Genomic DNA, 57,671 nt, shown 5'->3' with positions numbered 1-57,671 from the left:
TGCCGACCACACCGACGGAGAGCGCGCGCCGGTCCCGCTTCGCCGCGAGCACCCGATCGAGCGCGTCATCCAGCGAGTCGGCCACCTCGTCCAGGTAGCGGTCGTGCACGCGGCGGTCGAGCCGGGTGCGGTCCACGTCCACGATCAGGCAGACGCCGCCGTTCATGGTGACCGCGAGGGGCTGCGCGCCGCCCATCCCGCCGCAGCCGGCGGTCAGCGTCAACGTGCCGGCCAGGGTGCTCCCGAACCGTTTGGCGGCCACCGCGGCGAACGTCTCGTAGGTGCCCTGGAGGATGCCCTGGGTGCCGATGTAGATCCACGAACCGGCGGTCATCTGCCCGTACATGGTCAGGCCGAGCTGTTCGAGGCGGCGGAACTCCGGCCAGGTCGCCCAGTCGCCGACCAGGTTGGAGTTGGCCAGCAGCACCCGGGGCGCCCACTCGTGGGTACGCATCACCCCGACCGGGCGGCCGGACTGCACCAGCATCGTCTCGTCCTCGCGCAGGTCGGTGAGCGTACGGACCAACGCGTGGTACGACGGCCAGTCCCGCGCCGCCTTCCCGGTGCCGCCGTAGACCACCAGGTCGTCGGGGCGCTCGGCCACCTCGGGATCGAGGTTGTTCATCAACATTCGCAGAGCGGCCTCCTGCTGCCACCCTCGGGTGGTCAGCTGGCTGCCCCGTGCGGCGCGGATGGGCTTGGTCATCTCTGCTTCTCCTCCGGTCATCCGAGGAACAACTGTCGGCGGGCCGCAGAGGCTTCGAACGCCTCCAGTCGGCGCTGGGTGTCGGCGGGTGCGGCGTCGCAGATCGCCTGCAACAGCACCATGGCCAGGGTCATCGGTGCGGTGTGCAGGTCGAACACGAGCTGCGCGCCGACTGCGGCGGGCAGCACCACGTGGGCGTACTCGGTGGCCGGGCTGACCGGTGAGTCGGTGATCGCCACCACGGTCAGCCCAGCGGCGCGCGCGTCGCGCAGCGCGTCCAGGGTCTCCCGGGGATAGCGGGGCAGGACGAAGGCGAGCAGGGCGGACGCTCCGGCCTCGGCCGCCTGCTCCAGCCGATCGGTGAGCAGACTGCCGCCGTCGTCGAGCACCCGTACGTCCTGGTGCACCTTGGCCGCGAAGTAGGCGAAGTACGCGGCCAGCGGCGCGGCGGCACGCAGACCGAGCACCGGCAGCGGGCGGCTCTCGGCGAGCAGCCGCCCGGTCTCGGCGATCCGGTCCCGGTCGGCGAGCTGACCGGCCAGCCGGTCCAGGTTGCCCATCTCCGCGCGTACCGCCTGCTGGAGTTCGTTGCCGGCGTCCGCCGACCCGCTCGGTGTCCCGGCGGTCAGATCGCGCAGCCGGCGGCGTAGGGCCGGGTAACCGTCGTGCCCGAGCGCGACGGCGAACCGGGTGACCGACGGCTGACTGACCCCGGCGAGATCGGCGACCTCGGCGGCGGACAGGTACGCCACGGCGGGGGCGTGCTGTACGAGGCAGTGCGCGATCCGGCGCTGGGTGGGGGTGAGCCGCACACCCTGGAACAGGTCGAGCACCCGGTCAGCGGGTGCCTCGACAGCTCCTTCATTCATGAGCTGACTCTATGCATAGAAACTTTCACGAAGCAAGCAGTGGCCCGCCCACCGAAGGGCGCCGGCCGGGGCCGGTCAGGCTGGACTGCGGTCGGTACTATCCGCACGGCGGTTCAACGGAGGAGTGCGCATGCAGCCGGAAGGCCCCTACAGGTTCACCCACGCGCTCGGCGGGTCACCAGTGGGGAAGGCGTGGGCAGCGATCGACGAGCAGGGCCGGTTCGTCACGGTGGCGGTGCTCGATGCCACAGTTGCCGCCACGGCCGGGTGGCGAGAGGCCTTCTCCGGGGCCGCCGACCTGCTGGCCCAGTCGGCCGACCCGACGCCCTACACGTACGCCGACTTCTCCGCCGCCGCACCCTGGGTGGCCTACTCGGCGGACGTCGGTCCCGGCGCGGAAAAGCTGTTCCGGGCCCTCGGCGTCGACTACACCCCCGCCCCGACGAGCGCCCCACCGACCTCCGCCCCACCGGCGGTGTCCGCGCCCCCCGTGTCGGCCCCACCGCAGCCCGTCTCCGGTGGACCGCCGGCCCCGTGGGCGGTGCAGGCCGCTCCGATCCCGAGCCAACTGGTGTCCGCCGCCCCGCACCCCATCTCCGGTGTACCTGCCTCTCCGGCCGCGGTGACCTCGTCGCCACCGGCCGTCCCCACGCCGACGAGTGGGCCGGGCGGCGACGCGTTCGCCTCACCGGTCCGCCGCATCGCCCCGTCCGCGCCGAAGCCCCAGCGGACCGGCCTCTGGATCGGGATCGCCGCGCTGGTCCTGGTGGTGCTCGCCGGTGCTGGCGGCGTGGCGCTGTGGAAGGGCTCGGGTGGCGAGGACACCCCCACGGTGACCGCGTCCGGCAGTACCCTCGGCCCGCCACCTCTGCCGACGGCGCCGCCGCAGGCGCCCGGCATCGAGCCGCCGAAGCCCGGAGCATGGCCGACCCAGTGGCCGAAGTACAACGAGCGGGATGAGGTGCAGACCCTGACCGACCTCGACGGGGTCGGCTTCCCGGTCAAGCTTCCGATGGACTGGAAGTGTGCCCTCGCGGCCCGCGCCGACGGCTTCATCAAGTACAACTGCGGGAACAATGCGCCGGGCGAGCAGATGATCGGTGGCGAGTTGATCGTGCGAAGCTGCCCTGCGCCGTGCAACGAGCAGTGGCAGAACGCGATGCGCGCCGTCGAGGAGGCATGGGGCGCGCAGTGGGTTCGCAGCGGCCAGCACGCGAGCTACGCCGAGCAGATCATCGAGGCCAACGGCACGAAGCGGCACGGGCTGGTCGTCGTCGCCTACGTCCGCAGCGGCGAGGCCGGCATGATCGACCGGCAGGTGGTGGTCCGGATGACCTCGCCGGTGGAGGGCGCCTACCAACTGCGCCGCTTCGCCAGCTACATCCGGGATGTCACAGTCTTCTGAGCACGCCCACAGGGTCCGCCACCCTGGTTCGACCGAATCTCTGTTGCAGCGAGTGTGACCGGTACCCCGGTCGCCTGGGGGGAAAGTCAGTGAGCCTCACTTCGTCCACACCCGACGCGGGTCTGCGGCCCCTGGCCGACCGGTCGGTCGCTCTGATCCACGAGTGGTTCGGCGCGACCGGCGGCTCGGAGCAGGTCTTTCTGAGCATGGCCGACGTGGTGCCACACGCGGATCGCTTCGTCCTGTGGAAGGACGACGATGCCACTGTGGACCAGGGCATCCACGAGTCCTGGATGGCCAAGACGCCGCTGCGGCGCAGCAAGGCCCTCGCGCTCCCGCTGATGCCGCTGACGTGGCGAACGCTGACCCGGAAGAAGTACGAGTTCGTCATCTCGTCGAGCCACGCCTTCGCGCACACCGTCAAGATCGGCGACCCGGACGAGACCCGGCACCTGAGTTACGTGCACTCGCCAGCCCGCTATGTCTGGAGCCCCGAACTGGACCAGCGGGGTGCGAACGCCGTGCTCGCACCGATGCGCGCCGTGCTGCAGGCCGGGGACAAGCGGCTGAGCCGGCACGTCCACAGCTACGCGGCGAACTCCATGGAGGTCCAGGCACGGATCCGCCGATTCTGGGGCCGCGACGCACGGGTGATCAACCCTCCGGTGGAGGTGGAGTACTTCGGCGCGGCTCCGCCGGAGGTACGTAACCAGGAACGCCGCTATCTGCTGGGCGTGGGCCGCTGGATCCCGTACAAGAACTTCGACCTGATGATCGAGATCGCCGCCGCGGCCCGGCTGCCACTGGTGATCGCCGGCGGCGGCCCGGAGGAGGAGAATCTGCGTCGGTTGGCCGCCCGAGCCGACGTGCCGGTGGAGTTCGAGTTCCGGCCGACGACAGAGCGGCTCCGCGAGCTGTACTGGGGCGCCGTGGCGCTGCTCTACCCGGCGCTCGAGGACTTCGGCATGATTCCGGTGGAGGCGCAGGCCTGCGGCACCCCGGTGGTGGGCTGGGCTCGCGGCGGGCTGTTGGAGACCGTCATCACCGGCCAGACCGGGTTCCTCCTGAACGAGACCGACCCGGCTGCCTACGTGGACCCGATTCGCCAGGCGGCGTTGCTGCCCCCGTCCGGGCCGATTGCGAACGCCCAACGGTTCACGCCGCAGGCCTTCCAGGCGAACATCGCCACCTGGTTGACGGACGAGGCATAGCCGCCCGGCCAGCCCTGTTGGCAGGAAGACCCCAGGTCTTGGCTTCACCTGCCGGCTCCCTTAATCTTGCGCCGGGTCTGAGTGGCGCTGCGAGCTGGAGATGATTTTATGGTGACGGCGTCAATGCCGGAGCAGGCCCGATTCGGCGAGGTTTCCCTGCCGAACGTGCTGATGCTGGGAACGGCCGAGTGGGATTCGCCGATCGCGACCAACCAGCACTACGTCGCGCGGGAGCTGTCGCGGAGCGCGAACATCACATTCGTCGAGTCGTTGGGTCTGCGCCGGCCCAAGCTGCGCCGGGACGATGTCGTCCGGATGGCCAGCCGGGTCAAGCGGGCCATCGGCGAACAGACGGAGACACCAGCCCACCGGCCCCGCCCGGCCAACGCGCAGATCGTGTCGCCCCTCGTGCTGCCGGTGCATCGCGCTCCGACGCTACCGCTGAACCGGGCGCTGCTGAGGCGCGCCACCGGTGCTTGGCTCCGCAGTCCTCACCCTCGTGTGCTGTGGACGTTCACCCCGGTCACGTATGGGTTGGAAGCGTCGGCGGACGTCGTCATCTACCACTGCGTGGACCTCCTGGCGACCTTCCCGGGCGTGGACGGTGTCGCCGTGGGCCGGGGGGAGAGGTCGCTGTCGTCGCGTACCTCCGTTGCCATCGCCACCAGTCAGGCGGTGCACGAGCACCTCGTCGGCGCCGGGTTCCCCAGGGTCGAGCTGCTGCAGAACGTGGCGGACGTTTCGGTTTTCACGGCGGCCAGTCGCCCTGCGGCCGAGCGTCGTCCCGCCGTTCTCTTCTCCGGCAACCTCACCGTCCACAAGCTGGACATGCCGATCCTCGAAGCGGTAGCCACCGCGGTGCGTGGTCGTGGCGAGCTGCTGCTGGCCGGTCCACTGGCAGCCGGTGGCGGCAGCTTCGACGCGGAACTGCGGCGCCTCGAGGAACTCGGGGCACGCCATCTCGGTGTCCTCACGCCCGCCCAGCTCGCCGAGGTGGCGGGTACGTGCGCGGTGGGGCTCATCCCGTACTCGATCAATGACTACACGCGGGGTGTCAGCCCGTTGAAGTGTTTCGAGTACCTGTCCTCCGGTCTGTCCGTCGTGAGCACCGGGCTCCCGTCGGTGACGGAGCTGGCGCGCACCAACCCGCACGTGACGATGGCCGCGGGGGACGACTTCGCCCAGCGCGTGGTGGAGCTGCTCGAACCGGCCTCCGACGCCGCGGTGACCGATCGGATGACGAGCGCGGCGGAGAATGGCTGGGAGGGCCGCGGCGCGGTGCTGCGGGAGCTCCTGCAGACCGAACTGACCCGCGAACGTTAGCGGGCGATGGGCAATGATCACCGGCCGCAACGCGGTCGAACACGGGGGAATCGGGTGGTGCCGGTATGAGCCGGGTACTTGTCGTGAGCGTCGAGCCGCCGTGGCCGGCGCAACACGGAGGGCGGATACGGACCGCCCGGGTCGCCGAGGCGCTGAGCAAGCAGGCCGAGGTGCTGGTCACGTTCCCCGACCACGGCAACCGTCAGGAGGATCCGCCCGTCGAGACCCGCCCGCTGGCCTGGTCACCGCCATCGGCGGTCCGCACCCGAGCCTCCGGTCGCCCCCACCTGGGTGGGCACTACATGGTGCCCATCGCCGAATCCCTGGACGCGCTCTGCGCCGACTTCCGGCCCGACGCGGTGTACTGGTCACACTCCTACCTGGCCGCGTGGGCGCCCCCGGCGTCCCGCCGGGTGCCGCAGATCGTCGAGTTCGCCAACATCGAGAGTCGACGTCTCCAGACCCTGGTGACCTCGGCTCAGGGCTGGCAACGGATGGCCCGTCGCGCCGAGGCGACCAAGGCCGGCTTCTGGGAGCCCCGGGTCGCGGCCCAGGCGGAGGTCTGTGTCGCGCTCGCACAACCGGACCTGGACGTCCTGAGCAAGTGGGCCCGGCAGGTCATCCTCGCCCCCAACGGCGTCGACATCTGGCCGTACCATCCGTCACCGTCGGACGGGTACGTGCTCGCCCTTGCGTCGTACGACTACGAGCCGAACGTGACGGCGCTGCGCGCGCTGGTGCGGGACGTCTGGCCCCTCGTGCACGCCGAATCCCCCGAGACCCGACTGGTGGTCGCCGGCCGGCGGAGTGAGGCACTGGCCTCGGAGTTCGCCGGTGTTCCCGGGGTCACCGTCCTCGGCACCCTCGACGACGTTGCGGAGGCGTACGCGGGTGCCGCGGTGACTGTCGCGCCCGCCACCACCGGCGGTGGTTCGCAACTCAAGCTGACCGAGTCGATGTCGCGTGGGCGTTCCGTCGTGATGAGTCCGTTCGCTGCCCAGGGCCTGCCCGACGCGCTGCGGGACGCCGACGCCTACTGGTCGGCGGACCATCCGCACTCCTTCGCGAAGGCGGTCGTCGACGCGGTACGCGACCTGCCCACCCGACACGCGCGGGAGCTCACCGGGTGGCAACGCTGCGAGGCACTCGGCTGGTCCCGGACGGTCGCCGAGGTCGTCGACACCGTCGCGGCCCTCGCCGCTCGAAAGGCGGCCCGGTGATCCGGCGTGTCCATCTCATCGAGTCCGGCGGTCGGGGCGGAGTCTTCAACCACACCGTCGAGGTGGCTGCCGGTCTGGTGGCACTCGGTGTGGACGTGGTCGTCCACACCGCCGACGACTGCGACGCCGCTCCCGCCACGGTGCGCCTCTGCCGGTGCGTGAGCTGGCACCGCGCGTCCTCCAGCCGGGTGGTCCGGCAGGCGCGGACGTCGGCGCGTTACGTCGTCCGGACCCTGCCCCACCTCCACCGCGCGATCGACCCGCAGGACGTCGTCCACATCCAGGGCATGTTCGCGCTGACCCCGGAGTTGGTGTCGGTGGCCCGGCGGCGCGCCGCGACGGTCGTCACCAGCCCACACAACACCTTCGTCCGGTCGAACGCTCCCGGGGGCGGACGCGCCCTGCGCAGCGCGCTCGAGGGCTCCGACCGGGTCCTCGTCTACTCCGACGCCGACCGGCGGCTGCTGCTCGACCGGGGGGTGCCGAACGTCGCGCAGGTTCCCCTGGTGCAGTGGACGCCGCCCGCCGATCCGGCACGGGTCCGACACTGGCGGGCCGAGCTCGACCCGGATGGTGGCCGGCTCGCCCTGCTGCCTGGTCAGGTCCGTTCCGACAAGAACCCGGAGCTGTTCGTCCAGGCGATGGCCGGCCTGCCCGGCTGGCGAGGTGCTGTGGTCGGCGAGGACCTGGGACCGGGCACACAGGTGGACTCGCTGGTCGCGCAGACCGGAGCGGCGGTGGTCACCGACTACCGCTACCTGGACGTCGACGACTTCACCGCACTGGTCGCCGCCGCCGACGTCGTCGTCGCGCCGTATCAGATCGCCAGCCAGTCCGGTGTCCTCGCGGTGGCAGCCCGGCTGGGTGTGCCGACCGCGGTCGCGCCGTGCGGAGGGCTGGGCGAACTGGCCACCGCCGTCGCGCGTGACACCAGCGTCGAGGCGGTACGCGACGCCATCGTCGCCGCGTATGACACCGGGGCGCAGCCGCTCGACACGGCCGACGCCGCCGGGCGTTACCTCCACGAATACAACGTCGCTCAGGAGAGCCGGACCGATGGCCGGACCCGTGTCGGCTGAGAAGAGGACGAGCTTGTCCACGATGACCGTCACGGTGGTCTCCGTCTCCGACACCGCCGGTGGGGCCGAGGCGCACACGGTTGCGCTCGGCCACGGTATGCGTGAGCGCGGCCACGACGTCGTGCTGTACGGCCAGTGCCCAGGTTGGGAGGAGCGCGGCCTGGCCCGGCGGGAGATCGGGCTCGGCCCGAAGTGGTCCCGCAAGACGATGGCCGCGGGCATTCTGCGGGTTCCCCTGGAACGGCACCGGACGCAGGTCGTCGCCGACGCCTCCGTCTACTACCTGCAGTTCAAACGGGAACAGATCGCCCTGACCGCGCCGCTGTCCCGTCGGGCGCCGGTGGTCTGGACCGAGCACGGGCGATGGATGGGCGGGCCGGCCGGACGTCTGCTCCTCGCGGGCTACGCGCGCGCCGCCGAGCATGTCTCCCGCGTGGTCTGCGTCGGCGAGGCCGTGGCGCGCGATCTCGAACCGGTCGTCGGTCGGGACAAGCTCGTCGTGGTGCCGAACTCGATCGACACCCAGCGCTATGCCGCTCCGTCGGCCGAGATGCGGGCGACGTTGCGCGAGCGGCTGCTGCCACGCCACTTCCAGGACCGTCGGGTCGCCATCCTCGCCTCCCGCCTGCACGGTGCCAAGCGCCACGACCGGGCGATCGCTGCGGCGCTGGCCAGCGGGAGTGCTCTGGTCGTCGTGGGCGACGGGCCGGACCGCGAGCGGCTCGAACGGCTCAGCGCGGGCAGCGCGGACGTGCACTTCACAGGTCACCGCGACGACGTGCCGGACCTCCTCGCGGCGAGCGACCTCTACCTCTACTGCGGGGCGGAGACCGACGGTACGCCGACCTGCGTGCTGGAGGCCGCCGCCGCCGGCCTGCCGATCGTGGCGTTCGACGGCGACCCCGGCACCGAACTCGTACCCCGCTGTGGGGGTCTGGTGATCGGTGACCCGTCGGAGTTGACTCCGGACCGGGCGGCAGGGCTCCTGGAACTGCGCGGGAGTGGCCTGTCGTACGTCGAGCAGCGGCACGGCCGCGAAGCCTGGCTGGACGCGTACGAACACATCTTCGGGGAGTGCCTTCGGTGACCGCGACCGACAGAACGACAACTGGGCCGGGTGACGGGGATGCCGCGACAGTCGGCACCCTTCCGGCGGACGCCGGAACGATCGACGAGCCGGGCGGCCCGACCGACGGCACCCGGTCGGCGCGGGGCCTGAGCACGGCCACCGCGATCTCCCTCGGCCTCCGGCTGCTGGGCATGGTGGTGGGCATGGCGACCACCTCCGTGCTGGCGCGCTACCTCAACCCGGAGGGGTACGGGGTCTTCGCCCTGGCGCTCACCCTCGGCACGGCGGCGGCACAGGTCGCCGACATGGGTACCACGATCACCGTGAGCTCCCGGATCGCACGGGAGAAGGCGGCAGCCGGCCGCATCCTGAGCACCGGCCTGGTCATCCGCACGTCGGTGGCGCTCGCCGCGACGGTGGCCCTGCTGATCTGCGCCGCACAGGGTCTGTTCGGCGAGTCGAGCGCGGTCGTCAGCGTCGTCGCCATCGCGACGCCGCTGTCCGCGGCGTCCATCCTCACCGCCGGGGCGATGGCACGTTTCCGGCCCGAGGTCTCGGCCATCCTCGCCCTCGTGCAGGGGGTCCTCTGGCTGGTCGCCGTGGTCGTCATCGCGGGCACCGGCGGCGACGTCGTTCTGCTCGCCTGGTTCTTCGTCGCCGTCGTCGTGTTGCAGACGGGCGTCGGTGTGGCGATCAATCGCCGGCTCGTACCACTCGGCCGGCCCTCGTGGGCGGAAGCGGGTCGGATCTTCGCGCTGAGTTGGCCGTTGGCGATCAGCGCGCTGGCCGTCATGGCCTACTACCGACTCGGGTCGGTGATCCTGTTCCACCTCCAGGGAGCCGCCGAGGTCGGCTACTACTCGGCCGCGTACAAGTTCCTGGACGTCGCCCAGCTCGGCCCAGCCATGTTGGTGGCTCCGCTGCTGCCCATCGTCGCCAACAGCATGTCGATGGATCCGCATCGCCGGACGCTGGTCTTCAGCCTGGCGACGCGCACCGGGGCCGTGATCGGTGTGGGTACCGCGGTCATGCTGATCGCGCTCGCCCCCGCTCTCGTCGCCTACCTGTACGGCGACGAGTTCGGTCCGGCGGTCGCGCCACTGGTCCTGCTGGCGGTGGCCTTCGTCGGCGTCACTCTGGGCTATGTCGGCACGACGATCTGCTCCGCTCTGGGCCTCGTGCGGCCGATCGCGGTGTTGACCGTCTCGGTGGCGGTCATCAACATCGCTGCCATGTTCTGGGCCTGCGCCCGATGGGGAGCCACGGGTGCGGCAGCGGTCGCCGCCGGGACGGAACTGATCATCGGTGTCGCCACCTGCCTTCTCGCCGCTCGGGCGATGGCGTCACGGCTGCCGGTGCGCGAGATGGCGAGTGTCTTCGTCGTCGGTGCGGTCACGATCCTCGTGCTGTGGCTGGTCCGGCTGCCCTGGCCGGTCGAGGCGGCGCTGGCCGGTGCCATGTTCGGCGGAGCGGTGCTGGTGGCACGTGCGCTCACCCCTGCCGATCTCAAGCGGGTGTTGTCGCGTAAGGCCCTCTGACGTGCGGCCGGCGTCACCTGCTCAGTAGGTGGCGCCGGTCCGGATGTTCTGCCAGGTCAGTCGGGAGCACACCACCGGCCCTGTCCCACACGACAGTCGGCCGTTGGTGTTCGTGGCGGTGCTGCCCTCCGCGCGTACGAGCCGGCTGACATCGACGGCCAGATCCTGTGCGTACGAGGTCACCGAACCGCCGGAGGAGATTGCCACTCCTGGCGAGCCGTGGGCGGTCCGCAGCGTGTCGCCCCGGACGACCGCCGCACCCGAGCTGTGGACCTTCAACAACCCGCCGGCTGTGTCTTCGATGGTGACCTCCGACAACCGCAGGTCGGTGTGGGTGTTCAGATTGACGAGCCAGGCCTTCCCGGTCGTCCGTACGTTGGTCAGGGCCAGTTGCGGCAGGGTGTGGGTCGCCGCGGCGGCGGCGACGAGGCCACCACCGCGGCCGGCGATGCCCGATTCCGACACACTCGCCTGACGGACGGCGGCGTTCTTGGCCCAGGTCGGCAGCTCCAGGAGGTAGCTGTCGCCGGGAGTAGCGGCGGTGACCGCACGCATGGCGAGGTCGTCCACCGTTCCGGCGACCCGCACGACGGGTGCGCCGGCGGCAGCCGCCGTGACGGTCAGGCGGTTCACCCGCAGCCGTTGGACCCGTGCGGTGCGGTCGACACCGACGACGGGCCCGGTGCCGAGTTGTGCCACCTCGGCACCGTCGATGGAAAGCTCTGCGACGGTCGCGGCGGTATGCGACGCGACCCGCAGCAGCGCGCCGTCCGCTCCCGGGTCGGCGAAGGTCAGCTCCCGGACCTGGACGCGGCCGATGTTCGAGCCGTTGAGGTACACGACATGCCGGCCGGGCACCGTGGCGGCGGTGACGCGCTCCACGGTCAGGTCGTCGATCTGGCCGCCGGTGGTGCGCCACTCGGCCGTGTCGTCGCCGATCCAGACGACGTTGTTGCGGGCACGACCGGCGACACCACGGACGGTGGTACGCAACGCGACGGTCTCCGGCGATCCGCCGAGAACCTTGACCAACGCCGCGGCGGAGGTCACGTCGATGTCCTCGATGTACGTGTCGGTGACCGGCCCGGAGACGTCGTCGTACGCCTGCCAGTCGCGGGGTGTGATGGCGACCGTGTCGTCGCCGGTGGTGCCCCGCAGCGTGGTGATCCTGGTCCGGGCGGCCGGCCCCTGGATGTGCACGCCGTCGGACCGCACGTCGAAGGTGATCCTGGCGACGGTGGCGTCTGCGACGTCGCCGAGGGAGATCGCGTACTTGTCACCGGAGGTCTTGACCGCCAGCCCTTCGATGACCAGGTTGTCGACCCGCCGGAACCGCAGCGTGTGCAGATCCGGGCCGATGCCCCTGGCCATGTCGGCGCGAACCCAGGTGCCACCTGTCACTCGGATGTCCCGGTCCCGGCCGCCGCCCGCGACTGCCATGTTGGTGAGCAGGTTGCAGCCGCTGCCCGGCACCAGGGTGACGGTGCTGTCGGACATGACGAGGGTGGTGCCGCTGTGCAGCACGAGCGGGCCGCTGACCAGATAGCGGGCACCCGCGGGGGCATGGATGAGGCCACCGGCGCCGATACGGAGTGCGGTGTTGAGCGCCGCGGTGTCGTCGCCCCCGGACGGCGTGGGCAGCACAGCGCGTCTCGGCCGAGGCGCGTCACTGGCCAAGGCCAGGCAGCCGGCGACGGCAATGAGGCTGCGACGGGTGATCATGTCCGGCTCCGTGGGTGATCGGCGAACTCGTCAGGACGCCGGGCGGTGCACGCGGTAAGAGACGGGTAAGCACAGCCGTCGGCATACTACTGAAAACACCCGGCCGGCGGTGCGTCGGGACAAACTTCCCCTGGCGTCGGCAGGCGTGTTGCCTGATACTGTTTGCCGCGACGGCCGGAGGCCGTCGTTTTCCACCTATGACAATGCGCGCAACCGCTGCGATCTCAGGATTGCCACGCTGGGCCGTCCCGTGACTGCCACGGCAACCGGTTCGGCGTTGTACTCAACGGTTTTCATGGCGAAGGCGGCGATGGGTTCCAGAGGGACGGCGGCTGAACCGGGCATCGGAGCCGCCGATATCAGTTCGCCCCGCCAGCCCGTCGACCGGCTCGACATCACGGCCGGACCCGAGGGTGTCGCCGATCGATCAAGCGTCTCCGGTTGGCTGCTGCGGGCCGTCGGTCCACTGAGCGCCACCGTCCGTCGGCCACTCGGTTGGGCATCTTTCGTCGCTGCGGCCATGTCTGCCGCATACATTCTCTGGACTGTGCCGTCGGCCATCGGGGTCTTCTTCGCGGCGACGCTTCCGCTGCTTGTTCTCCGCCTCCCACTGGTGGGCGTCGTCCTCGTGGTGGTGCTCGCTCAGGAGATCGCGCCCAACGGACGATTCGGGATGCTGACGACGTTCGGCTACCAATTGTTTCTCGGGTCAGGAAAGATTCCCGCCGTCCTGCCGCTCGCGCTGACGGCGGTGCTCGCGGCCGGCGCCCAGTGGTGGCCGCCGAGGAATGTCCGCCTCCGGTCGACTGGAGGAGTGCTGCTCGGCCTGGCCGTCGCACTCGTGGCCCTGGCCGCGGTCAGCGGACTGATTCACGGTCAGTCGGTCTTCTCGGCCGTCAACCAGAACGCCCGGCCCTTCGTCCTGCTCGTCCTGGGTCTCGTCCTCGGCCTGAGCCTGCGGGTGTTGGGGGACGACTGGAGGCGCTTCGGGGTGCTGGTCGGCGCCGCCCTGACTGCTCTGTTGATCAGTGCCGCTGTCGCCATCCGACTGGGCGCGGTCGCCGACGATCGGCTCAGCGACTACTTCGTCTACTACGACTCGGCGTTGCCGGCGATCGCGGTCGCCGCGTTCCTCGGAACGCTCGGCGACCGTGGGTGGCGCTGGGACTGGCAGCACATGGTGGTGGCCGTCGCCGGGCCGCTGCTCCTTCTGTTCAGCTTCCGGCGCAGCGTATGGCTCGCAGCCGTCGCTGTCGGCGTCGTCGTCCTCGTGCTGACGTGGGCACGATGGAAGCCCATGCTGAAGCAGTTGACCTTCGCCGGGCTCGTCGTCGCGGTGGTGGTGCTCGCCGCGCCGGGCCTCGCCGCGGACGTCGGCCTGCGCAGTGTGGGTAGCTTCGGAACGGGCAGCGCCGATGACCGCCCCAGCGGCGGTTCCTGGGTGGCAGGCAGCACGCCGAGCAGACCGGCCACGCCCAGCAACCCGGCCACGCCCAGCAAGCCGAGTCCGACCACACCGTCTCCGAGCCCCGCGCAGCCCGTGACTCCGAAACCGTCGACAGCCGCGCCCCGCCCGTCACCGAAGCCGCCCGCCCCGGACAGTGCCGGGCTCCAGGCCGCATCGACGAGCGGACACATCAGCGATCTGCAGGTCGGGTGGGATCACGTCCGGGCGAACCTGTGGACCGGGGTGGGGCCGTCGTCCCCGCAGCTCTCCGGGCTCACCGCCAGCGCTTCCACCCGGGTGTACGTGCACAACGAGTTGCTGCAGAACTGGTTGCGTTACGGCCCAGCGGCACCGGTGCTCGTCTTCGTCTTCCTGTCGGTCGCCGGTCTCGCTGCTCTGGGGCGTCTTCGTGATCCGAGCAGCGATGTCGTCGTCCGGGGCGCGGCGGTGTTCTGCCTGATCGCACCGTTGTGCTTCATGACCGCGCCGTTCCTGTCCGAGACGAGTCGGTGGCCCGTACTGATGGGTGTCGCCGCCGGGATCGTCGGCCAGGCCGTCGGCACGTCACGTGGAGACAACGCGCGCTCCACCTCGGGCGGAGGACAGTGACCGGCCGGCGACGGCGGTTCACGACCCGCACCGCCGGTCCGGTCCCCGGAACGCCACGTTCGTGACGTAGAGGCCCGAAGCAGGTCCAGCACAAACAGATTCTGGTCGAGCGGCGTGTGGAGGTCATAGTGCAAGGCGTACCGCAGAGTGGGCACCAGGTGAGCCCGGAGGGAATGGCCACGGTGTCCGTGGTCGTACCCACCCGGAACAGGAGCCAGCTCGCCTACGCGCGAGCGCAGTGGGCGCTGTCGCAGCCTCTTGTCCAGCAGGTGATCTTCGTCGTCGACGGGAGCGCGGACGACACGGTTGCCCGGCTGCAGAGCCTCGCCGACCAGGACGCCCGCCTCCAGATCATCGTCAACGAGCGCAACGTCGGTCCGCCGAAGGCCAAGAACATGGGGATCCGTGCCGCGACGTCGGAGTGGGTCTTCATCATCGACGACGACGACGTGCCCAGCCCGAACCTCATCGCCGAACTCGTCCAGGTCGCCAATGAGGCGGGTGCTGACGTGGTCGGCGTGCCGTGGTTCAACATCGGCCAGGGGGAGGACGTCGAGGAGCGCATCGCCACGGCGCCGAGGTCGCCTGGCGGTCCCAAGCTCGAACAGCCGGGCATCTTCCCCGAGTCGGCCTGGGCGGACTGCGTCTGGATGCCCGCCAACGCACTCTTCCGGCGGTCCGTCTTCGAGGTGACCATGTACGACGAGTACTACGCCGGAAACTACTACCGCGAGGAGACGGACTTCTTCGTGTCGGCGGTGCGGGCGGGTCACCGGGTAGTGGTGACGGATCGCGGTTACACGTACATCCGCTCCCGCACCGGCGGTGGCATCGAGAAGGCGTCGAAGGCCCGTTACGAGTACTTCGTGATCCGCAACAACTGGTACTTCCTTCGAAAGCACGGTGCGTGGCTCCGCGCCGAGGGGCTGATCCGCGGCTCAGGTCACGAGCAGCTGTCCCTGATCAGCCGACGGACCAAGCCGTTGGCCCGTGCCGCCAGCCGGCGCCTCACCCGTTGGGCCCGATGATGAGGGCCGCGATCGTCAGCCCCGACCCGACCAGCAACTCGGGAGGCGTCGAACGCTTCTGCCACACGCTCAGCGACGTCATCGGGCGGCTCGGAGGTGTGGCCCAGGTCGTCGGCGCCACCGAGCTGGACTCGGTCGCCCACGATCTGGTGATCACGAACGGCATGGTCAGCCGCCGGTCGTCAGCTCCCCGGATCCACGTCTACCACGGGTGCTGGGTGGACCACGTCCGTCTGGGAACTCGAACCAACGCGTACTCGCTGCAGTGGCGAACGCAGTTCCTACTCAAGGGTGCGGCGAAGGAGATCTGGGCGGGCGCCAACGCTTACCGGGTGGCCGTGTCGCAGCCGACCGCCGAAGAGGTGGAGCAGTGGTACCGCCTCCGGGTCCACCGGGTGATCCCGAACGGGATCGACACCACCACGTTCGTGGTCGGTGATCGCGATGCCGCCCGCAGCCAACTGGGGATCTCGCCGGACGAGAAGCTGGCCCTGTTCATCGGTCGTGCCGAGGCACGCAAGCGGCCCGACATCGCGGTCGCTGCCGCGTCCCGGGCAGGCTACCGACTGATGACCGCCGGCGCGGGCACCGTCGACGGCGCGACCAGCCTGGGCGTGCTGTCCCCGTCGGAGCTGCGCACCTGGATCCAGGCGGTCGACTGTGTGCTCGCGCCGAGCGACTACGAGGCGTGTTCCCTTGCCATTCTGGAGGCGATGGCCACCGGCACTGCAGTCCTGACCACGCGGGTGGGTTATGTCCGCACTCTCATCGAGCAGGTGCCGGGCTACCGCGATCTGACGGCGGCAGCCGGCGACCTGGACGAGTTCACCGGGGCGCTGACGCTACTCCCGTCCAGGGGGCAGGCGGTCGCGGATGCCACCGCGTTCGTGCGGGCGGAGAACAGCCTCGACCGCTTTGCCGAGCACTGGTCTGCGGCGATCGACGAGGTCATGAAGAGGACGACCACGGCCGGCAGCCGCTAGACGAGCAAGTCCGCACCCGGGCTCGGGCTGTGGGCGCGGCCGGCGGTGACCGTCGGTCACCTCCGTGGGGGGCGGATACGACAGTGAGCGATATACCTCAGAGTCATATCTATGACTCTGAGGTATATCGCTCAACAGCACATCGACACGGCGGGTCAGCCGAAGCGGATGGCGAGCGCCCACGCGAGCGGTAGACCGACGGGGTGCGAGAGAAGGTGCCCGGCCTGAGGCGGCTGTCGGCGCGTGACGCCGGTCAGCGACCGCCGCCGCGGAAGACCTCCGCGATGGTACGCAGCACGACCTTGATGTCCAGCCACAGCGACCAGTTCTCGATGTAGTAGTTGTCGAACCGCGCCCGGTCGGAGATCGGCGTGTCACCACGGAGACCACTGACCTGCGCGAGCCCGGTGAGACCCACCGGAACCCGGTGCCGCATCGCGTAGTTCGGATACTCCGCCGAGAACTTCTCCACGAAGTACGGCCGCTCCGGGCGCGGCCCGACCACGCTCATGTCGCCGCGCAGGATGTTCCACAGCTGGGGAAGCTCGTCCAGGGAGGTGCGGCGCATGAACCGACCGATCGGGCCGACCCGCCGGTCGTTCGCGATCGACCAGTTCGTCTGTGACTCGGTCTCGTCGACCGGGCGCATCGAGCGGAACTTGACCACGTTGAACGGCTTTCCGAACCGGCCGATCCGCTCCTGGTAGAAGAAGATGCCCCGCCCGCCGTCGATGAAGGTCGCGAGCGCGCACAGCAGCAGCACCGGGCTGAGCAGGAGCAGGGCGAGGGCGGCGACCACCACGTCGGAAGCCCGCTTGATCGCCCAACGCGGACCGGAGAGCGAGATGTCACCGACCTTCACGATCGGGATCGCTCCGATGTGGTCGGGGTATCCGCCCTGCGAGCGGGACCCCCACAGGCGCGGCACCTCCCACAGGTCGCAGCGCGAGCTCTGGGGCAGCAGGAGAGTGTCCATCAGGTCCGACTCCGGGCAGTCGGGGTCGGCGATGACCAGAACCTCACACTTCAGCACCCGGACGAGCTTCTCCAGGTCGTTGAGGCTGCCGAGGAGAGGAAGCGACGCCGGGTCCTGCTGCGCGGTCACGTCGACGCAGCCGACGAAGCGCAGCCCGTACTGCGGATAGCGGCGCAGCAACCGGGCCAGTTCCAGGGCGATCGGGCCGCTGCCGATGATGATGGCGTTGTGCTCCACCCAACGCCGCTTGCGCACCAGGATGGTGAGTGCCCGGCTGAGCGCCCGACCGACGATCACCAGACACGCGGAGATGGCGACGCCACGCATGAATCCGCCGACGTACTCGACCGAGGAGTGGCGTTCCGCGGCGATGATGGCCACCACCGCGGCGGACGCCAGCAGACGCCCGACGATGCTCGGCAGCTCGTCCAGGATGCTCACGTGCCGGCGGGCCTGGTAGAGCCCGCCGGCCGCGAAGATGGCCATGGTGAGCCCGGCGTTGACGAGCGTGCCGCGCCAATAGTTCTGCGAGATCACCAGTGGGAAGAGCAGCGCCGCGACGTCAATCGGAACCGTCATCATCCAGGCCCGCAGCAATCGCGTCCGAGACGACGTCCGGGACCCGGCGTACGGCAGGACCGCCGTGGTTTCCAGGCCCGGCTGAGGTGCCGGCGCGGTCCTCGGCGCTGGCGAGACCGGGCGCTGGACCGGGCCGGCCTGCTCGCCGGACCATTGCTGTGGTACGTCTGATCGGCTTGCCGTTGAATGACCCGACATGGTCAACCTTTCCCCCGTTAGTCCTTCGGAATTCGCACATCGAGCCGAAGGGCGAAGGAAGGATACGACCAGGTCAGGGCCGCCGGTATAGACGAAGGGCCGATTTCCACTGGCTACTTTGTCGCGGCTGCAATCTCCCCTACCGCGTCACGGCGAATTGCATCGAAGACACGCTCCGCTTTCGGCTTGTCGACGAGGACAACGCTCTCGTTGCCCATTTGACCGGTGCCCTTGGTGGGGCAGGTCAAGAAGCTGAGCTGCCCGCTGCGCAGGTGTCGCAGCTGCGTTGCCAGGTCCACCAGGGACATCGACTCGTCGACCGCGACGGCGTCGGCGGTGGCCCGGACGAACGAGTTCAACTTGGTGGGGCTGCCCAGCGTGCCACCGGAAGCGGCCTTGTCCAGGATCGCCTTGATGACCTGCTGCTGGTGCTTGATCCGGGTGAAGTCGCCCTCGGCGAACGCGTACCGTTCACGGGCGTAGTCCAGTGCCGCGCCACCATCCATGGTCTGACGACCCGCGGCGAACTCCCGCCGTCCGTCCGGGTTCAACGAGTGCTTCGACGTGAAGGCCTTCTCCACGGTGATGTCGATGCCGCCAAGGGCGTCCACGATCTCCTTGAAGCCGGCGAAGTCCACCATCGCCACGTTGTCAACGCGGACGCCGGTGAACTTCTCCACGGTCTGCACCATGAGCGGAACGCCACCCCACGCGAACGCCGCGTTGATCTTCGCGTCTCGACCACCCCGGCCCTGCGGCGACTCCGGCACGCTGACCCAGCTGTCCCGAGGGATCGAGATGAGCTGCGCGCTCTGCCGGTCCTTCGGAAGGTGGGCCAGGATGATGGTGTCGGTCCGGGAGCCGGAGCTGTTCTCCGGATCGCGGGAGTCGCTGCCGAGAATCATGATGTTCAGGGCGCCCTTCGCGACGACCTGGGGCCGGGACTCCTCCGGTACGTCCGCGAAAGCGTCGACCCGTTCGATGCCCGAATTGATCGAACGGAAGTAGAGGCCTCCGGCGACCATGCCACCACCAGCGAGCAACGCGACGACCACAAAAGTGATCAGCGCGATCTTCCGCCACCGGCGACGCCGCGGAGGCTTCGCCTCGGTTGGTTCAGATGGTTGCTGCGCGGCGATGAACTGAGTCTCGGGCTCCGCGTACTCTTGGCGATACTGCATGCCGCGATGCTACTGATTGCGGGTTACAGTCACGTACCCCCATCCGGGCCATACGGTCTCACATCCTGACCAAAAAACTTTCTGCCCAGACGTTCGCCTGAACCTGGTATGAAGCAGCGGTGGACGCTACGCAACTGCGCCGAGCCATCGCCCGTACCCCACTCGCACCCGTCGCCGCGTTTCCCAAGCGGCTCGCCCGGGTCGCCCGTCACGACGCCAAGGTGCTGCGCATCTCGGCCCGGTGGCTGGTCACCTCCCGGGAGCATCACAACTACACGTACGAGCTGACCAAACTGAGCCGTCACCATCTGGCCTGGTTCGTCAGCGTGGTCTGCGGCCGCCCGGTCCAGCAGGTCCGGGGTTGGCTCGACGAGATCGAGTCCGACCAGGTGCTGCGCCAGCACATCGAACGGGCCACCGCCGGCGCGGCCCGCCGCGGTCTCGCCGACAAGAAGGTCCACTACGCCCGACGCGTCGGCTGGTACGCGATCGTCCGGGCCACCCGCCCCGCACACATCGTGGAGACCGGCGTCGACAAGGGGCTGGGCACCTGCGTCCTGGCCTCCGCCCTGCTGCGCAACGCACAGGAGGGGCACCCAGGTCGGGTCACCTCACTGGACATCAACCCCGAGGCCGGCTACCTCGCCGCCAGCGAGCCCTGGTCGGAGGTCGTCGACCTGGTGATCGGCGACTCGATCGCCTCGATCGGCGCACTGGACCGCCCGGTCGACCTGTTCCTGCACGACAGCGACCACAGCCGTGCCCACGAGAAGCGTGAGTTCGACGCCGTGGAGCCGAAACTCGCCCCCGGCGCGCTTTTGCTCACCGACAACGTCACCAGCACCAACGTGCTCGCCGAACACGCCGAGCGCACCGGCCGGCGGTTCCTCGCCTACCGGGAGAGCCCCGCCAACCACTGGTACCCGGGCGACGGGATCGGCGTGGCATGGTGAGCGGGTGCGGCTGACCTCGATCCACACGTACCCGGTCAAGGGATGTCACCGGCTCGACCACGACGGCGCGTTCGTGCAGCCGTGGGGCCTGGCCGGCGACCGGCGATGGATGGTCGTGGACGCCGGCGGCGTCGGCGTCACCCAACGGGACACCACCCGGCTGGTCGACCTGCGCGCCACCGCGCGTCCCGGCGGTCTGACACTGCGCGCCGCCGGGCAGCCCGACCTCGACGTGCCCGAACCGACCGCCGGTGAACCGGTCCCGGTGCGGACCTTCCGCAGTCGCACGTTCCCGGTCCCCGCGCTGCCGGCCGGCCGGGCGGCCGACGACTGGCTCGGCGCGCTGCTCGGCCGACCGGTCCGGCTGGTCTGGCTGGCCCGACCGACCCGCCACCTGGCCGCCGGGTCCCGCGAACACGACACCGGTGACCAGGTCAACTTCGCCGACGCCTACCCGCTGCTGCTGGCGAACACCGCCTCCCTCGACGCCCTCAACGACTGGCTGGCCGAGGCGGCGGAGGAGCCAGTGCCGATGGCCCGGTTCCGGCCCAACCTGGTGGTCGACGGGGCATCGGCCTGGGCCGAAGACGACTGGGTTGGCCGGCCGCTGCGCATCGGTGACCTGCGCTTCCGCGCCGCCGGGCCGTGCGACCGCTGCGTGGTGACCACTACCGACCAGGAGACCGGGGTACGCACGAAGGAGCCGCTGCGCACACTCGGACGACACCGCAACGTCAAACAGAAGCTCCTCTTCGGACTGCACCTGATCCCGATCGACAGTGGACAGCTGAAACTGGGAGACCCCATCGTCATCACACCCTGACCGGGCGCGACAACCCACGATCGAAACGCGCCGATCACCGTCCGTCGATGCTGTCTTAGCTTTGGCTTAGCCGGCTTGTCCGTGCGCGCCCGGGTCCGGCAGCATCGCCGTCGTGACGGACGTCAGCGCGGTCGACATCGACATCGACCTGGACCACGCTCCCCAGGAGCAGCCCGCGTCGTCGTCCCGCGCGATGCCGTGGCTGGTCGCCACCGGCGTCACAGTCGTCGCGGCGGCGCTCGGACTCACCCTGACCCTGCGGTCCGGCTCCGCCCCGGCCTGCGCCGCCGGCCGGGCGCTCGTCGCCGCGCCACCCACCGGCAACGCCACGCACAACGGCAAGGCGACCTTCTACGACTCGAAGGGCGCCGGCGGCAACTGCTCGAACCCCGCGGCCCCGGCCAATCGGCTCTACGTCGCGCTCGGCCCGACCGAATACTCCGCCGGCGCCGCCTGCGGCGGATTCCTCGACGTGACCGGCCCGAAGGGCACCGTCCGCGTACTGATCATGGATCAGTGTCCGGAGTGCGCGCCCGGGCACCTCGACCTGTCCCGCGAAGCGTTCGCCCGGATCGCCGACCCGGTCCAGGGCCTTGTCCCGGTCACCTACCGCGCCGTGGTCAACCCGCCACTGCCCGGACCGCTCACCTTCCGGATGAAGGAGGGCGCCTCGCAGTGGTGGTTCGCCGTCCGCGTCGGCAACCACGGCAACCCGCTGCGGTCCGTCGAGGTCCGGCAGGGTGACAGTGGCGCGTGGCAGTCGGCCGCCCGGCAGGACTACAACTACTGGCTGATCGCCTCCGGCGCCGGGCCCGGTCCGTTCAGCATCCGCGTCAGCGACGTGTACGGAAACCGGGTCACCGTCGGCGGCGTCCGGATGGCACCAGGTCAGGTGCAGAACAGCACGGTCCGGATGTACGGGCGCGGCGCCGTGGCGGCCACCCCGCGCGCGTCCGCATCGGCCCGCCCACCCGGAAACCGGCCGGCGGTCACGCCGACCCCGGCCCGCCGCCCGGTCGAGGTGGCGAAGGCGAGCACCTCGGCCAGCGGCACACCGAGCGCCCAGTCGGCCGCGGCGAACGCCCGCTGGTGCACGGGCTGACCGCGCCTCGCCGGATCGCCCCAAGCCCCGCGCGCCCCGCCGCGCCCCGCGCCCCCGCCGCGCCGCGCGCCCGCGCCGCACGCTCCGCGCCCAAGATCCGAGCAACTTCCCGGATGTTGCTGCCTCGAAGCCGCAGGAGACACCAACATCCCTGATGTTGCGGGGATCATGGCGACGAGCACCCGGCGCGGTCGGTGCCTTGACGCTCTGCTGCGCCGCCTCCTGGCTCGACAACCACTCTCGGCCCGGGCCTCGCAACCGCCGGTGCCCTGCGCGTTACTGCCGTTGCGGCGTCAGGTCCCGCCACATCAGGATCTCGTCCCGGTCGTCGTCGGGGGCCACCCGCAACGCGCCCGGCAGGCGGCCGATCTCCCGGTACCCGAGGCGGTCGTAGAACTTGTCCAATCCCAGCCCGTCGCGCACCGTGACGTGCAACGCCTCGTGGCCGAACTCCAGGGCCAGCCGGGCCGCCTCGACCATCAGCGCGGAGCCGTAACCGGTGCCCTGGGTGTCCGGGTGGACCATCACCCGCTTCAACACACACCAGTGCGCCTTCAACGGGAAACGGTTGTCAGTGAAGATCAGCATCGCCGCCAGCCGGTCACCCGAGTAGCCCACCAGCAACCGGTCCGGACCGTTGGCGATCCCGGCGAAGGTCGGGTCGGCGAGGATCTGGACGTCGGCCGCCGTGACCGGCGGCACGAAACCGACCGCGCCGCCAGCGTTGGTGACGGCCGCCCAGAGGTCGACGATCTCGGCGCGGAGCCGCGGGGTCAGGTCGGGGTCGAGGACGAAGCGCAGACTCACGCCTGCCATCCTGACCCGACGACCAGGCCCGCGACCCACGACAGTGACGCGCCCGACAGCTGTCGTCTGGCAAGTGGTGCTCGTTGAGTTGTGCGGGAGAGGGGACTCGAACCCCTACGCCCTTTCGGACAATAGGACCTAAACCTATCGCGGCTGCCGTTACGCCACTCCCGCCAATTCGCTGAGTCTAGAGCGTCTGGCTTCGACGGTGTTGAGCCCGGCCTCCTTGAGGATGGCCGAGATCGTGTTGTGACTCACTCGGCATGCCCCGCCAGGCAGGTCACGGAGGATGCCGGACAGTCGCTTCGGTCCGACATCCGGATGTGTAAGCGCCTGTGCTATCACCGCATCACGATGAGCCCTCGAACGCCAGCTGCGGTCCGGACGTGCCCTCAACAGGCCGTCCTGCTCGAGTCTCCGCCGAATCTTGTACAGGTACGCCGGGGCCCAACCCAACTGCCGTGCCGCCTCCACGGCCGTCATCTGCTGCGCGTCGACCCGACCGAACAGGCCGACGATCTCCTCCCGGGTGGCCGGTCGGCGTCCGGAGCCGGTCGTCCCGTGCGAGTGTTCTTCCCCACCGGAGGGCTCCGCGAGGATGGCGAGATCAGACGTCCGGTTCCGGCCAGCGTAGGTCGTGGTCTGGCTGTGACAGTTCGGGCAGAGGAGCCGAAGGTTCGGTGGTCGGTTGTCGAGGAAGTCCCCGTTGATGTGGTCGACGTGCAGGATGAGTGGAACGCCTCGCCACGTTGGCCCAGTCCCGCAGCCTTCGCACTCCTCCGGCACGCCCAGTGTGCCCAGCGCCCACTTCAACCGCGCTCCGGGCGTCCGGCGGGACCCTTCGGGCAGCACGACCAGAAGTTGTGCTGATGTGGTGCGCCGTTCGCCTCGGCGGCCCTTGTTGTGCGCCTGCCTGGTGAAATGCGAGGTGTCGATGCCGAACCTCTTGAGCTGCCGGCTGATGTGCGCGTGCGAGCCGCCGCTGACGCGTACGCCGAGCAGGCGCATCACCTCGGTGATGTTGCGCGCGGCGGCGGCAGCGGTGGCGAGCGCCTCGGGTGTGTACTTGTATCGAACCATTCACCGAACGTAATGGCCCGGTGTGACAGCTCAGTCCAGGCCGAGGTCGCGGCGGAGCTTGGCGACGTGACCGGTGGCCTTGACGTTGTAGAGCGCGCGTTCGATATTGCCGTCGGCGTCGATCACGAAGGTCGAGCGGATCACGCCGGTGACGGTCTTGCCGTAGAGCTGCTTTTCGCCGTACGCGCCGTAGGCGGTCAGCACCGCCTTGTCCTGGTCCGACACGAGCGGGAAGGTGATCGCGTCGCGCTCGCGGAACTTCGCCAGCTTCTCCGGCTTGTCCGGGGAGAGGCCGACGACCTCGTAGCCGGCCGCCTGGAGCGAGGCGAGGGAGTCGCGGAAGTCGCAGGCCTGCTTGGTGCAGCCGGGGGTCATCGCGGCCGGGTAGGCGTACAGGACGACCTTGCGGCCTCGCAGGTCGGCGAGGGAGAGCTGGTCGCCGGTGTCGGTGGCGAGGGTGAACTCGGGTGCGGGGTCACCGGGGGAGAGTCGGTCGGGCGCGGTCATGGCCCGACCATACCGCCGAGGTGGGACGTGCTGTCGCCGCCGGCGGCCTGGGCTGAGCGTCGGTCATCTGCCGTAAAGGTGATCATCACCTCGCGTTGTTGCCAGACTATGGCAACAACGAGGCCTGGGAAATAGGCTGACCCACGCCGGCCCGGTCGGGCTCGCTGACGTGTGGGGAGGTCGCGTGGAGACACTGGCGATGCACATCTCGAACGGGATCATCGACGGTCCCGTCGCAGCGATCTTCGCTGCGCTCGCGCTGGCCGGGCTCACCGCCTGCGTCCTGCGCGGCCGGCGGGACCTGGACGACCGGCTGGCCCCGATGGCCGGCCTGGTGGCAGCGTTCATCTTCGCCGTCCAGATGCTCAACTTCCCGATCTTCACGGCCGGCGTGAGTGGCCACCTGCTCGGTGGCGCGCTCGCCGCCATGCTGGTCGGCCCCTGGGTCGGCGCGCTCTGCGTGTCCGTGGTGCTGGTCGTGCAGGCGCTGGTCTTCGGTGACGGCGGCGTGGCGATGCTCGGCCTCAACATCACCAACATGGCGCTGCTCGGCACCGCCGCGGCGTACCTGCTGATCGCCCTGATGCTGCGGGTGCTGCCCCGGACGCGCGCCGGCCTGGCGGTGACCGCGTTCGTCGCCGCGATGCTCAGCGTGGTGGTCGCGTCCCAGGGCTTCGTCGTGCAGTACTGGCTGGGCGGCACCACCGACCTGGGCGGCAACCTGGCCGGCCTGGCCGGCACGATGGCCGGCGTCCACCTGCTGATCGGCATCGGCGAGGGCCTGATCACCGCGACGACCGTGCTCACCGTCGCGAAGGTGCGCCCCGACCTGGTGTACGCGCTGCGCTCCCTGCGTACCCCCACCACCCCCGCTGTCCCGGTCTCCGGAGGTGTGCGATGAAGAACCGTTCCTGGGCCTTCCTGGCCGGCGGCCTGCTGGTCGCCCTGCTGCTCGCCGGGGTGGTGAGCAACTACGCCTCGTCCCACCCGGACGGGTTGGACTCCTCGCTGCTCAAGGGCTGCACGGTCGACGCCGACGACACCATCGTCGGGGGCAGTTGCCCGGCCCAGCAGGCGAAGGACCACGAGCTGGGGGACAGCCCGCTCGCCGACTACGGCGTGCGGGGCATCGAGAACAGCTTCGTCTCCACCGGCCTCTCCGGGGTGCTCGGGGTGCTGGTCACCTTCGCGATCGGGGCCGGCGGCTTCTGGCTGCTGCGCCGTCGGGGCGGCACGCCGACCGACGGTGACGGGACAACGGCCGCCGAGGGCGAGACCGTGACCTCCGACGACGACGCCCGACGCCGCGCCGACGCGGTCAGCTGAACAGGAGTACGCGGAGATGGGTGCCGGTCACGGGCATGTGCTGTACCGCGAGTCCGGCTCGCCGGTGCACCGGCTTCCGCCCGAGGTCAAGATCGCGGCGATGGTGGTCTTCACCATCGCCGTGGTGGCCACCCCACGCGAGGCGTTCTGGGCCTTCGGCGCGTACGTCCTGCTGGTGGCGGCGGTGGCGGCGCTGGCCCGGGTCGGGCCGCGGTGGTTGCTCAGCCGGGCGTTGATCGAGCTGCCGTTCGTGCTGTTCGCCGTGGCGCTGCCGTTCCTCGGCAGCGGTGACCGGGTCGAGGTGCTGGGTCTGCGGCTGTCCGAGGACGGGCTGCACGGCGCGTGGAACATCCTGGCCAAGGGCACCCTGGGCGTGCTCGCCTCGCTGCTGCTCGCGGCGACCACCACCACCCGGGACCTGATCGTCGGGCTGGACCGGCTGCGCTGCCCGCAGGTGCTCACCCAGATCGCCACGTTCATGCTGCGCTACCTGGACGTACTGGTCGGCGAGGCGCGGCGGATGCGGGTGGCCCGGATCTCCCGGGGTGACGACCCGCGTTTCGTGTGGCAGTTGCGTGGCTTCGCCGCCGGGATCGGGGCGTTGTTCCTGCGCGCCTTCGAGCGCGGTGAGCGGGTCTATCTGGCGATGCTGTCCCGGGGCTACAACGGGCGGATGCCTGTCGTGTGGCAGGGCGAGGGCGCGGCGAGCGTTCGTCAGTGGCTGGTCGCGGCGACCGTGCCGGTGCTGGCGGCCTCCATCGCCGCCACCGCCGTCGTGCTGTCATGATCGGTGTCGTGCAGACCGCTGTCTCGCTGGACGTTCGTGGCGTCCGGTACGCGTACCCGGACGGGCACGTCGCCCTGCACGGGGTGGACCTGACCGTGCCGCGCGGGGATCGGGTGGCGCTGCTCGGGCCCAACGGCGCCGGCAAGACCACGCTGGTGCTGCACCTCAACGGCATCCTCGCCCCGGCCGAGGGCAGCGTGAGCGTCGGCGGGCTGACCGTCACGCCGGATCGGGCCACCCTGGCCGAGGTGCGTCGCCGGGTGGGCATCGTCTTCCAGGACCCGGACGACCAGTTGTTCCTGCCCACCGTGGCGGAGGACGTGGCGTTCGGTCCGGCCAACCTGGGCCTGCGCGGGGCGGAGTTGACCGCCCGGGTGGACGAGGCGCTCGCCGCGGTGGGGATGGGTGCGCACCGGGACCGGTCGCCGCAGCATCTCTCGTTCGGGCAACGCCGCCGGGTGGCGGTGGCCACCGTGCTCGCGATGCACCCGGAGATCCTGGTGCTCGACGAGCCGTCCTCGAACCTGGACCCGGCGGCCCGCCGTGAGTTGGCCGAGATTCTGCGTGACCTGCCGGTGACTCTGCTGATGGTCACGCACGACCTGCCGTACGCGGCGGAGTTGTGCGAACGTTCGGTGATTCTGGACGGCGGCCGGATCGTCGCCGACGCCCCCACCCTGGACCTGCTCACCGATTCGGCCCTGCTGGCCCGCCACCGCCTCGAACTGCCCTACGGCTTCACCCCGCGGTCGTAGGACCTGTCAACGCCCCTGGCCGGCGACCTCGACGCGCGGCGATCGGGCGGCGGCCCGTGCGGTGGCGTGCAGGCGCAGGACGCCGGCAGCCGTCGCTCCGGCACCGACGATCAGCACGGACGCCACCATGACGCGGGCGACCTCGGGCGACCAGGGCACCGGCGCGATGGACCGGGCGAACACGGCGGCGTTCGCCGCGCCCGCGAAGAGCGCCAGGCAGGCTCCGGCCAGCGCGACCACGAAGTCGGCGGACGGGCGGCGGGTCAGCGCGTACCACCCGGCGGCGATCGCGCCGAGCCCGGTGAGCAGCGACCAGACCTGTCCGGACAGCAACCCGACCACGATTCCGCCCATACCCTGGGCGCCGGCGTCCAGCTCCCGCCCCACCGGATACACCACGGCGACCGCGCCGCCGACGACCAGCAGCGCACCCAGCGCGGACAGTGCTCGGCCGCCGGCCGCCGAGGCGGCGGCGACCAGACCGAGCGCGCCCACCGCGAGGAGTCCCACGATGGTCACCGTCCACCAGGTGTACGCGTCCGGCGGCGGTACCCAGTCGAGCGTGCCGCCGATCACCACCGGGTCCGCGCCGTCGCGCAGCGGGACCGTCCAGTCCCGCACCCGGTGCTCGCGGTCGGGTGCGGCGCGTACCGCCGCCGGGGGTCCCGACTCCTGCCACAGCGCCCGCTGGTCGTGCCAGCGCACGGTGGTCCCGTCGGCGACCCGTCGCCAGGACGGTGGCGCGGCGGGGTCGGCCTCGGCCGGTAGCGCGGTGTCCCCGGCGAGGGTGCGGTTCAGGTAGGTGGCGGGGGAGCGGCTGTTCTCGAAGACCCCGTCCGGGCCGACCCGCAGGTACGGCTCGCCGGAGTAACCGATCACCTCGACGGCGCGTCCGGTGCGGTTGGTCAGCTCCAGTCGGGCACCCGCCTCGACGACGCGTACCTCCAGACCGGGCCGCGCCGGTGCGACCCCGGTGGTCGCGGTCCGGTAGTCGGTGCCGTCCGGGGCGTCCGCGCCGTGCGCGGCGGCGGGCGCCGCCGTGAGCAGGGTGGCCGCGCCGGCTGCGGCGGCGACCAGGCCGGCGCGGGTCAGCAGGGTACGGATCACTTGCCGGCCGCCGCCACGGCTGCGCTGAGACCCTGCGGGCTGCGGTCGGCGAGCGACTGGCCGTTGACCAGGATGGTCGGCGTACTGGTGACGTTGCTCCGGCTGGCCTCGTCGGTGACGTGCTCGGTCCAGGTCCGGTACGTGCCGTCCTTGACGCAGCCGGCGAACGAGCTCCGGTCGAGCCCCACCCCGACGCCGATGTCGATCAGTTCGTCGTTGTCGAGACCGGCGCTGCCCTCCGGTGGCTGCTTCTCGAAGAGTGCCGACGCGTACTCCCGGAACTTGCCGCCGGCCGCCGCGCAGCCGGAGGCGGCCGAGGAGCGGCTGGAGTATTCGGTGGTGGAGAAGCGGTTGAGGTACGCCACCGGGTGGTAGACCACCTTCGCCTTGTTCTCGGCCGCCAACTGCGTGAGCGTCGCCCCGCTGGTCTGCTCGAACTGGTTGCAGGCCGGGCAGAGGAAGTCCTCGTAGACGTCGACGGTGACCGGCCCGCTGCCGGTGACGATGCCGGTGCCGTCGGCGTTCGCGCCGGGCGGGGTGGTGAAGGTGTCCGAACGCTGGCTGGACCAGATGCTCCAACCGGCGACTCCGGCGATGATCAGGACGACGACGGCGGCGGCGGAGACCCAGATCGTGCGCCGACGCCGACGCTCGCGGGCGAGCTGCTCGCGGACCACCCGGGCGGCGTCCCGCTGCCCCTTGCGACTACTCATCCTCGTCCTCCACAACGGGCTCGCCGGTCAACCACCCGTCCACCGACACTGGCGTACGTGGCCAGATCAGCAGAAATCCGGCCAATACCAAGAATCCCAGGTCCCGGAGGATCTCCGGGAGATAACTGGGGGCCTGTCCCTCGGCCAACTGCCCGCCGCTGCCGAAGCAGCCGCAGTCGATGGCCAGCCCGCGTGCCCAGGCCGAGGCGATCCCCGCGATGAAGACCACCAGCAGTGCGGCGGACACCCCGGCGGCGAGCCGGGTGGCCAGCCCCAACAGCAGCAGCACGCCCAGCGCCAGCTCGACGAAGGGCAGGGCCGCGCCGATCACGGTCGCCACGTCGTACGGCAGCACCTGGTACGCGTTGACCGCCCGCCCGGAGGCGGCCAGGTCACCGACCTTCGACGCGCCGGCGACGAGCCAGACGGCGGCGAGGCCGAGCCGGGCCGCCGTGCCGAGCCAGGGTCGGACGACGGGCCAACGGCCGGGAGGTGCAGTCACGCTCATTTGTCGTTCCGTCTCCGCCGGAAGTTCCGGGATCAGCCGGCCAGGGCGTCGCCGACCGCCTCGACCAGCTCGTCGCGGGCCCGGGCCACCCGGGACCGGATGGTGCCCACCGGCACCCCTTCGACGGCTGCCGCCTCGGCGTACGACAGGCCGAGCAGTTGGGTGAGCACGAACGCGGCGCGCCGTTCGGCGCTGAGCCGGCGGACCAGGTCGGCGGCTCCGAGCTGCCCGGACGGGTCCGGGTGCGGGCGGTCGGTGTACGCGTTGGCCGTCAGGCGCTCGTCGAGCCGGCGGCGACGGATCACCGTGCGCAGGTGGTCGGCGCAGGCCCGACGTGCGATGCCGAGCAGCCAGGTGCGGGCGCTGGAGCGGCCCTCGAACGCGGGCAGAGCCCGGAACGCCCGCAGGTACGTCTCCTGGGTCAGGTCGTCGGCGCTGTCCGGGTCGACCACGGCGGCGGCGAAGCGCCAGACCTCGGCCTGGGTCAGCCGGACGAACGCCGCCTGCGCGGTCGGATCGCCGTGGCGCGCGGTCAACGCCCACTCGGTGGCCGGGTCCCGGGCGACGTCGTCGGCCGGCTCGGCCGGACCGGCGGAACCGGTGTCACGCGGGACGGGGATCACGACAAACCACGATACGCGCCGCTCGGCTGAGCGTTAGGGTCCTTCGACCCGTGGATGGTCTGCGCCACGTCGGGAACTTTTCCCCAGCGGGGGCCGACTACCTTCTCATGACACGCGATCCCTCACGCGCGGCACTGGCGGCTGAGCAGAGTTGAGCCCGCTGCCCGACTCGGGTCGCCGAGATCCACACCGGTCGGCGACCATGGCTGGCATGACTGTCGCCCCCCGCCGCTGGCTCGCCCGGCTGGCTGTCGCCGCCGGCCTGCTGGTCACCGTCGGCGCTCTGCTGATCGCGCCGGCCACCTCCGCGAGCGCCCACGCGGTGCTACAGAGCAGCAGCCCGGCTGCCTCCTCGGTCGTGCCCAGCGGGCCGTCCGAGGTGGTCCTCACGTTCAGCGAGTCGGTCCGCAAGGTCCCCGGCAAGATCAGGGTCATCGCTCCGGACGGCTCCCGGGCCGACCGGGGTGAGCCGTCCTTCGACAACACCGCCGTGACGATTCCGGTGGCACCGGACGGTGGCCGTGGGACCTACCTGGTCAGCTTCCGGGTGATCTCCGCCGACAGCCACCCGGTGTCCGGCGCGTTCACCTACTCGGTGGGTGCGCCCTCGACGCCGCCGGCCGACTCCGGCGGGGACGACAGCCGCGCCGATCCGGTGGTGAGCACCGCCGTGAAGGTGGCCCGATTCCTCGGCTACGCGGGCCTGGTGCTGCTGGTCGGGCCGGTGCTGGTGCTCGCCGCGCTGTGGCCACGGCGGCTCTCTCGGCGCGGGCCGACCCGGCTGGCCTGGACCGGCCTCGGTCTGGTGACCGTCGCCACCCTCGCCGACCTGTGGTTGCAGGTGCCGTACACGGCCGGCGGTGGTCTCCTCGAGGTGAGCGGCGAGGGGTTCGGCACCGTCTTCGGTAGCCCGTTCGGTGCCGCCCACCTGGTCCGGCTCGGCCTGCTGGCGGCCTCCGTGTTCCTGCTCCGGCCCCTGCTGGCCCGGCCGGCCGGCCGCACCGACGCGATCATCCTGGCCGTGCTCGGCGTCGCCGCCCTGCTGACCTGGCCGATGGCCGGGCACCCGGCAGCCTCCCCGGCGCCGGCGGTCTCCGTGGTGGTCGACGCGGTCCACCTCGGCAGCATGGCGGTCTGGCTGGGCGGCCTGCTGATGCTCGCCGTCTTCCTGCTGCCGCGGGCCGACGAGCGGGAGTTGAGCGCGATTCTGCCGATCTGGTCCCGTTGGGCGGCGCTCGCCGTCTCGGCCCTGCTGCTCGGCGGCACCGTCCAGGCGCTGATCGAGGTGGCCACCCCGCAGGCGCTGGTCAGCACCACCTACGGCCGGCTGCTGCTGGCCAAGATCGCACTGTTCGCCGTGGTGATCGGCGTGGCCGCGTACTCCCGGCAGATGGTGCGCAGCAGGGTCGCGGCGCAGCGCCCCGTCCCGGTCCGCCGGGCGGTCTGGGTGGAGTTGGCCGTCACGGCGGTGGTGCTGGGCCTGTCCGCGACGCTGGTGCAGACGCCACCCGCCCGGACTGCCGCCGCCGAGTCGTCCGACGTCTCGGCCGGCCTGTTCAGTACCACGCTGACCAGCACGCTCTACACCATGCAGGTCGAGCTGAGCCCGGCCGAGCGGGGCAACAACTCGGTCCACCTGTACGCGTACAGCAAGGACAACCTGCCGCTGCCGGTCAAGGAGTGGCGGGCGACCGTGGCGCTGCCGTCGGCCGGGATCGAGCCGATCGAGGTCCCGTTGCTGCCGTTGACGGACAACCACGCCTACGGCGACGTCAGCCTGCCGGCCGCAGGCGAGTGGCAACTGAAGATCACCGCCCGTACGACCGACATCGACCAGGCCACGGTGACCGCCACCGTGCCCATCCGTTAGAGAGGTCCGCGTAACCCATGACCCGATTCCGGCGTACCGCAACCGCCGCCGCCCTGGCGTTCACCGCCGCCGCCACCGCTGTGCTCGGCTTCGCCGGACCGGCGTCCGCCCACGTCACGGTCAACCCGAAGGAGGCGACCCAGGGCGGCTACGCGCGGGTGGCGTTCCGGGTGCCCAACGAGAGCGACACCGCCTCGACCAACAAGCTGGAGGTGGTGTTGCCGGAGAACGCCCCGGTCGGCTCGGTGTCGACGATGCCGGTGCCCGGCTGGACGGTGGCCACGGAGACGCGCAAGGTGGACCCGCCGATCGAGGTGCACGGCAGCCAGCTCACCGAGGCGGTCTCGAAGATCACCTGGACGGCCACCGGCGACGCGGCGGTGAAGCCGGGTCAGTTCCAGGAGTTCCCCGTCTCGATGGGGCCACTGCCGAAGGTCGACACGATGGTCTTCAAGGTCCTGCAGACCTACTCGGACGGCAACATCTCGCGGTGGATCGACGACCCGGCGCCGGCCGGCGAGGAGCCGGAGAACCCCGCGCCGGTGCTCACCCTGGCCGCCGCCGCGCCGGAGGGTGCGGCCGCGCCGACCACTGCCGCCGTTGCGGCCCCCGACGACGACGATGACGACGAGGGCAACGGCCTCGCGGTCGGCCTCGGCGTGGCCGGTCTCGTCGCCGGCCTGGCCGGCCTGGTGCTCGGCGGCCTGGCGTTCACGCGGACCCGCCGGGAGCCGGCCACCACGGCCTGACCCCGTCGCACCCGCCGGCCCGCCCGAACATCATCGGGCGGGCCGGCGTGTTTCCGGAGCCTTGTGGTGATGCGCCCCAACGGCGGGTGGCCCTCCGCGCTGCCGACGCGGAGGGCCACCTTCACCGGGGGAGCGGTGCTACCCGAGCGACGCTTGAGGTAGACGAGGTCAGATTAGCGCTGATCGCGGCTAGTGGAGAGGTCTGTCCATTTGGTGCGATTTTCCGCACGGTGTCCCGAACGGATCGGGAGGGCCGCCAACAGCAGCAGGCTGAGCAGCACGTAGCTGTTCTGCAGGACGAAGTCCACCGGATCATGGGTGCGGACCGGTTCCACACCCCATTTCTGGAACGTCACCACGCCGTAGACGATCACAGCGGTGGTGCCCAGCGCGAGTGCCGACAGCCACCACCGTCGGCGTGCCTCGTCCGGCCGGTCGGCGCTCAACGCCGCGTCCGCGAGCAGCACCACCGCCGGCACGAACCAGTAGATGTGGTGGGTCCAGGTGATCGGGCTCGCCAGGGAACCGACGAACCCGGTCAACGTCAGGCCCGTCAGCACGTCGCCGGCCCGCGCGGCGCGGGTGGCCCGCCACAGCCCGTAGACGGCGACCACGGCGACCAGCAGCAACCAGAGCAGCCGGTCCGGCTTCTCCGGTGCGGTGAACCGGCTGAGCAGGCCGAACAGCGACTGGTTGCCCACGATGTCGGTGCGCCCCACCCGCTCGGTGGTCCACAGCTCGTGCGTCCAGAACCGCCACGAGTCGCGCGGGGCGATCGCCGCCGCGAGCAGGGTCGCCGCCGCGGCGGTCGCGCTCGCCACCGCCGCGGCCCGCCACCGCCGGGTGGCCAGCAGGTACACGATGAAGATGCCGGGGAAGAGCTTCAGCGCGGTCGCCAGCCCCACGCCCACCCCGGCCCACCGTCGCGCCTGCGGCACCGCGTACAGCAGATCGGCCAGGATCAGCACGACCAGCAGCATGTTGATCTGGCCGAAGGTGATCGTCTCGCGGATGCTCTCCACCGCCAGCACCAGCAGCACGGCGGCGACCAGGGTGAACGTCCGCGGCAGGTCGTGTCGGGCGATCACCGGTGCCACGAGCCACCAGGTCGTCAGCACCACGGCCAGCACGGTCAGCACCGTGAAGATCGTTACGGTGACATCGAGCGGCAGCAGACCGAACGGCCACAGCAGCAGCGCGCTGAACGGCGGGTAGGTGAAGTACAACTCGCCCTGCACCCGGTCAGGTTGGACGTAGTCGTAGAGCGGGTGGCCGACGCGCCACCAGTCCACCGCGGACATGTAGATCTTGAGGTCGAGGAATTTGTGGTTCAGGCCGGGCAGGTAGAGCGCTGGCAGCACGGCGATGAGGGCCACCACCGCGACCAGGCGACGGACCGTACGGCCGCCGGGATCGTCGTCCGTGACGGCGGGCGGTGCTACGGGTTCTGCTGGCACCCCGAAACCCTAGCGGGCCGGGCGGCCGACAGCGCGCAGCCGCAGGGCGTGGGCTGCGCGTAGGCTGTGCCGGTGGCTGATCTCCTCGTCTGGATCGACTGTGAGATGACTGGGTTGGACCTCGGCAGGGACAAGCTGATCGAGGTTGCGGCACTGGTCACCGATCCCGACCTCAACGTGCTTGGTGACGGTGTCGACGTGGTCATCCACGCCGACGAGGCGGCGTTGGAGGCGATGCCGGAGATCGTGCAGACGATGCACGCCAAGTCCGGCCTCACCGACGAGGTCCGTCGTTCGACGGTCACCCTCGCCGAGGCCGAGGACCGGGTGATGGAGTACGTCACCAGCTTCGTCAAGGATCCGCGTACGGCCCCGCTGTGCGGCAACTCGATCGCCACCGACCGGGGCTTCATCGCCCGGGACATGCCCCGCCTCGACGCGCACCTGCACTACCGCATGATCGACGTGTCGTCGATCAAGGAACTGTGTCGTCGTTGGTACCCCCGGGTGTACTTCGGCCAGCCGCAGAAGGGGCTCGCACATCGGGCGCTGGCTGACGTTCGGGAGAGCATCCGGGAGTTGGAGTACTACCGGCGGACGCTCTTCGTCCCCCTGCCCGGCCCGGACGTGGAGACCGCCAAGGCGATCGCCGCCGAACTCTGACCCCCGCGCCCGGCGCGCGGGGAACCCGCTGGACGTGGCCGGCCGCGGTGCCGCTATTATTGGTCCGCACCCCGCCCGGGGCGATCGACCGGGCGACGGCGGCGTGGTGGCTGTAGCTCAGTTGGCAGAGCACCGGGTTGTGGTCCCGGTTGTCGTGGGTTCAATTCCCATCAGTCACCCAGATGGTTGCACTGCTCAGGCCCCCTCTTCGGAGGGGGCCTGAGTCGTTGTGGGGGCGACCTGCGGGCATACGCGAAGGCCCCCTCCGGGTTGGAGGGGGCCTTCGTCGTCGGGCTCAGGCGGTCGGCGTGGCGGACGGGGTCGCGCCGTCCGGGGTCGTCGGGGTGGTGTCCGGGTCGGCCGGAGGCTCGTACGGCAGGGCGCTGCCCTTGACGTACTCGTCCCAACTCATGTTCCAGTCGGTCCAGCCGTTGCCGTTCTGCAGCTTGCGCTCGGTGCCCTTGACGGTGATGGGGTCACCGATCTGGGTGTTCTTGAACAGCCAGTCGCCGTTGGCCATCGACACGTTCACGCAACCGTGCGAGACGTTCGTGGTGCCCTGCTGACCCTCCGACCAGGGCGCCGCGTGGATGAACTCCCCGCCCCAGGTGAGGCGTTGCGCGAAGTCAATCTTGGTGCGGTAGCCCTCCTCCGGGCCCAGCTCCTCGAACGTGTCGAAGACCGTCTTGCGCAGCTTCTCGATCACGACCATGGTGCCGCTGGACGACGGGGTGCTCTTCTTGCCGAGGCTGACCGGGATGGTCTTGATCACAGAGCCGTTGCGGGTCACCGTCATCCGCTTGGTCTTGTTGTCCACAGTCATGACCACCGCAGCGCCGATCTTGATGTCCACGGTGAGGTCGGCACGGCCGTACCAGCCCTCGCCCATCGGCAGACCGCCGGCCTGCACCCGGTAGGAGACCTTGCTGTCGGTCTTCCAGAACTCCTTCGGCCGGTACCGGATCTCGGTGGGGCTGACCCAGTGCCAGATGCCCTCCTGCGCCGGCGTCGACGTCACCGTCATGCGGCGCTGCACGTCGTCCCGGTAGTCCTCAGGAATGCCCCGGCTGAACTTCACGATCAACGGCATGCCGACCCCGACGACCTGGTTGTCGCCGAGGAAGCTGGTCACCCGTACCTGATTGCCCGGCTTGGCCATCGTGGTGAAGGTGCTGGTCGCGGTGGCCGGACGCCCGTCGTCGCCGGTGGCGGTCACGGTCGCCGTGTACGCGGTGCCGTACTCCAGCGCGCCGGCCGGCAGCCACGACTTGCCGTCCGCGGCGAGGGTGCCCTCCACCGCCTTGCCGGCCGCGTCCTTGAGCTCGACCGCGGTTTCCTTGGCGTCCTTGGTGGTGAAGGTGATGCCGGTGGAGGCCGGCACGTCCTTGGCGTCGGCCGCCGGCTCGCTGATGGTCGCCGCCGCCTTCGGAGCCGGGTTCTCACCGCCGCCGTGCCAGGAGGACGGCTTGCCGCCGTCGCCGTCGGTGCACGCGGAGGTGAGGGCCAGCGCCACGGCGAGCAGCCCTGCCGCGAATACGCGGCGTCGCCCACCGCGCCTGATCAGCTGGTCCTGGCTAGCTCGCATGATTCCCTCACAGTCGTGGTCGCTGCCCCATCGTCTCCTACTGACGCGCCAGAGCCGGCCCCGGTTGCCGAGGGTGAACCGAAACACGCCGACCATGGTGCCGGATTCTTGCTACTATCCGGCGTTTCGTGAGCGTGGTTCGTCTCCGTACCCGGGTCTGAGGGGTCGCTGCGGCGTCGTCGGGGCGCGAGACTGCAAGAGTACGCGCCGGCCCGGCCGTCGGCCGGACCGGCGCATAGACGTCGGGCGAATCAGATCGCCGGGCCGGCCCCACCACTGGGTACGGGTAGTGCGCTGCCCTTGACGAACGCCGACCAGCTCAGGCTCCACGCCGTCCAGCCGTTGCCGGCGGCGATCTTGCGCTCGGTGCCCTTGATGGTGATCGGGTCACCGATCCGGGTCTTCTCGAACAACCACCTGGCGTTCGCCATCGACACGTTCACGCAGCCGTGCGACACGTTCTGCCGCCCCTGCACGTGCTCCGACCAGGGTGCGGCGTGGATGTACTCGCCACCCCAGGTGAGCCGCTGGGCGAACTGGATGTCGGTGACGTAGCGGTTGGCCGGGTCCGGGTCGTCGCGGGTGTCGAAGACCGTGGCCTCCTTCTTCTCCATCACGACCATGGTGCCGCTGGACGACGGGGTGCTCTTCTTGCCCAGGCTCACCGGGATGGTGCGCACGAGCGCGCCGTTCTCGTACACCGTCATCTTCTTGTTGGCGTTGTCGACCTTCATCTCGAACGACCGGCCGATCTTCGCGGTGGCCTTGCGGTCCATGTCGCCGTAGCGGCCGTTGCTCAGCGGCATCCCCGCGATGGCGATCCGCACGGTGATGGTCGTGCCCGGCTTCCAGTACTCCGGGGCCCGGTAGTAGGCCTGCGTGCCGTTGTCGACCCAGTGCCACGCTCCCGGCTGCGGCGGGTCGGTGCGGACGAACATCCGCTTCTGCACCGCCGCCCGGTCCTTCTTCGGGATGCCCGGGTGGAACTCGGTGACCACCGGCATGGCCACCCCGTAGCTCTTGTCGTCGAAGAGGTACAGGCCGGACCCGATGGTCGACTTCGGCTTGGCCATCGTGGTGAAGCTGCTGGTGCCCTGACTGCTCGTGCCGTCGGACCCGCTCGCCGTCAACGTCGCGGTGTAGCGGGTGCCCCACTTCAGCGGGGCGGACGGCACCCAGGCCGAACCGTCGGTGCGCAGCTTGCCCTCCACCGAACCCCCGCCGTCCGCCGTCAGGGTGACCGCGGACACCTTCCCGCCGTCCGGGAGCTTGGCGCTGATCTCCGTGCTCACCGGCCGGTTCTTCGTGCCGTCGGCCGGGCTCAGGGTGAGCGCCGGCCCGCTCGGTGTGCTCGGCGTGTTCGGGTCCGGACTCGTGGACGAGCCCGGCACGGCGCCCGGGTCGGCCGCCGCCGTCCCGCCGACGAATTCCGGCTTCTTCTGCTCGCCGCCACACCCGGTCAGTGCCAGCGACGCCGCCAGAGTCAGAGCGCCCACCACCGCTCCGGCTCGCGTGAACCGTGCCATGCCCACCTCTGTTCTCGCGTACCTGGCGGACATCGTGCCGCATCACCGCCGCAACTCAAGTCCCCGTCGTGTGCGGCTGCGGCGGTTTGTGGCATTTTGTCGGCAAAGCTCGACCGAAGGGGGGAGCCGGGTAACCGAATTGGAGCCCGAGTTCCGGGGGTGCTAATGTTCTCTCCGTTGCCGACGAGCGCCGCTAGCTCAACTGGCAGAGCAGCGGACTCTTAATCCGCGGGTTCGGGGTTCGAGTCCCTGGCGGCGCACCAACGATCAAGGCTCTGACCGGTGGTTGACACCTGGTCGGAGCTTTCTTCGTCTACGGGGGCGGTGACGCCCGTCCAGGTCAGGTGATGCCGCGCGGCACGGCTGCGACCGGTCCCCGACAGAGCGCGCGAAGACCGGCCGTCGCGCCCCTACAGTCCGCACCATGAGGTGGACGGTGCGACTCGCGGCCACATTTCCCGTACTGCTGACCGCCCTGGCGGCCGGCGCGGTGAGCGCCGCCGCGGCGCCCGCCGACGGCGGCCTCGGCCTGGCCCTGCGACCCGGCCAGGCCGACTACCGGGCCGGCGACCAGGTCCGCCTCGACCTCACGGTCACGAACACCAGCGGCGCGGAGTGCGCGCTGCCGACCAGCGCCGTCGGCACGGTCCAGGTGACCGGGGTACGCCTCGACGGGCGCGACCTCACGCCGACGCTGGCCCGCAGCTTCCACGACGACGGCATCGGTGCTGCCGCCACCGCCGATCTCGCCACTGTGCAACCGGGTGCGACCACAACGGTGAGCCTGATCGGGGTACGTCTGCACGACGGTGACACGCCGGACGCGGTGATGCTCCGCTCGGTGGCAGCCACCCCGGAAGGCGGTGGCCTGGACACGCTGTGGCCGGTCGGCGCCCCCGGCCGGTACGAGGTGACCGCCGGCTACCTGCCACTGCCGGTGACCGGCGCGACCAACCTCTGCGCGGGCGGGACCACGCTGCGGACCACCACCTTCACCGTCAGCGACGGCGACGGCGTGAACGGCCGGCGCTGGCTGTGGCTTGCCGGCGCGGCGTTGCTGCTGGCGCTGCTCACCGTCGCGCTGGTGGTCCTCCTGCGGATACGCCGCCGCCGGCCGACCGCCGCCGCGGTGGCCCTGCTCCTGGTGTCCGTCGGCGCGCTGGTCGTCGGCGGGTCCCGACCGGCCCGGGCCGACTACGCGGTGGACCCGACCGCTGGCGTGCCGGTCGCCGGCGTCGACTTCCAGGGAGCGGTCGACAACTGCCTGAAGGGGTTCGCCGCGCCCGGCGGGGACCCGTCCGGCTTGCTCCCGCGGCTGCGGGACAAGAAGTCCCCCCGGGTGCGGATCATCCCGACCCCCGGCGGCTCGGGCGCGTTCGAGACCCCGGACAGCCCCGACGGGAAGGGTTCCTCGACGGTCACCTGGAATCCGACGTCCGTCGACCCGTACGGCGACGGTGTGTCCCGGGACCCCTGCGCCGCGCTCTACCACGAGCTGAACCACGCCGACGACATCTCCCAGAGCAAGGTCCCGCAGGGCGACTGTGGCAGCACCGGCATCCGTACCGCCGAGGTGAAGGCGACACTCGCGGAGAACCGCTATCGGACGGCGAAGGGCCTGCCGCCGCGCACCGAGTACGACGGGAAGCCACTGCCGAAGAGCCTCGACGAGTGCAAGAAGCCGGCGAAGAAGACGCCCCCGCAGAAGGGTCCGGTGAAGCTCTGCGAGGAGGGCGCGAACTGCGGCGGCAGCAACGGCGACCCGCACCTGGTCACGTTCGACCGGGTCGCCTACGACTTCCAGGCCGTGGGCGAGTTCACGCTGGTCACCGCCACCGACGACGACCCGCTGGAGGTACAGGTCCGACAGGCGCCGATGGCCGGCACCCGGACCGCCTCGGTCAACTCGGCGGTCGCGTTCCGGGTCGGCGCCCACCGGGTCGCGCTCACGCTCACCGACGGCGGCACCCGCGTACACGTCGACGGCGCGCCGCTGGCCGCGCCGCCGGAACACACCGACCTGCCCGGCGGCGGCGCCCTCACCCGTCGCCCCTCCGACACCGGACCCACCGACGGGTACGACGTGACGTGGCCGGACGGCTCCGCGGCGGCGGTGGACCAGATCGGCCACTACGGCTACCGGGTGCTGGTCAGCCTCGCCGACGGTCGGGCCGGGAAGGTACGCGGCCTGCTCGGCGACTTCGACGGCGACCCGACCGACGACATCGCGCCCTCCTCCGGGACCGCGCTCACCCAACCGGTGCCGTTCGCGCAGCTCTACCCGACGTACGCGGACAGTTGGCGGGTCACCCCGGACCGCTCGCTGCTGCACTACGACGACGGGCAGGACACCGGCACGTTCACCGACCGCGCCTTCCCCGAACGGGAGGTCACCGTCGGCGACCTCGACCCGGCCCGCCGCGCCACGGCCGAGCAGATCTGCCGGTGGGCCGGTGTCACCGCCCCCGCCCAGCTCGCCGAGTGCGTCTTCGACGTCGCGGTCAGCGGCCGCCCCGAGTTCGCGGTGGCCGGCGCCAGCACCGAGCGGGTCGCCCCGCCCGCCGCCACGTCGATCATCGCCGTACCCGTGGCCACCGCCAGCCTGACCCCCGGCGGGGCGGCCCTGACGTTCCCGGGCCGAGCCGGGGACGCCGTCTTCGTCGACGTCACCGCGCCCGGGATCGCCAACCGCTGCTCGCCGTACGCGCTCACCGACCCGAGCGGCCGGGAGATCGGAAGTGGCTGCGCCATCAACGGCGTCGGATACATCGACCGCGTCGACCTCACCACCACCGGCACGTACGCCGTGCGGGTCACCGCCGCTCCCGGCGACACCGGACGAGCCGCCGTCCGGGTGTACGTGGCTCGGGACGTCGACGGCACGCTGCAGGCGAACGGTCCGACGGTCACCGCGACACTCGAACAGCCCGGCGCGCGGGCCCGGTACCGGTTCACCGGGCAGCAGGGCGAGCGCGTCTTCGTCGAGGTGCCCACGAGCACCCTGGCCGACCAGTGCTCCCCGCTGGAACTGCGCGACACCGAAGGCCGGCTGCTGCACAGCGGCTGCGTGGTCAACGGCGTCGGCGAGATCGACGGCACGCTGCTGCCCGCCGACGGGACGTACACCGTGGTGGTCGATCCGACCGGACGCGGCACCGGCGCGACCACACTGCGGCTGGTCAGCAGCCGCGACCGGGCGGCGACGATCACCGTCGGCGGTCCGCAGGTCGTCGCCACCGTCGACCGACCCGGCGCGGTCACCACCTACCGGTTCACCGCCAGCGCCGGCACGTCGGTGAGTCTGACCGCGACCGCCTCCGACCTACCCGACCAGTGCGGTGTGCTGGAGCTACGCGCCCCCGACGGCAGCCCGATCACCAGCGGCTGCGTGGTCAACGGGGCTGGCGACATCGGGCCGACAGTGCTGCCGGCCTCCGGCACGTACACCCTGGTGGTGGACCCGTCCGGGGTCGCGACAGGGCAGGTCACGCTGACGCTGCGGTGAGGCGGACCCCTGCCTTTTCGGGGCGACGTCCGGGGCGTGCTACCGTCTCGTCCCGTTGCCGACGAGCGCCGCTAGCTCAACTGGCAGAGCAGCGGACTCTTAATCCGCGGGTTCGGGGTTCGAGTCCCTGGCGGCGCACATAAGCAAGGCCCTGACCAGCGCGAAGCTGACCAGGGCCTTGATTTTTATCTATGCGAGTTTGAGCCGTCCCCCGAAACCCCTCGGTGACATCGTGCACGCCAGCGGCCCGCCCGACGACTAACCCGCGCCGGCGGCCAACCGGCCTGAGCGCCGTTCTAACAGTCGTCTCAGGTTCGCTCTGTATGAAGTAGGCGACGCGGGTCTCGGCCTCGCCGGCATTGCCGAACGCGCCGCGCCCTACGGCGGCACGGTCAGCGCCGGCCCCGCACCGGACGGCGGCTGGACCGTCCACGCGACCCGGAAAGGCAGCCATTCATGATCACTGTGCTCGTGGTGGGCGCCCAGCCGCTGCAGCGCTTCGGGTTTCGCATGCTGCTGGAGAGCACTCCCGACACCGAGATCGTCGGCGAGGCCGAGAACGGCGCCGAGGCCGTTCGGCGGACCACCGAGCTGCATCCCGACGTGGTGCTGATGGACATCCGCATGCCGGGCGTCGACGGGATCGAGGCCACCCGGCGCATCGTCGCCGCCGGCGGGCGTTCGCGGATCCTGGTGCTGACGACGTCCGACGTGGACCGGTACGCGCTCGCCGCGCTGCGGGCCGGGGCGAGCGGTTTCCTGCTCAAGGACACCCGCCCGGAGGAGCTGCTCGCCGGCATCCGGGCCGTCGCCGCCGGGGACGCGGTGATCGCACCGGCGCTGACTCGGCGGCTGCTCGACGCGTTCGCCGACCGGCTCGATGATGACCTCTGCGGGCCCGTGCGGGAGGATCCCCGGTTGGACTCCCTGACCGACCGCGAGCGCGAGATCCTCGTCGCCATCGGCCACGGCCTCACCAACGGCGAGATCGCGCAACGGTTCACGCTGTCGGAGTCGACGGTGAAGACCCACGTCGGGCGGGTCTTCGCCAAGATCGGCGCACGGGACCGGATCCAGGCCGTCACCCTCGCCTACGACCTGAGGCTCACCCGGCCGATCTAGCGCTTCATCTCGCGCGTCCGTCGGGGGCGCGACAGTAGTTCCCAGCCGCACCGCTTTCGGCTTGTTGACCTCAGTGCGCTCACACACGTTCGACGCTTCCTCAGGACCTGCGGGGGGAGACGGTCATGATGCCAATGCACATCTCGTCGCTGGTGCCGTCGCCCCACACCACGTGGCGCGGCGGCAGCTTGCTCAGCTGCGGCACCCGTTTGCGCAGCCCCGCGTCGTGCGTACACGTCACCCGCAGCGTGTCCCCCGGGCCGATCTCCACCGGCGACGGCAGCTTCACCAGCCGCTGGTTGTCGAAGTCGAACTGCGGCACGTCCAGCACGACCTTGGCCTTCGGCGTGCCCGGGTTGAGTTCGACCCTCATGGCCCGCCCGAGCATGTGCATGTGGCCGAAACCGGCGAACAGCGTCATCGGCGCCTCCACCTTGTGGTCGCAGGCCTGGGTGTCACCGGGCTTCGGCGCGCCGCCCTGGTTGCACTCCTCCACCTGACGGTCCGCCATCTCGCCGACCTCCGGCCCGAACCGCTTCGTCACATCCGCGATCGAGGTCGCCCGGTCACAGAGGGGACCCGACTCGTCGGCGGCGCAGGGCAGGTCGGTCGGCGCGTCGAGCGACCACGTCTCGAGTTCCCGGGTCTGCGGCGTGCCGTCCGTCAGCCGCAGCCGCACCGCCGAGCGGTCCGACCCGGCCGGCTTGCCGTCGGTCGCGAGCAGGTTGTAGTGGATCTGGAGGACGAGCAGGCTGCCCGGCTCCAGCCTGTGGCCGGCGTCCTGGGTGAGCAGCGTCTCCGTGGCGCCCGGCGCCCAGGTGTCCACCCACGCCGCGTCCCCCTCTTCCACCTCGGCGCCGTCCACGCCGGTCCCGCCGAAACACTGCCAGCCGAGGCCGGGGGTCTTCGCGTCCTGCTCGCGCACTGCGGCAGCGCCGCCCGGCGGCACCGCGTACACGATGGCGTGGTGCGCGATGGCGACGTTCTCCGGCATGAACTGGGTCCCGGTCAGGAACGCCGCCTTGGTCAGGCCCGGATCGATCATCTGGCACCGGTACTCGTCCGTGCCGCTGCCCTCCGGCGGCGCGGGCGTGTAGGCCTCGGCCATCCTCAGGTCGACGAACCGCTCGCCGGCGCGCAGCGGCTGCGGTGGAGCCGACGACCCGCCAGCGTGCGTGCTGTGCGAGCCGGCCGCGGCGGGCGCCGCACTGTTGTCGGCGTCCGACCCGCAGGCGACGACAGCGAACGCTGTCGCCAGCGCCATGGTGGCCGCCCCGAATCTCCGCAGTGGGCCGTCAAGTTTCGTCATGGCCTGAACGCTAGGCCCGATTCCGTCCTGTTTCGTCGTACTGCGGTCGTCATCTTCGGGGAGGGAGGTGGTACCACGGTCCCACCTCTCCGGAGCGCCGTTCGACACCCGCACGAGAATCGAGGCCCGTCGCAACTGGGCCCGAAGTCACTCGACGCCACCACGCTGGTGCGTGCGCTGGGCACCTGGTTCTGCCAACCGGCCTGAGCGCCGCATTAACCGTCGTCTCAGATTCGCTCGGTACGAGTAGGCGTCCGACAAAGCGATGTAACCCGTATGTAGGAGGCCAGTGATGGCAGTCAACACAGCGCCGTCCGGGGAAGCGCCGGCCGGCCGGTTGGCAGGCCGGTGGGTGCCGTGGTTGGTGATCGGCTTGTGGGTGGCACTGGCGGCGATCATGGTGCCGCTGAGCGGAAAGTTGAGCTCGGTCACCACCGACAGCGCCGTGGACACCCTGCCGGCCAGTGCCGAGTCCACCAAGGTGGCGGTACTGGAGGACAGTCTCCCCGGCGGGGAGGACAACACGTTCGTCTTCGTGTACCACCGCGCCGGCGGCATGACCGACGCCGATCGCGCGACGGTCGAGCGCCACTACAACACCCTTGCCAAGCGGTACCCGCCGAAGGTGGCGGCGGCGGACGGCGAGGACGACGAGGGCCCACCGACGAGACCCTCCACCGACGGCAGGGCGATGATGTTCACCCTCGAGGTGAGCACGACCTACGGCGTACCGGAGGCCATCGTCGGCCCGTTGCGTGACGCCGCGAAGGACCGCCCCGCCGGCCTGGAACTCGACGTGACCGGCCCGGCCGCGGTCGACGGCGACATGGACGCCGTCTTCGACGGCATCGACCTACAGGTCTTCCTCACCACCGTCGTCGTCGTCACGCTCCTGCTCATCCTCACCTACCGCAGCCCGGTGTTGTGGTTCATCCCGCTGGTGGTCGTGGGCGCGGCCGCACTGACCGCGATGGCGACCGTCTACCTGCTCGTCAAGGGCTTCGGCATCGTGGTCAACGACCAGAACTCGGCGCTGCTGACGATCCTGGTATTCGGCGTCGGCACGGACTACGCGCTGTTGATCATCGCTCGATATCGGGAGACACTGCGCCACCACGAGAACGTCCGGGTTGCGATGGTCCACGCGCTACGCGGCGCGGCGCCGGCCATCGTCGCGTCCGCGGCCACCGTGATCGCCGGCCTGCTCTGCCTGCTCGTCGCCGACCTGAACAGCACCAGCGGGTTGGGCCCGATCGGTGCGGCCGGCATCCTGTGCGCGCTGGTGGCCATGCTGACGCTGTTCCCGGCGGTGCTCGTGGTGCTCGGCAGGCGGATCTTCTGGCCGGCCATCCCGCGGTTCAGCACGACCGTGGAGGAGAAGCCGGGACTGTGGGGACGGCTTGGCGCCGCCATCAGCCGCCGCCGGTGGGTTGCGACGCTCAGCTCGCTCGGAATCCTCGGCGTGCTCGCCATCGGGCTGGCGGGCAACACCGGCGCCCTGCGGGAGCAGGACCAGTTCCTGTCCGCGCCGGAGTCGGTCACCGGCTTCACCGTTCTCCGCCAGCATTTCCCGGAGCTCGGCGGCCAGCCGATGACGATCTTCACGCGGCCGGCGTACCAGGAGCGGGTGCTCGACGCCGTCAAGGGCACTCCCGGCGTGGCAGTGGCCATCCCGGGTCAGGCCAGCGGTGGCTGGGCCGACATCTCCGTGTTCCCGACGGACGCGCCGGACACGGTCGCAGAGTACGACACGATCAAGCGGGTGCGCACCGCCGTGCACGCGGTGAGCGGGGCGGAGGCGATCGTCGGCGGGCCGAGTGCGGAGAACCTCGACACCGAGGTGACCACCAGCCGCGACGAGAAGCTGGTGATCCCGCTGGTGCTGGCCGTCGTCCTGATCATCCTCGGGCTGCTGCTGCGCGCGATCGTGGCCCCGCTGGTCCTGATGGCCACCGTGATCGTCTCGTTCGCCGCGGCCTTCGGCGGCAGCGTGTTCGTCTTCGACACGATCCTCGGGTTCAAGGGCATCGACTATTCGGTGCCGCTGCTGGCATTCCTGTTCCTGGTGGCGCTCGGCGTCGACTACAACATCTTCCTGGTCAGCCGGGCCCGGGAGGAGACCGTGCGTCTCGGCACCAGAGAGGGCATGCTCAAAGCCCTCTCCGCCACCGGTGGCGTCATCACCTCGGCGGGTCTGGTCCTGGCGGCCACGTTCGCGGTCCTCGCCACACTTCCGCTGGTGATGCTGATCGAGGTCGGGTTCCTGGTCGCCTTCGGCGTGCTGCTCGACGCCCTGCTGGTGCGGTCGGTCCTGGTGCCCGCCCTCACCCTGCTGATCGGCCGGCGGATCTGGTCGCCGAGCCGGCTGTCCCGTCCGACGTCGGAGCCGCCGGACGGTCGACAGTCGCTCGCCGAGGACGAGGAGCCCGCGCTGCGACGGTGAACGCGGCGGCACGGTCGAGATCCGGGACGGGCTCAGGCCCGTCCCGGATCTTTTCATGGCCCGGCGGTCGCCGCCCTCTGGTCCTGCGCCACGCGCCTGGGCTGGGGTCGGCGCACCGCGGTGTGCTGTCCCGACGCTGAGCCGCGCGGGGCCATGCCCGAGGGCCGCCGTCCCTTGCCCTGCGCCGCGCCGCCGGGGCGGGTCAGCGCAGCGCGGTGTCCTCCCCGGCGGTGAGCCGCGCGATCGGGGCGGGTGGGGCCGCGGCCGGAAGGTCGACCCGAAGCAGCGCGCCACCGCGTGCGGAGCGGGCGACGGTTGCCCGGCCATGGTGGGCGTAGACGACCCGCTGCACGATCGACAGCCCCAGACCGGATCCCGGCAACGCCCGGGCGCTGTCGGCACGGTAGAACCGGTCGAACACCCGCGGTACGTCGGCGGCGTCGATGCCGGGCCCGGCGTCGTCGACCTCGAGCACCGCCGACGCGCCCTCGGCGCGGAGCCGGATCTGGACCGGCTGGTCCGCGGGGGACCACTTGCCGGCGTTGTCGATGAGGTTGAGCACCGCCCGCTGGAGGCCGGCGGGTCGGCCGCTCACCCACACGGAGGTGAGGTCGAGCGCGATCTCGATGTCGGGCACGCGGGAACGCGCCCGGGTCGCGGCGGCCACCACCACGTCGGCGAGGTCGAGCAGTTCGGTGCTCTCGTCGGTGACGTCACCGTGCGCCAGGTCGGTCAGCTCGGCGGCAAGGGTGCTCAGCTCGGCCACCTGGGCACCGAGGTCGTTGAGCAGCCGGGTCCGGCTCTCCGCCGGCAGTGCGCTGTCCAGGGTGCCGCGCCGATCGAGCCGGATCAGCAGTTCGACGTTGAGGCGCAGGCTGGTGAGCGGGGTCTTGAGCTCGTGGGCGGCGTCCTCGGCGAGCAGTCGCTGGGCCCGCCGTGAGTCCCGGAGCGCGGCGAGCATGTCGTTGATCGACTGGATCAGCCGCCGGATCTCCCCACCGCCCTCATCCGGGATGTCGGCGTCGAGATCCCGGGTGTGCGCGACGCGTACCGCGGCGGCGGCCAGCCGGTCGATCGGTGCCAGACCGGTCCGCGCCACGGTCCGCCCGACAAGGGCGCCGCCGGCCACGCAGAGCAGCCCGATCAGCAGCATGCCCAACCCGAACCGGGTGATCGGGCTGTCGTCGGCGACGCGGGCCACCTGGACCGCGCCGTCGCCCGCCCGCAGCGTGTAGATGAGGTAACCGTCGCCATCGCTGTCGTTCGACTCCATCAGGTCGGCCGACGCGCCCTGCGCCACGCGCCCGGCGTGCTCGCTGACCGGGGGCAGCGCGGGTTGGCCGGCCGGCGTCCGGGTCGAGCCGTCGGGCAGGATGACCCGCTCCAGCCGACCGGATCCGGGATACGGCGGTAGCTGGACCTGCGCCAGACCGGCGCGCTCCGCATTCGTCGCCAGGACGCGGGAGTCGGCGCGTAGCTGATTCTCGGCGGTGTCCTGCAGCTCCGAGTCCAGTAGCTCGATGGCCACCTGGAAGGCCACGAACACGCTGGCCGCGATGGCCGTCGCCGCGATCACCGTCAGCCTGGTCCGCAGGGACCTCCGGCGCCACCATCGGGTCAGCCGGCGCGGTTCCCGGCCGGCGGGCATGCTCACGGAGGAGTCTCCCGCAACGTGTATCCCAGGCCGCGCAGCGTGTAGATCAATCGCGGCTCACCCTCGGCCTCCATCTTGCGGCGCAGGTAGCTCACGTATACCTGGAGGTTGTTGGCGGTGGCGCTCATGTCGAAGCCCCAGATCGCCTCGAACAGCGCGTCGCGGGTCAAGACCCGGGTCGCGTTGCGCACGAGGACCTGCAGGAGGGAGAACTCGGTCCGGGTCAGGCGCAGCGGCCGCCCGCCCCGCCACGCCTCGAACCTGTCGGGATCGAGCCGGACGTCGGCGAACGACAGGACCTGCGACTCCCCGTCGGTCGGCGTGCGCCGGCGCAGCAGGGCCCGCACCCGGGCCAGCAACTCCTCCGTGGCGAAGGGCTTGGGCAGGTAGTCGTCGGCGCCCGCGTCCAGCCCCGCGACCCGGTCGGAGACCTGGTCACGGGCGGTCAGCATCAGCACCGGCAGATCCTGACCCGCGGCCCGCAACCGCCGGCAGGTCTCCAACCCGCCGAGGCGGGGCATCATCACGTCGAGGATCAGCAGGTCCAGCGTGTCACCGCCGGCCCCACCAACCCCGTCGAGCACGGCGAGACCGTTGGCGACGGTGCTGGTGTCGTAACCCTCGACCTGGAGCACCCGCTCCAGCGACTCACGGATGGCCGCGTCATCATCCGCGATCATGATGTGCACGGAGGCCCGCCCCCTTCCAGTCGATGCTTTTGCCGCTCATTGTCCCCGGTCAACCTGAGGCCAGCATTAGCGCGTCGCTGGGGACCGCGTTGTCACGGATACCTGAGTGCCTGTGAAATAGGGAGTGTGAGCGGCCATGCCGAGGCTGGTCGACCACGGCGGCGTTGCGTGGTGACATGCGGTGGGCACTTGCGGTACGAGCGGAGGTAACCACACCGTCCCGTTCGTCTCTCAAGGCCACACATGACCTTCTACCTACCACTACTTCGGGACCTGGGCCGCCGACGGCACCCTGTCCCGCCTGTACAACCACCTGCGCGAACAGGCCCGTCAGGTTGACGGGCGCACCACCGATCCGATCGCAGCCACACGCGCGTTGCTGGGACATGTCAGTGTTCCGTGGATGCCTGCGCTCATCGCGCGGGGTGGCGTGCCCACCCCGCGCCCACACAGGTCGAGGACACATGCGCACCACCACGATCCGCGACAGGAGGCATCGTGCTCGCTGAACCCACCGGCAGCCCGGACACGATCCTCGTCTGTATCCGGGGCAACTCCGGCTCCGGCAAGAGCAGCATCGCCCGCGAGCTACGACGCCGGCACGGCCGGGGTTGCGCCCTGGTCGAGCAGGACTACCTGCGCCGCATCCTGCTGTGCGAACGGGACAAGCCCGGCGGCATCGCGCCTGCGCTGATCGAGCAGACCGTGCGGTTCGCCCTCGACCACGACCATCACGTCGTGCTGGAGGGCATCCTGCACACCAGCCGCTACCGGAGCATGCTGACCGCCCTGCGGGACGACCACCGCGGCCGGTCGCTGTTCTGCTATCTCGACGTGTCCCTGGCCGAGACCCTTCGCCGGCACCTCACCCGCCCGCAGGCCGGCGAGTTCACCGCCGAGCACATGAGCGGCTGGTACGCCGCCCACGACGTCCTGGGCTGGCCCGACGAACTCGTCCTACCCGAGACCACTGGGCTGAACGAGGCCGTCAAGGCCATCGCCGCTGTGGCCGGGCTGCCCCAGACCGGACGCGACGACGACCTGCTACCGAACGTTCCGTCCCAGTGAGCAGCTCAGTCGGCTACGGGCCGCCGGAATGATCTCCCCGCACCTGGGCGGGCAGGCGATACATTCATTCCCCTGGTATGAACCTCGCCGCGATTCGGGAAGACGTCGCCGTCATCGATGCCCTCCTCCGGGACATCGCTGACCGCCCGGTGGACCTGACGGATCCGGACTGGCAGGCGAAGCTGTCAGCCGCCGCGCCGCCTGCGGAGGAAGCCGGGGTGGCAGCCGAGGCCGCTGCGGCCCTGACCGCTCTGCTGGACATCTACGAATCTGGTGACGAGGCAGCCAGGGACGAGGTACGTCGGATCTTCCGCGCACATCGAGCCTTCAGTTGGGGGGTCGGGCTCAGCGGCGAGTGGCCGTCCGCCGCCGCCGAACACGACGTTCGGCGGCACGGCATCGGGTCGGCTAGCGGCGGCTCCACTGCTGGTTGGTCTGGCCGGTGCAGGTCCAGAGGACGAGCTTGGTGCCGTTGGCGGTGCCCTGGTTGGTGGGGTCCAGGCAGAGGCCGGACTGCACCCCGGTGATGGTGCCGTTCGCGTTGACGTTCCACTGCTGGTTCGCGCCGCCGTGGCAGTCGTAGATGGTGACCAGGGTCCCCGGGGAGGTGCCGTAGCCGGCGGCGTCGAGGCACTTGTTGCCGTACACGGTCAGCGCCTTGGCGGTCGTGTACGTCCACTGCTGGTTCGTGCCGCCGTGGCAGTCCCACAGGTGCACCTGGGTGCTGTTGGTGGTGGAGTAGCCGGGGACGTCGACGCACCTGCCGGACCGGGCGCCCACGATGGCGGTGGTCTGTCCACCGCCGCTGCCCGGGTCGCCGATGCTGCCGGGCACCGACTGCAGAGCGCTGTACCAGCGAGCGGCCATCTTGTCGTAGCCGCCGGCCGTGGGGTGTACGCCGTCGAGCAGGTCGGCGGTGGTGAGGGCGCTGTGCATGTCGACCAGGCGGACCCGCTTGCCGGCGTTCACCTTGCTCTGCACGATGCCCGGGATCGCCGCGTTGAAGGTGCGAACGGCGGCTTCCTGGTTGCTGTTGGAGAGGGGAGTGAGCTGCGCCACGAACACTTCTGCGTTGGGCGCGGTGGTGGTGATGCGGTCGATCAGCGTGGAGAGTCGGTTCGGCGCGGTGCTCACGTTGTAGTTCTGCAGGATGTCGTTGGTGCCGATGTGCAGTAGGACGGTCTGCGGCCGTTGGGTGTTGAGCCAGCCGACGATGTTCGCGTCGATCTGGTCGATGCGCCAGCCGGGATGCCCCTGGTGGTCGTGGTCACCCAGGCTGGCCGGCCCGTTGAACTGCGACCCGACGAAGTCCACTGTGTACCGGCCGCTGACCAGACGCTGCCAGAGCCCGATGCGGTATCCGCCGGGCACCTGTGTGCCCTCGGTGATGGAGTCGCCGAGCGGCATCACCCGTACGCCGCCGTTGGACTCCGCGCTGGCCGGGCCGCCGGGCGTCAGCACACCGGCGGTCACGACACCGAGCGCGGCGAGTGTCGCGAGCCATCTTGCCCTCGTTCGCATAAGCCTCTCCTGCCTCAACACTGGGACGAGTGTGAGCGTTAACAACGAAGATTGTAGATGTCCTTTGCGGGCCTGGTCTACCGCGACCCGCAGGCCGGCGGCTCACCGCGCAGGGGTCACCTGGCTTCGCGCGGAGTCGTCGGCTGCTCCTCGTTGCGTGGTGAGGTTGGGCCGGGGCTGCCCGATGGTTGTCGAGCTGTCGGTGCGCTCGGCGACGAGCCGGGCCAGCTCGTCGAGAGTCTGCTGCGAGAGGTGGCCGGTCGACAGGCTGGACCACCAGCCCGTCCGCCACCGGATCAGATGCCGTGGCCAGAACGGGAGGCTCTCGTTCTCCCGTCGGCGTCGGTCGGCGCAGGTGACCGTCTCGTCCAGGACGAGCACGGCGTCGTCGGTACAGAGGATGCGTTGCCGGCGAACGCGATTTGCCAGCAACCGCAGACCGTCGTCGGAGCGCAACTGTCGTACCACCTGCCGCATCGCGTCGGCGTCCAGCACCTTCTGCCCGGACACGGCCAGCAGTCGTCGACGGTCCGCCCACTCGTGCCGCAGGTAGGCCACCGTGACCCAGGTCGCCACCAGGCCGGCGAGGGCGTAGACGACCGGCGTCATGGCGGCCGTGACCTGCGGGTGCGTGTCCTTCGCCCACAGTGACGCTCGGAGCGACAGGGGTAGGGCCGCCACGGTCGCGACCGCCCACACGATCCCCCTGAGCCGCTGGCCCCACCCGATCCGGACGAACGCCATGACGGCCGCCGGGACGACGATCAGCGGGAGGAACGGCCAGGCCAGCAGCCGGGTGGTCGTACCCCAGGCCACGGCGGCGACCGCAGCCGCGGGCCAGAAGGCCGTGTAGAGCAGCGCGACGAAGAAGATTACGCCCCAGAGCGTGTGGCCGACCGGAGGCTGCGGCAGCCCCGACTCCCGGTACAGGGCGATGCCCAGCCCGGTGAACAGCGCCAGCAGTCGGACGCAGGCGTTGGCGAACGTGCTGAACGCCCAGTTGCCGGGTGGCATCACCGTGGATCGCACTCTGTTCACCAGTAACCCGGCAACCCAGATCGCGGCGATGATGCCGACGGCGGCAGACCCGCCGGCAGCCCATCCCATCCGCGGCCCCGCACCCTGGAAGATCGCGCCGGCGCCGAAGGTCAGAATGACGAGTAGGGGGGTCACCAGCGTGTTCCACCGCAGTAACCGCGCGGCGCGAAGCTGCGGCCCCGGCTCGTGCAGCCGGGACAACTGCGCCCGGACGGTTGGCCAGTCGAACAGCAGCCTTCCCTGACTGGCCTGGTCGATCAGCGCCAACCGGAGGTGGCGGCTCAGTTGTGCCGGCACCGCCGGTAGCCGCCCGGCGTACCTGTAGGCCGCACCCCGCAGCAGCATGCTCTTCGACGAGAACGACTCCTCCAGGATCGTCTCGGCCGTCGACGGCTCGGCGAGGAGCGTGCCCTGCACGGCCCACAGTTGGTAGTGCCGCCGCTGGGATGCCCAGGCGGCGTCGAGCAGTGTCGTGACGCTGGCTCGAATCGAGGCGGGCACGTCCTCGGGTCGGCCGGCGAGACCGGTGTCCAGGAGGTCCAGCAGGTGCAGGCTGTCGGGGGGCCACTGGAAGGCGAGCGGATCGTCCGGGGCGGCGAGCGTCGCCGCGCCTCGGGCGAGAATCCCGCCGGCCGACGCGATCAGGGCCGTCACCGCCTCGCCGTCCTGGGTCTGGAGCAGGGCGACGGCGGTCTCCCGCCAACGGCCGTCGAGGAGCAGGGCCTCGACGGGCACCCGGTTCGGCTCGCGGATGACCACGCAGGTGGCGAAGTACTCCTGGAACCGGCGGTGGGCGAAGGTGAACGGCACCTCGTCGCCCGGGCTTCCGCCCTCCGGCGCCTGAGCCAGCTTGACGTACTCCAGGGCGTCCAACAGCCTGTGCAGCCGGGCTGGGTCGATCGGCCGGCCGTCGATCAGAATGCCGTCGAGCAGCCTGGCCACCTGTGCCCGGGAGGGGCTCAGCCCGACGCCGAACTCGGCGGTCAGGCGAAACGCGATCTCCTCGGCGACCTGCCGCAGCTCGTCCGGGTCCACCGAGAACCGCTGGCCGATCCGCTCCCGATCCCTTTCCAGCCGGCTGCGCACGAAGGTCTCGAAGATCGCGTGCGAGGAGTTCGGAAAGGCGCCGGTCGTCCGCACGTGCTCGCACAGCAGGCCGAGCAGCATCGGGTTTCCGGACAGTCGGGTCACCATCGGGTCGGCGCCGGCCAGGGCGGCGTACACCTGCCCCTCGGCGTCGGGTGCCAGGTCCGCCTTGCGGATCAGTTCGCGCTTCTGTCGGTCGGTCAGCCGTTGGACGGTGAACCGGGGCCAGCCGAAGCGGCGCGGGCCCTTGAACTCGCGGGAGGCGATCACGCCGGGGCTGACGTTCATCCCGTGCAGGAAGTCGTAGAGGGCATCGGCGTAGCGGCCCACGGTGGCGTCCAGCTCGGTGGCGGTGAGCACCTCCGGGATCTCGTCGAACGAGTCGAACAGGAACAGCCAGGTGCCGTCCCGCATGCCCGAGGTGAACTCGTCGTCCAGGAACTGCTCGACGTCGCGGCTGTTGGCCCGGTTGAGCTGGTCCAGCACGAACGACCGGACGGTCTCCGCGTCCAGACGTCCGTCCACCGGGCGCAGTTGCTTCAGGTTGACGTAGAGCGGGATCCGGCTGTCCAGCCGAGGGTGTCGCATGGCCCGGCCCGCGAGCGCCCGCGCCGCGTTACGCATCGCCACGCTCTTGCCCGACCCCGGTTCGCCCTGCAGGACGATCAACCGCTCGGTACTGCGTTGCAGCGCCGAGGACAGCGACTTCTCCCGACGGAGGTCGTCGCGCCCGCGATGCAGTCGACGGGGCAGGAGGAAGCGTCGACCGCCCTCCATCTCCACCTCGGCTTCCAGCCGGGCGAACCGATGGTCGCGCCACTCCTCGCGCTCGTCGAGGCGTCGCAGCTGACTCTCGACGTGGTCGGCGAACAAGGCGCGCCGTCGCACGCGTCGAGGATCGCGGCGCCGGTCCCACCACCCCTTGAGCTGACGGACGACGACAGCCGCGCCGCGCAGGAGCGGTGCCAGCGAGACCAGCGTCGCCGTCGCCATCAACGCCCCGAACAGCCACGGAGCCCACGTGGGCCGGCCGATTCCCAGGCCGGACAGAAGGGCGAGGAAGAGCTCGTACAGGTTGGCCGAGCCACCAGGATCCGGATCGTTCTGATCCACGTGTCACCCCTCCGGACGGCGGCTGATAGTCCACGCTATCGATTCGACGTCGGCGCGACGGTCGGCAATGAGACAGACCCGGCATCCGCTGTCCGGGCGGCGGGGACCGGCCTTGTCCGCGCATAGATGCCCACCTATAGTTGCGCGAATCGCGCACCTTCCTGACCGTGGTGCCGCGGTGGGGTCGTCGAAGCGCTTCGATGATTCGTCGTTCAGGCCCGTCAGCCGGGTGTCGAGCCTGGCCACACCGGTCTTGGCGCTGAATCGCGCCTGTCGTACGACAAGAGGAGAACCGCATGCGGAAGTGGCGCCTTCGGCGCGGAATCACCGCGCTCGCGCTTGCCCTGCTGGCCCTACCCGCCGTTCCCGGCACCGCGCTCGCCGAACCGACCTACCCGTTCCGAGATCCCCACCTGCCGGTGAACGCCCGGGTCGACGACCTGCTCGGGCGGCTCACCCTGGACGAGAAGATCTCCTGGCTGCACCAGTACCAGCCGGCCGTACCCCGACTGGGCATCGGCCTGTTCAAGACCGGCACCGAGGCCCTGCACGGGGTCGCCTGGTCGACCGACATCGACAACAACGGCGCGGTGGTGAAGGCCCGCGGCACGGTCTTTCCGCAGCCGGTGGGCATGGCGAGCACCTGGAACACCGACCTGGTCCGGCAGGTGGGTTCCGCCGTCGGCGACGAGGCGCGCGGCTATCACGCGCAGAACCCCCGGGTGTGGGGTCTGAACCTCTGGGCACCGGTGGTCAACCTGCTGCGCGACCCCCGGTGGGGCCGCAACGAGGAGGGCTACTCGGAGGACCCGGTGCTCACCGGCGCCATCTCCACCGCGTACGGCTCCGGGATGACCGGCGGCGACCCGGACCACCTGAAGAGCGCCCCTACCCTGAAGCACTACCTGGCCTACAACAACGAGGTCCGGCGAGACGTCACCTCGTCCAACGTGCCACCGCGGGTGCTCAACGAGTACGACCGCGCCGCCTTCGAGCCGGCCATCGCCGCCGACGCCGCGACCGGGATGATGGCCGCGTACAACCTGGTCAACGGGCGTCCCGCGACCGTCGACCCAGACCTGGACACCGTGGTACGCGGCTGGACCGACCAGTCCCTGATGCACGTCACGGACGCCTGGGCGCCGAACAACCTCGTCAACTCCCAGAAGTACTACCCCACCCAGGCGGAGGCCAACGCGGCGATCGTCAAGGCCGGCCTCAGCAGCTTCATCACCGACGACACCAACGCCCAGCCGACCGTCACCGCCGTCAAGCAGGCGCTGGCCACCGGCCTGCTGACCGAGGCGGAAATCGACGCCCGGATCCGCGACATCCTGAACATCCGGTTCCGGCTGGGCGAGTTCGACCCGGGCGGCGGCCGGTACGGCGGCATCACCCCGGACGTCATCAACAGCCCGGAACACCAGCGACTCGCCCGGCAGGCTGCCGGTGAGGCCATGGTGCTGCTGAAGAACTCCCGGCAGGCTCTCCCGCTGGACCCGGCCCGGACCCGCAAGGTCGCCGTACTCGGTCCGCTGGCCGACACCCTCTACTCCGACTGGTACGGCGGTGACCTGCCTTACCAGGTGACGGCGCTCGACGGCATCCGCGAACGGCTGGGCGCGTCCGCCAGCGTCGACGGGCTCGACGGGGCGGACCGGATCGCGCTGAAGGACCCGGCGACCGGCCGGTACGTCACGGCCACCGGCACCACCGACGCCGACCCGGTCGCCGCGACCGGCGACACCGCGTCACTCGCCGCCCAGTTCGACGTGGTGGACTGGGGCCAGGACGTGGTGACGCTGCGCAACGCCGCCAACGGCCGTTACCTCGGCTACAACTGGGGGCCGTTCGTCACCCGCGACGAGCAGCCGAACGGCTGGTACGTGCAGCAGCAGTTCAAGCTGGAGCCGCAGGCCGACGGAACCGTGGTGCTGCGCTACGTCGGCTACGAGACCAAGGAGAGCTGGTTCGGGGCCGAGAAGTACGTCACCGTCGGCGACGACGGTGCGCTCAAGCTCGGCGCTTCCACGCCCGACACGGCGACCCACTTCAGTCGCGAGCTGCTCAGCAGTGGGATCGACCGGGCCGTTGCGGCGGCCAGGGTGGCCGACACCGCCGTGCTGGTGGTCGGCAGCAACCCGTTCATCAACGGCCGTGAGGCGCACGACAGGTCCTCCACGGCGTTGAGCGCCGGCCAGGAGGCGCTGGTCAAGGCCGTGGTCAAGGCCAATCCGCGGACGGTGCTGGTGCTCCAGACCAGCTACCCGGTCACGCTCAACTGGGAGCAGGAGCACGTGCCCGCCGTGGTGTGGACCACGCACGCGGGCGCCGAGACCGGGCACGCCATCGCCGACGTCCTGTTCGGCGACCGCAACCCGTCCGGAAAACTCACCCAGACCTGGTACCGCTCCGACCGGCAACTGCCGCCGGACCTGCTGGAGTACGACATCATCTCGTCCGGGCAGACCTACCTGTACAGCAACGCGACACCGCTCTACCCGTTCGGCCACGGGCTGTCGTACACCCGTTTCCGGTACGGCGAACTGCGTACCGCCGCCCAGTCGGTCGCGGCCGACGGCACCGTGCGGGTCAGCGTCGACGTGACGAACGTGGGCACTCGGGCCGGCTCGGAGGTGGTGCAGCTCTACACCCATCAGCGCACGTCCCGCGACACGACCCCGATCCGTCAGCTCAAGGCGTTCCAGCGGGTGGAACTCGCGCCCGGGCAGACCCGGACCGTGACGCTGCGGGTGCCCGCCGCCGACCTGGCGCACTGGGACGTCACCCGCAGCCGGTGGGTGGTCGAGTCGTCCACCTACGACCTGATGGTCGGGGCGTCCGCCGGGGACATCCGGGCCCGGGCCGCGGTGCGTGTGCGCGGGGAGACGATCCCGGCGCGCGACCTGTCCCGGCCCACCCGGGCGGAGACCTTCGACAGGTACGCGGGGGTCCGGCTCGTCGACGAGACGAAGCCCAGCGGTACGGCCGTCGGCGCCACCGAGGCCGGTCAGTGGATCTCCTTCGCCGGTTCGGCGC

At 70.7% G+C, this 57,671-nt stretch carries 45 protein-coding genes and 4 tRNA genes (2 of these 49 only partly in view); 28 read left to right on the top strand and 21 right to left on the bottom strand.

The features are described 5' to 3' along the window. Together hutU and ABGB10_RS06525 are read right to left on the bottom strand one after the other, a co-directional pair. Positions 1-706: the 5' portion of a urocanate hydratase gene (gene hutU, locus ABGB10_RS06530; protein WP_347659937.1), read on the bottom strand. Its footprint begins 953 nt before the window's first position; 706 of the gene's 1,659 nt are visible here — the first part of the coding sequence; it begins with the start codon at positions 704-706; its stop codon lies off the left edge, out of view. Between the two features lie 17 nt (positions 707-723). Then, complete coding sequence (locus tag ABGB10_RS06525; RefSeq protein ID WP_347659936.1) at positions 724-1,575, bottom strand: MurR/RpiR family transcriptional regulator; 852 nt, start codon at positions 1,573-1,575, stop codon at positions 724-726. Between the two features lie 130 nt (positions 1,576-1,705). Here ABGB10_RS06525 and ABGB10_RS06520 point away from each other — a divergent pair, with 130 nt between their 5' ends. The 7 genes from ABGB10_RS06520 to ABGB10_RS06490 all read left to right on the top strand — a co-directional run bounded on the left by ABGB10_RS06520 (position 1,706) and on the right by ABGB10_RS06490 (position 10,420). Then, entirely contained in the window at positions 1,706-2,980 is a 1,275-nt protein-coding gene (locus ABGB10_RS06520) for a hypothetical protein (protein WP_347659935.1), read from the top strand. Positions 2,981-3,069: 89 nt separating this feature from the next. Beyond that, positions 3,070-4,191 carry a glycosyltransferase gene (locus ABGB10_RS06515; protein WP_347659934.1) on the top strand — a complete coding sequence of 374 codons (1,122 nt, stop codon included), beginning with the start codon at positions 3,070-3,072 and terminating at the stop codon, positions 4,189-4,191. Between the two features lie 111 nt (positions 4,192-4,302). Further along, on the top strand, positions 4,303-5,514 hold the full coding sequence (locus ABGB10_RS06510; RefSeq protein ID WP_347659933.1) for a glycosyltransferase: 1,212 nt from the start codon (positions 4,303-4,305) through the stop codon (positions 5,512-5,514). Between the two features lie 65 nt (positions 5,515-5,579). Continuing rightward, positions 5,580-6,734 carry a glycosyltransferase gene (locus ABGB10_RS06505; RefSeq protein WP_347659932.1) on the top strand — a complete coding sequence of 385 codons (1,155 nt, stop codon included), beginning with the start codon at positions 5,580-5,582 and terminating at the stop codon, positions 6,732-6,734. Continuing rightward, on the top strand, positions 6,731-7,813 hold the full coding sequence (locus ABGB10_RS06500) for a glycosyltransferase (RefSeq protein WP_347659931.1): 1,083 nt from the start codon (positions 6,731-6,733) through the stop codon (positions 7,811-7,813). The genes ABGB10_RS06505 and ABGB10_RS06500 overlap by 4 nt, the downstream gene beginning before the upstream one ends. Positions 7,814-7,835: 22 nt before the next feature. Then, on the top strand, positions 7,836-8,900 hold the full coding sequence (locus ABGB10_RS06495; RefSeq protein ID WP_347659930.1) for a glycosyltransferase family 4 protein: 1,065 nt from the start codon (positions 7,836-7,838) through the stop codon (positions 8,898-8,900). Next, a complete protein-coding gene (locus tag ABGB10_RS06490; RefSeq protein WP_347659929.1) occupies positions 8,897-10,420 on the top strand; it encodes a flippase in 1,524 nt (507 codons plus the stop codon). The genes ABGB10_RS06495 and ABGB10_RS06490 overlap by 4 nt, the downstream gene beginning before the upstream one ends. 21 nt (positions 10,421-10,441) lie before the next feature. Here ABGB10_RS06490 and ABGB10_RS06485 read toward each other — a convergent pair whose 3' ends face one another. Beyond that, the gene (locus tag ABGB10_RS06485; protein WP_347659928.1) at positions 10,442-12,142 is read right to left on the bottom strand and encodes a hypothetical protein; all 1,701 of its coding nucleotides are present in this window, start codon (positions 12,140-12,142) and stop codon (positions 10,442-10,444) included. 520 nt (positions 12,143-12,662) lie between these two features. Here ABGB10_RS06485 and ABGB10_RS06480 point away from each other — a divergent pair. The 3 genes from ABGB10_RS06480 (at position 12,663) to ABGB10_RS06470 (ending at position 16,209) form a co-directional block, all read left to right on the top strand. Continuing rightward, a complete protein-coding gene (locus tag ABGB10_RS06480) occupies positions 12,663-14,198 on the top strand; it encodes a hypothetical protein (RefSeq protein ID WP_347659927.1) in 1,536 nt (511 codons plus the stop codon). 158 nt (positions 14,199-14,356) lie between these two features. Beyond that, complete coding sequence (locus ABGB10_RS06475) at positions 14,357-15,226, top strand: glycosyltransferase family 2 protein (RefSeq protein WP_347659926.1); 870 nt, start codon at positions 14,357-14,359, stop codon at positions 15,224-15,226. Then, positions 15,226-16,209 carry a glycosyltransferase family 4 protein gene (locus ABGB10_RS06470; RefSeq protein ID WP_347659925.1) on the top strand — a complete coding sequence of 328 codons (984 nt, stop codon included), beginning with the start codon at positions 15,226-15,228 and terminating at the stop codon, positions 16,207-16,209. Before ABGB10_RS06475 ends, ABGB10_RS06470 begins: the two co-directional genes overlap by 1 nt. A gap of 253 nt (positions 16,210-16,462) precedes the next feature. On the opposite strand, the gene ABGB10_RS06465 is transcribed toward ABGB10_RS06470, so the two are convergent. Together ABGB10_RS06465 and ABGB10_RS06460 are read right to left on the bottom strand one after the other, a co-directional pair. Continuing rightward, positions 16,463-17,764, bottom strand: coding sequence for a sugar transferase (locus ABGB10_RS06465; protein WP_347659924.1), 1,302 nt, complete (start codon positions 17,762-17,764; stop codon positions 16,463-16,465). Between the two features lie 311 nt (positions 17,765-18,075). Next, positions 18,076-19,143, bottom strand: coding sequence for an LCP family protein (locus tag ABGB10_RS06460; RefSeq protein ID WP_347659923.1), 1,068 nt, complete (start codon positions 19,141-19,143; stop codon positions 18,076-18,078). 119 nt (positions 19,144-19,262) lie between these two features. Here ABGB10_RS06460 and ABGB10_RS06455 point away from each other — a divergent pair, with 119 nt between their 5' ends. The 3 genes from ABGB10_RS06455 to ABGB10_RS06445 all read left to right on the top strand — a co-directional run bounded on the left by ABGB10_RS06455 (position 19,263) and on the right by ABGB10_RS06445 (position 22,021). Next, entirely contained in the window at positions 19,263-20,096 is an 834-nt protein-coding gene (locus ABGB10_RS06455) for a class I SAM-dependent methyltransferase (RefSeq protein WP_347659922.1), read from the top strand. Positions 20,097-20,100: 4 nt separating this feature from the next. After that, entirely contained in the window at positions 20,101-20,919 is an 819-nt protein-coding gene (locus ABGB10_RS06450) for an MOSC N-terminal beta barrel domain-containing protein (RefSeq protein WP_347659921.1), read from the top strand. A 112-nt stretch (positions 20,920-21,031) separates the two neighbouring features. Continuing rightward, entirely contained in the window at positions 21,032-22,021 is a 990-nt protein-coding gene (locus tag ABGB10_RS06445; protein ID WP_347659920.1) for an expansin EXLX1 family cellulose-binding protein, read from the top strand. A 276-nt stretch (positions 22,022-22,297) separates the two neighbouring features. On the opposite strand, the gene ABGB10_RS06440 is transcribed toward ABGB10_RS06445, so the two are convergent. The 4 genes from ABGB10_RS06440 to bcp form a co-directional block, all read right to left on the bottom strand. Then, positions 22,298-22,828: a GNAT family N-acetyltransferase gene (locus ABGB10_RS06440; RefSeq protein ID WP_347659919.1), complete on the bottom strand. Its 531-nt coding sequence runs from the start codon at positions 22,826-22,828 to the stop codon at positions 22,298-22,300. A 91-nt stretch (positions 22,829-22,919) separates the two neighbouring features. After that, positions 22,920-23,002 (bottom strand) — tRNA-Leu (locus ABGB10_RS06435). Further along, positions 22,988-23,908: a hypothetical protein gene (locus tag ABGB10_RS06430; RefSeq protein ID WP_347659918.1), complete on the bottom strand. Its 921-nt coding sequence runs from the start codon at positions 23,906-23,908 to the stop codon at positions 22,988-22,990. Before ABGB10_RS06430 ends, ABGB10_RS06435 begins: the two co-directional genes overlap by 15 nt. Positions 23,909-23,938: 30 nt before the next feature. Continuing rightward, positions 23,939-24,415: a thioredoxin-dependent thiol peroxidase gene (gene bcp, locus ABGB10_RS06425; protein ID WP_347659917.1), complete on the bottom strand. Its 477-nt coding sequence runs from the start codon at positions 24,413-24,415 to the stop codon at positions 23,939-23,941. 184 nt (positions 24,416-24,599) lie between these two features. On the opposite strand from bcp, the gene ABGB10_RS06420 reads away from it, so the two are divergent. Genes ABGB10_RS06420 through ABGB10_RS06405 form a run of 4 tightly spaced genes read left to right on the top strand, consistent with a single transcriptional unit; the run spans position 24,600 to position 27,283 of the window. Next, the gene (locus tag ABGB10_RS06420; RefSeq protein WP_347659916.1) at positions 24,600-25,316 is read left to right on the top strand and encodes an energy-coupling factor ABC transporter permease; all 717 of its coding nucleotides are present in this window, start codon (positions 24,600-24,602) and stop codon (positions 25,314-25,316) included. Continuing rightward, the gene (locus ABGB10_RS06415) at positions 25,313-25,741 is read left to right on the top strand and encodes a PDGLE domain-containing protein (RefSeq protein ID WP_347659915.1); all 429 of its coding nucleotides are present in this window, start codon (positions 25,313-25,315) and stop codon (positions 25,739-25,741) included. Before ABGB10_RS06420 ends, ABGB10_RS06415 begins: the two co-directional genes overlap by 4 nt. A 16-nt stretch (positions 25,742-25,757) precedes the next feature. Further along, positions 25,758-26,528 carry a cobalt ECF transporter T component CbiQ gene (cbiQ, locus tag ABGB10_RS06410; RefSeq protein ID WP_347659914.1) on the top strand — a complete coding sequence of 257 codons (771 nt, stop codon included), beginning with the start codon at positions 25,758-25,760 and terminating at the stop codon, positions 26,526-26,528. Next, positions 26,525-27,283 (top strand): ABC transporter ATP-binding protein, encoded by a 759-nt coding sequence (locus tag ABGB10_RS06405; protein WP_347659913.1) that lies wholly within the window; start codon positions 26,525-26,527, stop codon positions 27,281-27,283. Before cbiQ ends, ABGB10_RS06405 begins: the two co-directional genes overlap by 4 nt. A 6-nt stretch (positions 27,284-27,289) precedes the next feature. Here the strand turns inward: ABGB10_RS06405 and ABGB10_RS06400 are convergent, their stop codons facing one another. From ABGB10_RS06400 to ABGB10_RS06385, 4 genes are read right to left on the bottom strand one after another with little or no spacing between them, the layout of a single operon-like run. Next, positions 27,290-28,390: a hypothetical protein gene (locus ABGB10_RS06400; protein ID WP_347659912.1), complete on the bottom strand. Its 1,101-nt coding sequence runs from the start codon at positions 28,388-28,390 to the stop codon at positions 27,290-27,292. Continuing rightward, on the bottom strand, positions 28,387-29,103 hold the full coding sequence (locus ABGB10_RS06395) for a thioredoxin domain-containing protein (protein ID WP_347659911.1): 717 nt from the start codon (positions 29,101-29,103) through the stop codon (positions 28,387-28,389). The genes ABGB10_RS06400 and ABGB10_RS06395 overlap by 4 nt, the downstream gene beginning before the upstream one ends. Further along, positions 29,096-29,611, bottom strand: a complete 516-nt coding sequence (locus ABGB10_RS06390; RefSeq protein ID WP_347659910.1) for a MauE/DoxX family redox-associated membrane protein — start codon at positions 29,609-29,611, stop codon at positions 29,096-29,098. The genes ABGB10_RS06395 and ABGB10_RS06390 overlap by 8 nt, the downstream gene beginning before the upstream one ends. A gap of 32 nt (positions 29,612-29,643) precedes the next feature. Continuing rightward, a complete protein-coding gene (locus tag ABGB10_RS06385; protein WP_347659909.1) occupies positions 29,644-30,234 on the bottom strand; it encodes a sigma-70 family RNA polymerase sigma factor in 591 nt (196 codons plus the stop codon). 202 nt (positions 30,235-30,436) lie between these two features. On the opposite strand from ABGB10_RS06385, the gene ABGB10_RS06380 reads away from it, so the two are divergent. Both ABGB10_RS06380 and ABGB10_RS06375 read left to right on the top strand, forming a co-directional pair. Then, the gene (locus ABGB10_RS06380) at positions 30,437-32,104 is read left to right on the top strand and encodes a copper resistance protein CopC (RefSeq protein ID WP_347659908.1); all 1,668 of its coding nucleotides are present in this window, start codon (positions 30,437-30,439) and stop codon (positions 32,102-32,104) included. A 17-nt stretch (positions 32,105-32,121) separates the two neighbouring features. Further along, positions 32,122-32,853, top strand: a complete 732-nt coding sequence (locus ABGB10_RS06375) for a YcnI family protein (protein WP_347659907.1) — start codon at positions 32,122-32,124, stop codon at positions 32,851-32,853. A gap of 173 nt (positions 32,854-33,026) precedes the next feature. On the opposite strand, the gene ABGB10_RS06370 is transcribed toward ABGB10_RS06375, so the two are convergent. Continuing rightward, positions 33,027-34,310 (bottom strand): glycosyltransferase 87 family protein, encoded by a 1,284-nt coding sequence (locus tag ABGB10_RS06370; protein ID WP_347659906.1) that lies wholly within the window; start codon positions 34,308-34,310, stop codon positions 33,027-33,029. Between the two features lie 66 nt (positions 34,311-34,376). On the opposite strand from ABGB10_RS06370, the gene orn reads away from it, so the two are divergent. Together orn and ABGB10_RS06360 are read left to right on the top strand one after the other, a co-directional pair. Beyond that, positions 34,377-34,973 carry an oligoribonuclease gene (orn, locus tag ABGB10_RS06365; protein ID WP_347659905.1) on the top strand — a complete coding sequence of 199 codons (597 nt, stop codon included), beginning with the start codon at positions 34,377-34,379 and terminating at the stop codon, positions 34,971-34,973. A 106-nt stretch (positions 34,974-35,079) separates the two neighbouring features. Then, positions 35,080-35,152 (top strand) — tRNA-His (locus ABGB10_RS06360). A 116-nt stretch (positions 35,153-35,268) separates the two neighbouring features. On the opposite strand, the gene ABGB10_RS06355 is transcribed toward ABGB10_RS06360, so the two are convergent. Beyond that, positions 35,269-36,558 (bottom strand): Ig-like domain-containing protein, encoded by a 1,290-nt coding sequence (locus ABGB10_RS06355; protein WP_347660151.1) that lies wholly within the window; start codon positions 36,556-36,558, stop codon positions 35,269-35,271. 251 nt (positions 36,559-36,809) lie between these two features. After that, a complete protein-coding gene (locus tag ABGB10_RS06350; protein WP_347659904.1) occupies positions 36,810-38,084 on the bottom strand; it encodes an Ig-like domain-containing protein in 1,275 nt (424 codons plus the stop codon). Between the two features lie 187 nt (positions 38,085-38,271). Between ABGB10_RS06350 and ABGB10_RS06345 the strand changes: the two genes are divergently transcribed. The 4 genes from ABGB10_RS06345 (at position 38,272) to ABGB10_RS06330 (ending at position 42,711) form a co-directional block, all read left to right on the top strand. Beyond that, positions 38,272-38,347, top strand: a tRNA-Lys gene (locus ABGB10_RS06345). Between the two features lie 161 nt (positions 38,348-38,508). Beyond that, positions 38,509-41,589 carry a VWD domain-containing protein gene (locus tag ABGB10_RS06340; protein ID WP_347659903.1) on the top strand — a complete coding sequence of 1,027 codons (3,081 nt, stop codon included), beginning with the start codon at positions 38,509-38,511 and terminating at the stop codon, positions 41,587-41,589. A 65-nt stretch (positions 41,590-41,654) separates the two neighbouring features. Then, positions 41,655-41,727: transfer RNA gene (locus ABGB10_RS06335), tRNA-Lys, on the top strand. A gap of 318 nt (positions 41,728-42,045) precedes the next feature. Beyond that, positions 42,046-42,711, top strand: a complete 666-nt coding sequence (locus tag ABGB10_RS06330; RefSeq protein ID WP_347659902.1) for a response regulator transcription factor — start codon at positions 42,046-42,048, stop codon at positions 42,709-42,711. A gap of 100 nt (positions 42,712-42,811) precedes the next feature. Here the strand turns inward: ABGB10_RS06330 and ABGB10_RS06325 are convergent, their stop codons facing one another. After that, positions 42,812-44,020 carry a monooxygenase gene (locus tag ABGB10_RS06325; protein ID WP_347659901.1) on the bottom strand — a complete coding sequence of 403 codons (1,209 nt, stop codon included), beginning with the start codon at positions 44,018-44,020 and terminating at the stop codon, positions 42,812-42,814. A 292-nt stretch (positions 44,021-44,312) separates the two neighbouring features. Here ABGB10_RS06325 and ABGB10_RS06320 point away from each other — a divergent pair, with 292 nt between their 5' ends. Beyond that, positions 44,313-46,463, top strand: a complete 2,151-nt coding sequence (locus ABGB10_RS06320; protein WP_347659900.1) for an MMPL family transporter — start codon at positions 44,313-44,315, stop codon at positions 46,461-46,463. A 202-nt stretch (positions 46,464-46,665) separates the two neighbouring features. Here the strand turns inward: ABGB10_RS06320 and ABGB10_RS06315 are convergent, their stop codons facing one another. Beyond that, positions 46,666-48,111: a HAMP domain-containing sensor histidine kinase gene (locus ABGB10_RS06315; RefSeq protein ID WP_347660150.1), complete on the bottom strand. Its 1,446-nt coding sequence runs from the start codon at positions 48,109-48,111 to the stop codon at positions 46,666-46,668. A gap of 2 nt (positions 48,112-48,113) precedes the next feature. Continuing rightward, positions 48,114-48,806, bottom strand: a complete 693-nt coding sequence (locus tag ABGB10_RS06310) for a response regulator transcription factor (protein WP_347659899.1) — start codon at positions 48,804-48,806, stop codon at positions 48,114-48,116. A gap of 498 nt (positions 48,807-49,304) precedes the next feature. Between ABGB10_RS06310 and ABGB10_RS06305 the strand changes: the two genes are divergently transcribed. Continuing rightward, positions 49,305-49,874 carry a kinase gene (locus ABGB10_RS06305; protein ID WP_347659898.1) on the top strand — a complete coding sequence of 190 codons (570 nt, stop codon included), beginning with the start codon at positions 49,305-49,307 and terminating at the stop codon, positions 49,872-49,874. A gap of 408 nt (positions 49,875-50,282) precedes the next feature. Here ABGB10_RS06305 and ABGB10_RS06300 read toward each other — a convergent pair whose 3' ends face one another. Both ABGB10_RS06300 and ABGB10_RS06295 read right to left on the bottom strand, forming a co-directional pair. After that, positions 50,283-51,395: a ricin-type beta-trefoil lectin domain protein gene (locus tag ABGB10_RS06300; RefSeq protein ID WP_347659897.1), complete on the bottom strand. Its 1,113-nt coding sequence runs from the start codon at positions 51,393-51,395 to the stop codon at positions 50,283-50,285. Positions 51,396-51,497: 102 nt separating this feature from the next. Further along, positions 51,498-54,632 carry an NACHT domain-containing protein gene (locus ABGB10_RS06295; RefSeq protein WP_347659896.1) on the bottom strand — a complete coding sequence of 1,045 codons (3,135 nt, stop codon included), beginning with the start codon at positions 54,630-54,632 and terminating at the stop codon, positions 51,498-51,500. A 296-nt stretch (positions 54,633-54,928) separates the two neighbouring features. Between ABGB10_RS06295 and ABGB10_RS06290 the strand changes: the two genes are divergently transcribed. Further along, on the top strand, positions 54,929-57,671 hold the 5' portion of the coding sequence (locus ABGB10_RS06290; protein WP_347659895.1) for a glycoside hydrolase family 3 C-terminal domain-containing protein. Its footprint extends 242 nt past the window's final position; only the first 2,743 of its 2,985 coding nucleotides appear in the window; it begins with the start codon at positions 54,929-54,931; its stop codon lies off the right edge, out of view.

This window comes from Micromonospora sp. B9E7 (assembly GCF_039871815.1).
Taxonomy (GTDB): Bacteria; Actinomycetota; Actinomycetes; order Mycobacteriales; family Micromonosporaceae; genus Micromonospora.
The sequence above is the reverse complement of the archived record's forward strand: the minus strand, read 5'-3'. Positions and strand labels throughout refer to the sequence as shown.

Excerpts from the sequence above, each read along its gene's own strand:
- bcp (WP_347659917.1), bottom strand. The coding sequence starts at position 24,415 with ATGACCGCGCCCGACCGACTCTCCCCCGGTGACCCCGCACCCGAGTTC.
- ABGB10_RS06330 (WP_347659902.1), top strand. The coding sequence starts at position 42,046 with ATGATCACTGTGCTCGTGGTGGGCGCCCAGCCGCTGCAGCGCTTCGGG.
- ABGB10_RS06525 (WP_347659936.1), bottom strand. The coding sequence starts at position 1,575 with ATGAATGAAGGAGCTGTCGAGGCACCCGCTGACCGGGTGCTCGACCTG.
- ABGB10_RS06355 (WP_347660151.1), bottom strand. The coding sequence starts at position 36,558 with ATGCGAGCTAGCCAGGACCAGCTGATCAGGCGCGGTGGGCGACGCCGC.
- cbiQ (WP_347659914.1), top strand. The coding sequence starts at position 25,758 with ATGGGTGCCGGTCACGGGCATGTGCTGTACCGCGAGTCCGGCTCGCCG.
- ABGB10_RS06505 (WP_347659932.1), top strand. The coding sequence starts at position 5,580 with ATGAGCCGGGTACTTGTCGTGAGCGTCGAGCCGCCGTGGCCGGCGCAA.
- ABGB10_RS06395 (WP_347659911.1), bottom strand. The coding sequence starts at position 29,103 with ATGAGTAGTCGCAAGGGGCAGCGGGACGCCGCCCGGGTGGTCCGCGAG.
- ABGB10_RS06390 (WP_347659910.1), bottom strand. The coding sequence starts at position 29,611 with ATGAGCGTGACTGCACCTCCCGGCCGTTGGCCCGTCGTCCGACCCTGG.
- ABGB10_RS06405 (WP_347659913.1), top strand. The coding sequence starts at position 26,525 with ATGATCGGTGTCGTGCAGACCGCTGTCTCGCTGGACGTTCGTGGCGTC.
- ABGB10_RS06495 (WP_347659930.1), top strand. The coding sequence starts at position 7,836 with ATGACCGTCACGGTGGTCTCCGTCTCCGACACCGCCGGTGGGGCCGAG.
- ABGB10_RS06460 (WP_347659923.1), bottom strand. The coding sequence starts at position 19,143 with ATGCAGTATCGCCAAGAGTACGCGGAGCCCGAGACTCAGTTCATCGCC.
- ABGB10_RS06485 (WP_347659928.1), bottom strand. The coding sequence starts at position 12,142 with ATGATCACCCGTCGCAGCCTCATTGCCGTCGCCGGCTGCCTGGCCTTG.
- ABGB10_RS06470 (WP_347659925.1), top strand. The coding sequence starts at position 15,226 with ATGAGGGCCGCGATCGTCAGCCCCGACCCGACCAGCAACTCGGGAGGC.
- ABGB10_RS06465 (WP_347659924.1), bottom strand. The coding sequence starts at position 17,764 with ATGACGGTTCCGATTGACGTCGCGGCGCTGCTCTTCCCACTGGTGATC.
- ABGB10_RS06340 (WP_347659903.1), top strand. The coding sequence starts at position 38,509 with ATGAGGTGGACGGTGCGACTCGCGGCCACATTTCCCGTACTGCTGACC.
- ABGB10_RS06350 (WP_347659904.1), bottom strand. The coding sequence starts at position 38,084 with ATGGCACGGTTCACGCGAGCCGGAGCGGTGGTGGGCGCTCTGACTCTG.
- ABGB10_RS06315 (WP_347660150.1), bottom strand. The coding sequence starts at position 48,111 with ATGCCCGCCGGCCGGGAACCGCGCCGGCTGACCCGATGGTGGCGCCGG.
- ABGB10_RS06375 (WP_347659907.1), top strand. The coding sequence starts at position 32,122 with ATGACCCGATTCCGGCGTACCGCAACCGCCGCCGCCCTGGCGTTCACC.
- ABGB10_RS06320 (WP_347659900.1), top strand. The coding sequence starts at position 44,313 with ATGGCAGTCAACACAGCGCCGTCCGGGGAAGCGCCGGCCGGCCGGTTG.
- ABGB10_RS06430 (WP_347659918.1), bottom strand. The coding sequence starts at position 23,908 with ATGGTTCGATACAAGTACACACCCGAGGCGCTCGCCACCGCTGCCGCC.
- ABGB10_RS06380 (WP_347659908.1), top strand. The coding sequence starts at position 30,437 with ATGGCTGGCATGACTGTCGCCCCCCGCCGCTGGCTCGCCCGGCTGGCT.
- ABGB10_RS06520 (WP_347659935.1), top strand. The coding sequence starts at position 1,706 with ATGCAGCCGGAAGGCCCCTACAGGTTCACCCACGCGCTCGGCGGGTCA.
- ABGB10_RS06325 (WP_347659901.1), bottom strand. The coding sequence starts at position 44,020 with ATGACGAAACTTGACGGCCCACTGCGGAGATTCGGGGCGGCCACCATG.
- ABGB10_RS06415 (WP_347659915.1), top strand. The coding sequence starts at position 25,313 with ATGAAGAACCGTTCCTGGGCCTTCCTGGCCGGCGGCCTGCTGGTCGCC.
- ABGB10_RS06480 (WP_347659927.1), top strand. The coding sequence starts at position 12,663 with ATGTCTGCCGCATACATTCTCTGGACTGTGCCGTCGGCCATCGGGGTC.
- ABGB10_RS06300 (WP_347659897.1), bottom strand. The coding sequence starts at position 51,395 with ATGCGAACGAGGGCAAGATGGCTCGCGACACTCGCCGCGCTCGGTGTC.